Origin of the sequence: Enterococcus raffinosus (assembly GCF_001886185.1) — a bacterium.
Classification (GTDB): Bacteria; Bacillota; Bacilli; order Lactobacillales; family Enterococcaceae; genus Enterococcus_A; species Enterococcus_A raffinosus.
The window spans coordinates 1-57,671 of the sequence record NZ_JXLA01000023.1 but is presented as its reverse complement, the minus strand read 5'-3'; the positions used below and the strand labels follow the sequence as shown (position 1 = coordinate 57,671).

The 57,671-nt window shown below is 40.3% G+C and carries 60 protein-coding genes (1 of these 60 running past the window's edge); 8 read left to right on the top strand and 52 right to left on the bottom strand.

All coding sequences use genetic code 11. The features are described 5' to 3' along the window. Positions 1-643 carry the 5' portion of a quaternary amine ABC transporter ATP-binding protein gene (locus RV13_RS13095; RefSeq protein ID WP_010747347.1) on the bottom strand. The gene continues 557 nt to the left of window position 1, outside the view, so only the first 643 of its 1,200 coding nucleotides appear in the window; it begins with the start codon at positions 641-643; its stop codon lies beyond the left edge, outside the window. A 221-nt stretch (positions 644-864) separates the two neighbouring features. After that, positions 865-1,503: a GntR family transcriptional regulator gene (locus RV13_RS13090; RefSeq protein WP_010747348.1), complete on the bottom strand. Its 639-nt coding sequence runs from the start codon at positions 1,501-1,503 to the stop codon at positions 865-867. A gap of 463 nt (positions 1,504-1,966) precedes the next feature. Here RV13_RS13090 and RV13_RS13085 point away from each other — a divergent pair, with 463 nt between their 5' ends. After that, positions 1,967-3,142 (top strand): NupC/NupG family nucleoside CNT transporter, encoded by a 1,176-nt coding sequence (locus RV13_RS13085; RefSeq protein WP_010747349.1) that lies wholly within the window; start codon positions 1,967-1,969, stop codon positions 3,140-3,142. A 57-nt stretch (positions 3,143-3,199) separates the two neighbouring features. Here RV13_RS13085 and RV13_RS13080 read toward each other — a convergent pair whose 3' ends face one another. The 13 genes from RV13_RS13080 to rbsR form a co-directional block, all read right to left on the bottom strand. Beyond that, entirely contained in the window at positions 3,200-5,056 is a 1,857-nt protein-coding gene (locus tag RV13_RS13080) for a BglG family transcription antiterminator (protein WP_010747350.1), read from the bottom strand. An 83-nt stretch (positions 5,057-5,139) separates the two neighbouring features. Further along, positions 5,140-6,444: a PTS sugar transporter subunit IIC gene (locus RV13_RS13075; protein WP_010747351.1), complete on the bottom strand. Its 1,305-nt coding sequence runs from the start codon at positions 6,442-6,444 to the stop codon at positions 5,140-5,142. Between the two features lie 6 nt (positions 6,445-6,450). Beyond that, positions 6,451-6,741, bottom strand: a complete 291-nt coding sequence (locus RV13_RS13070; RefSeq protein WP_028020403.1) for a PTS sugar transporter subunit IIB — start codon at positions 6,739-6,741, stop codon at positions 6,451-6,453. Positions 6,742-6,784: 43 nt separating this feature from the next. Beyond that, positions 6,785-8,179, bottom strand: coding sequence for a glycoside hydrolase family 1 protein (locus RV13_RS13065; RefSeq protein WP_010747353.1), 1,395 nt, complete (start codon positions 8,177-8,179; stop codon positions 6,785-6,787). After that, a complete protein-coding gene (locus RV13_RS13060) occupies positions 8,179-8,508 on the bottom strand; it encodes a PTS lactose/cellobiose transporter subunit IIA (RefSeq protein WP_010747354.1) in 330 nt (109 codons plus the stop codon). The genes RV13_RS13065 and RV13_RS13060 overlap by 1 nt, the downstream gene beginning before the upstream one ends. Before the next feature lie 157 nt (positions 8,509-8,665). Continuing rightward, on the bottom strand, positions 8,666-8,980 hold the full coding sequence (locus RV13_RS13055; RefSeq protein ID WP_010747355.1) for a hypothetical protein: 315 nt from the start codon (positions 8,978-8,980) through the stop codon (positions 8,666-8,668). A 9-nt stretch (positions 8,981-8,989) separates the two neighbouring features. Beyond that, a complete protein-coding gene (locus RV13_RS13050) occupies positions 8,990-9,319 on the bottom strand; it encodes a hypothetical protein (protein WP_010747356.1) in 330 nt (109 codons plus the stop codon). A gap of 192 nt (positions 9,320-9,511) precedes the next feature. Beyond that, positions 9,512-9,814 (bottom strand): DUF5960 family protein, encoded by a 303-nt coding sequence (locus RV13_RS13045; RefSeq protein WP_010747357.1) that lies wholly within the window; start codon positions 9,812-9,814, stop codon positions 9,512-9,514. A 59-nt stretch (positions 9,815-9,873) separates the two neighbouring features. Continuing rightward, positions 9,874-10,275: a hypothetical protein gene (locus RV13_RS13040; protein WP_010747358.1), complete on the bottom strand. Its 402-nt coding sequence runs from the start codon at positions 10,273-10,275 to the stop codon at positions 9,874-9,876. Between the two features lie 159 nt (positions 10,276-10,434). Continuing rightward, positions 10,435-11,322, bottom strand: a complete 888-nt coding sequence (gene rbsU / locus RV13_RS13035; protein ID WP_010747359.1) for a ribose/proton symporter RbsU — start codon at positions 11,320-11,322, stop codon at positions 10,435-10,437. A 24-nt stretch (positions 11,323-11,346) separates the two neighbouring features. Then, complete coding sequence (rbsD, locus tag RV13_RS13030) at positions 11,347-11,742, bottom strand: D-ribose pyranase (RefSeq protein ID WP_010747360.1); 396 nt, start codon at positions 11,740-11,742, stop codon at positions 11,347-11,349. Between the two features lie 16 nt (positions 11,743-11,758). Continuing rightward, entirely contained in the window at positions 11,759-12,664 is a 906-nt protein-coding gene (gene rbsK / locus RV13_RS13025) for a ribokinase (RefSeq protein WP_010747361.1), read from the bottom strand. A 109-nt stretch (positions 12,665-12,773) separates the two neighbouring features. Beyond that, positions 12,774-13,766, bottom strand: coding sequence for a ribose utilization transcriptional repressor RbsR (rbsR, locus tag RV13_RS13020; RefSeq protein ID WP_010747362.1), 993 nt, complete (start codon positions 13,764-13,766; stop codon positions 12,774-12,776). 227 nt (positions 13,767-13,993) lie between these two features. On the opposite strand from rbsR, the gene RV13_RS13015 reads away from it, so the two are divergent. Then, positions 13,994-14,920: an alpha/beta hydrolase gene (locus tag RV13_RS13015; protein WP_060789496.1), complete on the top strand. Its 927-nt coding sequence runs from the start codon at positions 13,994-13,996 to the stop codon at positions 14,918-14,920. Positions 14,921-14,953: 33 nt separating this feature from the next. On the opposite strand, the gene RV13_RS13010 is transcribed toward RV13_RS13015, so the two are convergent. The 32 genes from RV13_RS13010 to RV13_RS12855 form a co-directional block, all read right to left on the bottom strand. Continuing rightward, positions 14,954-15,916: a sugar-binding transcriptional regulator gene (locus RV13_RS13010; protein ID WP_010747364.1), complete on the bottom strand. Its 963-nt coding sequence runs from the start codon at positions 15,914-15,916 to the stop codon at positions 14,954-14,956. A gap of 242 nt (positions 15,917-16,158) precedes the next feature. After that, positions 16,159-16,512 carry a PTS glucitol/sorbitol transporter subunit IIA gene (locus tag RV13_RS13005; RefSeq protein ID WP_010747365.1) on the bottom strand — a complete coding sequence of 118 codons (354 nt, stop codon included), beginning with the start codon at positions 16,510-16,512 and terminating at the stop codon, positions 16,159-16,161. Positions 16,513-16,540: 28 nt separating this feature from the next. After that, the gene (srlE, locus tag RV13_RS13000; protein WP_060789497.1) at positions 16,541-17,605 is read right to left on the bottom strand and encodes a PTS glucitol/sorbitol transporter subunit IIB; all 1,065 of its coding nucleotides are present in this window, start codon (positions 17,603-17,605) and stop codon (positions 16,541-16,543) included. Between the two features lie 13 nt (positions 17,606-17,618). Next, a complete protein-coding gene (srlA, locus tag RV13_RS12995; protein ID WP_010747367.1) occupies positions 17,619-18,152 on the bottom strand; it encodes a PTS glucitol/sorbitol transporter subunit IIC in 534 nt (177 codons plus the stop codon). Between the two features lie 70 nt (positions 18,153-18,222). Then, positions 18,223-18,603 carry a transcriptional regulator GutM gene (locus tag RV13_RS12990; RefSeq protein ID WP_010747368.1) on the bottom strand — a complete coding sequence of 127 codons (381 nt, stop codon included), beginning with the start codon at positions 18,601-18,603 and terminating at the stop codon, positions 18,223-18,225. A 55-nt stretch (positions 18,604-18,658) separates the two neighbouring features. Beyond that, positions 18,659-19,909 carry an NAD(P)H-dependent oxidoreductase gene (locus RV13_RS12985; protein ID WP_010747369.1) on the bottom strand — a complete coding sequence of 417 codons (1,251 nt, stop codon included), beginning with the start codon at positions 19,907-19,909 and terminating at the stop codon, positions 18,659-18,661. 524 nt (positions 19,910-20,433) lie between these two features. Next, on the bottom strand, positions 20,434-21,075 hold the full coding sequence (locus RV13_RS12980) for an L-fuculose-phosphate aldolase (protein WP_010747370.1): 642 nt from the start codon (positions 21,073-21,075) through the stop codon (positions 20,434-20,436). A gap of 12 nt (positions 21,076-21,087) precedes the next feature. Then, on the bottom strand, positions 21,088-22,143 hold the full coding sequence (locus tag RV13_RS12975; protein ID WP_010747371.1) for a s-methyl-5-thioribose-1-phosphate isomerase: 1,056 nt from the start codon (positions 22,141-22,143) through the stop codon (positions 21,088-21,090). Between the two features lie 12 nt (positions 22,144-22,155). Beyond that, on the bottom strand, positions 22,156-23,391 hold the full coding sequence (mtnK, locus tag RV13_RS12970) for an S-methyl-5-thioribose kinase (protein ID WP_010747372.1): 1,236 nt from the start codon (positions 23,389-23,391) through the stop codon (positions 22,156-22,158). A gap of 293 nt (positions 23,392-23,684) precedes the next feature. Then, entirely contained in the window at positions 23,685-24,038 is a 354-nt protein-coding gene (locus RV13_RS12965) for a PTS glucitol/sorbitol transporter subunit IIA (RefSeq protein ID WP_010747373.1), read from the bottom strand. Positions 24,039-24,059: 21 nt separating this feature from the next. Beyond that, positions 24,060-25,064 carry a PTS glucitol/sorbitol transporter subunit IIB gene (gene srlE / locus RV13_RS12960; RefSeq protein ID WP_010747374.1) on the bottom strand — a complete coding sequence of 335 codons (1,005 nt, stop codon included), beginning with the start codon at positions 25,062-25,064 and terminating at the stop codon, positions 24,060-24,062. Between the two features lie 92 nt (positions 25,065-25,156). After that, positions 25,157-25,717, bottom strand: coding sequence for a PTS glucitol/sorbitol transporter subunit IIC (srlA, locus tag RV13_RS12955; RefSeq protein WP_010747375.1), 561 nt, complete (start codon positions 25,715-25,717; stop codon positions 25,157-25,159). Between the two features lie 15 nt (positions 25,718-25,732). After that, on the bottom strand, positions 25,733-26,218 hold the full coding sequence (locus RV13_RS12950; protein ID WP_010747376.1) for a transcriptional regulator GutM: 486 nt from the start codon (positions 26,216-26,218) through the stop codon (positions 25,733-25,735). Positions 26,219-26,250: 32 nt separating this feature from the next. Continuing rightward, positions 26,251-28,092: a BglG family transcription antiterminator gene (locus RV13_RS12945; protein WP_010747377.1), complete on the bottom strand. Its 1,842-nt coding sequence runs from the start codon at positions 28,090-28,092 to the stop codon at positions 26,251-26,253. Positions 28,093-28,111: 19 nt separating this feature from the next. Next, positions 28,112-28,912, bottom strand: coding sequence for an SDR family oxidoreductase (locus tag RV13_RS12940; RefSeq protein WP_010747378.1), 801 nt, complete (start codon positions 28,910-28,912; stop codon positions 28,112-28,114). Positions 28,913-29,052: 140 nt separating this feature from the next. Continuing rightward, positions 29,053-30,078, bottom strand: coding sequence for an NAD(P)-dependent oxidoreductase (locus RV13_RS12935; RefSeq protein ID WP_010747379.1), 1,026 nt, complete (start codon positions 30,076-30,078; stop codon positions 29,053-29,055). After that, a complete protein-coding gene (gene rhaD, locus RV13_RS12930) occupies positions 30,071-30,916 on the bottom strand; it encodes a rhamnulose-1-phosphate aldolase (protein ID WP_010747380.1) in 846 nt (281 codons plus the stop codon). Before rhaD ends, RV13_RS12935 begins: the two co-directional genes overlap by 8 nt. A gap of 25 nt (positions 30,917-30,941) precedes the next feature. Then, positions 30,942-31,124 carry a hypothetical protein gene (locus RV13_RS12925; protein WP_010747381.1) on the bottom strand — a complete coding sequence of 61 codons (183 nt, stop codon included), beginning with the start codon at positions 31,122-31,124 and terminating at the stop codon, positions 30,942-30,944. Positions 31,125-31,149: 25 nt separating this feature from the next. Beyond that, entirely contained in the window at positions 31,150-31,845 is a 696-nt protein-coding gene (locus tag RV13_RS12920) for an L-ribulose-5-phosphate 4-epimerase (protein WP_010747382.1), read from the bottom strand. Positions 31,846-31,860: 15 nt separating this feature from the next. Continuing rightward, positions 31,861-32,922: a galactitol-1-phosphate 5-dehydrogenase gene (locus RV13_RS12915; RefSeq protein WP_010747383.1), complete on the bottom strand. Its 1,062-nt coding sequence runs from the start codon at positions 32,920-32,922 to the stop codon at positions 31,861-31,863. Positions 32,923-32,943: 21 nt separating this feature from the next. Beyond that, positions 32,944-34,365 (bottom strand): PTS galactitol transporter subunit IIC, encoded by a 1,422-nt coding sequence (locus tag RV13_RS12910; RefSeq protein WP_010747384.1) that lies wholly within the window; start codon positions 34,363-34,365, stop codon positions 32,944-32,946. A gap of 117 nt (positions 34,366-34,482) precedes the next feature. Beyond that, positions 34,483-34,785: a PTS sugar transporter subunit IIB gene (locus RV13_RS12905; RefSeq protein WP_010747385.1), complete on the bottom strand. Its 303-nt coding sequence runs from the start codon at positions 34,783-34,785 to the stop codon at positions 34,483-34,485. 25 nt (positions 34,786-34,810) lie between these two features. Continuing rightward, positions 34,811-35,269: a PTS sugar transporter subunit IIA gene (locus RV13_RS12900; protein WP_010747386.1), complete on the bottom strand. Its 459-nt coding sequence runs from the start codon at positions 35,267-35,269 to the stop codon at positions 34,811-34,813. 230 nt (positions 35,270-35,499) lie between these two features. Then, a complete protein-coding gene (locus RV13_RS12895; RefSeq protein ID WP_010747387.1) occupies positions 35,500-37,590 on the bottom strand; it encodes a BglG family transcription antiterminator in 2,091 nt (696 codons plus the stop codon). A gap of 135 nt (positions 37,591-37,725) precedes the next feature. After that, positions 37,726-38,784 (bottom strand): zinc-binding dehydrogenase, encoded by a 1,059-nt coding sequence (locus RV13_RS12890; RefSeq protein WP_010747388.1) that lies wholly within the window; start codon positions 38,782-38,784, stop codon positions 37,726-37,728. 13 nt (positions 38,785-38,797) lie between these two features. Further along, positions 38,798-40,066 (bottom strand): PTS galactitol transporter subunit IIC, encoded by a 1,269-nt coding sequence (locus RV13_RS12885; RefSeq protein WP_010747389.1) that lies wholly within the window; start codon positions 40,064-40,066, stop codon positions 38,798-38,800. Between the two features lie 143 nt (positions 40,067-40,209). Then, positions 40,210-40,500 carry a PTS sugar transporter subunit IIB gene (locus tag RV13_RS12880; RefSeq protein WP_010747390.1) on the bottom strand — a complete coding sequence of 97 codons (291 nt, stop codon included), beginning with the start codon at positions 40,498-40,500 and terminating at the stop codon, positions 40,210-40,212. Positions 40,501-40,519: 19 nt separating this feature from the next. Beyond that, on the bottom strand, positions 40,520-40,993 hold the full coding sequence (locus tag RV13_RS12875) for a PTS sugar transporter subunit IIA (RefSeq protein WP_010747391.1): 474 nt from the start codon (positions 40,991-40,993) through the stop codon (positions 40,520-40,522). Next, positions 40,993-43,068, bottom strand: a complete 2,076-nt coding sequence (locus RV13_RS12870; RefSeq protein WP_028020743.1) for a BglG family transcription antiterminator — start codon at positions 43,066-43,068, stop codon at positions 40,993-40,995. The genes RV13_RS12875 and RV13_RS12870 overlap by 1 nt, the downstream gene beginning before the upstream one ends. Positions 43,069-43,483: 415 nt before the next feature. Then, a complete protein-coding gene (locus RV13_RS12865; protein ID WP_010747393.1) occupies positions 43,484-44,944 on the bottom strand; it encodes an aldehyde dehydrogenase family protein in 1,461 nt (486 codons plus the stop codon). A gap of 223 nt (positions 44,945-45,167) precedes the next feature. Then, positions 45,168-45,575 (bottom strand): DUF4809 family protein, encoded by a 408-nt coding sequence (locus tag RV13_RS12860; protein WP_010747394.1) that lies wholly within the window; start codon positions 45,573-45,575, stop codon positions 45,168-45,170. After that, positions 45,568-46,245 (bottom strand): HAD family hydrolase, encoded by a 678-nt coding sequence (locus tag RV13_RS12855; protein WP_010747395.1) that lies wholly within the window; start codon positions 46,243-46,245, stop codon positions 45,568-45,570. Before RV13_RS12855 ends, RV13_RS12860 begins: the two co-directional genes overlap by 8 nt. 441 nt (positions 46,246-46,686) lie before the next feature. Here RV13_RS12855 and RV13_RS12850 point away from each other — a divergent pair, with 441 nt between their 5' ends. Further along, positions 46,687-47,070 (top strand): hypothetical protein, encoded by a 384-nt coding sequence (locus RV13_RS12850; RefSeq protein ID WP_010747396.1) that lies wholly within the window; start codon positions 46,687-46,689, stop codon positions 47,068-47,070. Positions 47,071-47,115: 45 nt separating this feature from the next. Further along, positions 47,116-47,736: a DUF2922 family protein gene (locus RV13_RS12845; RefSeq protein WP_010747397.1), complete on the top strand. Its 621-nt coding sequence runs from the start codon at positions 47,116-47,118 to the stop codon at positions 47,734-47,736. 167 nt (positions 47,737-47,903) lie between these two features. On the opposite strand, the gene RV13_RS12840 is transcribed toward RV13_RS12845, so the two are convergent. Beyond that, a complete protein-coding gene (locus RV13_RS12840; RefSeq protein ID WP_010747398.1) occupies positions 47,904-48,476 on the bottom strand; it encodes a TMEM175 family protein in 573 nt (190 codons plus the stop codon). A 167-nt stretch (positions 48,477-48,643) separates the two neighbouring features. Between RV13_RS12840 and RV13_RS12835 the strand changes: the two genes are divergently transcribed. Continuing rightward, complete coding sequence (locus tag RV13_RS12835) at positions 48,644-48,838, top strand: hypothetical protein (protein ID WP_010747399.1); 195 nt, start codon at positions 48,644-48,646, stop codon at positions 48,836-48,838. 48 nt (positions 48,839-48,886) lie between these two features. Here RV13_RS12835 and RV13_RS12830 read toward each other — a convergent pair whose 3' ends face one another. Then, the gene (locus tag RV13_RS12830; protein ID WP_010747400.1) at positions 48,887-49,705 is read right to left on the bottom strand and encodes a ZIP family metal transporter; all 819 of its coding nucleotides are present in this window, start codon (positions 49,703-49,705) and stop codon (positions 48,887-48,889) included. A gap of 252 nt (positions 49,706-49,957) precedes the next feature. Between RV13_RS12830 and spxB the strand changes: the two genes are divergently transcribed. Next, positions 49,958-51,679, top strand: a complete 1,722-nt coding sequence (gene spxB / locus RV13_RS12825; protein WP_028020746.1) for a pyruvate oxidase — start codon at positions 49,958-49,960, stop codon at positions 51,677-51,679. A gap of 92 nt (positions 51,680-51,771) precedes the next feature. Here spxB and RV13_RS12820 read toward each other — a convergent pair whose 3' ends face one another. Next, positions 51,772-52,149: a PTS sugar transporter subunit IIA gene (locus RV13_RS12820; protein WP_231371734.1), complete on the bottom strand. Its 378-nt coding sequence runs from the start codon at positions 52,147-52,149 to the stop codon at positions 51,772-51,774. Between the two features lie 139 nt (positions 52,150-52,288). On the opposite strand from RV13_RS12820, the gene RV13_RS12815 reads away from it, so the two are divergent. Continuing rightward, a complete protein-coding gene (locus RV13_RS12815) occupies positions 52,289-53,899 on the top strand; it encodes an ABC-F family ATP-binding cassette domain-containing protein (RefSeq protein ID WP_010747403.1) in 1,611 nt (536 codons plus the stop codon). 50 nt (positions 53,900-53,949) lie between these two features. Here RV13_RS12815 and RV13_RS12810 read toward each other — a convergent pair whose 3' ends face one another. Continuing rightward, complete coding sequence (locus RV13_RS12810) at positions 53,950-54,915, bottom strand: AEC family transporter (RefSeq protein ID WP_010747404.1); 966 nt, start codon at positions 54,913-54,915, stop codon at positions 53,950-53,952. Positions 54,916-54,970: 55 nt separating this feature from the next. After that, positions 54,971-56,611: a malolactic enzyme gene (locus tag RV13_RS12805; protein WP_010747405.1), complete on the bottom strand. Its 1,641-nt coding sequence runs from the start codon at positions 56,609-56,611 to the stop codon at positions 54,971-54,973. A gap of 122 nt (positions 56,612-56,733) precedes the next feature. Between RV13_RS12805 and RV13_RS12800 the strand changes: the two genes are divergently transcribed. After that, positions 56,734-57,627 carry a LysR family transcriptional regulator gene (locus RV13_RS12800; RefSeq protein ID WP_010747406.1) on the top strand — a complete coding sequence of 298 codons (894 nt, stop codon included), beginning with the start codon at positions 56,734-56,736 and terminating at the stop codon, positions 57,625-57,627. Positions 57,628-57,671: the final 44 nt, after the last annotated feature.

The window sequence follows — 57,671 nt, the reverse complement described above, 5'->3', positions numbered from 1 at the left end:
TTTGTACATTCGATTGCAGATCCAATAATTCATCTTGCATCTCTCGACGGATCAATGGGTCTAAAGCGGAAAAAGCTTCATCCATCAATAGAATTTCTGGATCATTGGCTAAAGCCCGCGCCAAGCCAACCCGCTGCTGCATCCCACCGGATAGTTGATCTGGATATTGATCCTTAAAGGTCAATAGTCCTGAGTTTTCTAATGCTTGTTCAGCCTTTGCCTGACGTTCCGCTTTTGGTACGCCTCGGACTTCAAGACCGTATTCTGTATTTTCCAAAATCGTACGATGAGGAAACAGCCCAAAATTTTGAAAGACCATATTGATTTTATGGCGACGCACTTCCCGCAGTGCTTCTTTGTCCATTTGAGCGATATTTTCTCCATCGATATAGATCTCACCAGAGGTCGGATCAATCAAGCGATTTAATAAACGAATCATTGTGGATTTTCCGCTGCCGGAAAGTCCCATAATAACAAAAATTTCTCCTTCATTGACTTCAAAACTTGCATCATATACACCAACAGTTGCACCTGTTTTCTCTACAATTTCGTTCTTGTCGCGATTCTCCTGAATCATCGCAAGGGCTTGCTGCTGTTTCTTACCAAAAATTTTAGTCAGATGTTCTACCTTAACTTTACTCAAAAAATATCCTCCTCTTAAAAAAGTGACCATACAACCTTAACACCATGTGGTCACTTTGTCAAAAAAGATGCTGAAAATTTTCAGTAAATCAGCAAGTGCGCTTTAGAAAACTCCCTCCGCTTCTTAGTAACATCAGATATCGAAATTGCCCTTAAAATGAGATCGTTCCAGTGGTTAAAGGTTTAAAAAAAAGAAAGCCGCAGCTTTCTTTTTTGATGGAATTATTTATCTGGATAAAACAGATGCTGCATTCGTTGAATAACGAATTCGTTGCCAACAAAGAATAAGGTATCGCCTTCGCAAATTTTGGCGTAAGGTCCCGGCGACAGCAAAAGCTCGTTCTTTTGCTGAATGGCAATAATCGTCGCTCCCGTCTCGTGCCAAATATTTAAGTCATTAACCGTACTCTCCAAGTGTTCTGCCTCTCCCGTCAAAGTTAACTCGTACGGAACAAAAGGCGCGACATTATGAACGCGCTTCGTTTGGGCTAATAACTGATTCAAAAGCTCACTCACATTGTCCAGTTCTTGTTTTTGTTTCTCAACGCTCGCCTGAAGCTCATTCTTTATTTCTTGAACAGATTGCACATCCTGATATTTCTCAAAGTAGACCTTCGCTTTTTCTCGCGAAAGCACATAGGCCCCACTGCCATGGCGAACCTCCATGATTCCGAGATCCACTAGCACATTGATCGCTTTCCGTGCAGTTTCAGGAGAAACATTAAAATTACTGGCTAGCGTGGAACGTGCATGAATTTTTTCTCCCACTTGATACCGATTGTCAGCAATCCGTTCAGCAATCTCTACCGCTACTTGCTGATAGCGAGGCAGCAAGATCCGCTTCTTGTTTTCCCCTTCCATTCCGATCCCTCCAAGTTCATCTAACTGTGCTTCAATCTTCAAAAATCGAAGCTCATTTTCCCCGTATATATCATTCCGTTAAAGTGGCTCATGAATAGTGAAAGTATAGGGCTTACTATATCTTCTATCCACTGAGAATAATGGAACTGATATCTTTTTTGCAGAATTCTTTTTAAGCATAGCATATTTTTTTTAGAAAAGCTTTACTCATTGCAAGACAGATAAAAATGAAGTTGTTAGTGCTTTCGTCTTTAAAATTTATTCATAGAAGAACATTTTGCGTAGTTTTCCTTCGCAAATTCTTTTAAAAAAAGCTACGATGTTTCAGATTATTTTTACCGACTGACGCTTCTTTTGCACTGCTTTTTATACATATACGATTCATTTTATTCTGAAAATTGTCTCAAGGAGTATCCGTTTTGGTAAAAGTCAAAAATCAAAAAGACGACTTAGGAGTGATTATTTGCATTTTGTGACAGGTATTATTGGGTTGATCATTGTTTTAGCTTTAGGTGTGTTAATCAGCAGTGATCGTCAAAAGATTCAGTACACACCCATTTTAGTTATGCTGGTACTGCAATTTTTATTAGGCTTCATTCTCTTACGAACAACAGTGGGAACCACGATTGTCGGCGGCTTGGCCGGTGTTTTTGATGCCCTGTTGAGCTTCGCTGGTTCAGGCGTGGACTTCGTTTTTGGCGGGATCGCTAATAAAGGCAGCTTTCCCTTCTTCTTAAATGTGCTTATGCCGATCGTCTTTATTTCTGCGATCATCGGAATTTTACGATACGTGAAGATCCTGCCGCTCTTCATGAAAGGCGTTGGACTTGCCCTTAGTAAAATCAATGGCATGGGCAAATTAGAATCCTACAATGGAGTTGCATCTGCGATCCTAGGGCAATCAGAGGTATTCATCTCTATCAAAAAAGAGTTGCCTACCTTATCTGAACAACGGTTAACTTCCATGAGCATCTCTGCCATGTCTACCGTTTCTATGTCCATCGTCGGCTCTTACATGGCTTTGATCCAGCCGCGATACGTAATCACGGCGCTTGTATTAAATTTATTTGGCGGTTTTATCATCGCCTCAATCATCAATCCATATCAACTGGAAAATGATGAGCTAGTCATCGAAGAGGATAAAGAGCAGACATTCTTTCAAATGTTAGGGGAATATATCCTAGACGGTTTTCATGTAGCGGTCACTGTTGCTGCGATGCTGATCGGCTTTGTGGCCTTGATTGCAATGATTAATTTCATTTTCGCTAAGATTACCGGTCTAACCTTCCAAGAAATTCTAGGCTATGTGTTTGCGCCTTTAGCGTTTATTACTGGGATTCCTTGGAAAGAAGCCGTCGATGCCGGCAGCCTCATGGCAACTAAACTCGTTACGAATGAGTTTGTCGCGATGACAGAATTAGCGAAGGGCGACTGGACGTTCTCTGCGCGTACTACAGCCATCCTTTCCGTTTTCTTAGTATCTTTCGCCAACTTCTCTTCCATCGGAATTATTTCTGGTGCGATGAAGGGACTCAACGAAGAAAAAGGTAATCTAGTTGCCAAACATGGGTTAAAAATCTTATTGAGTGCCAGCCTAGTCAGCTTCTTAAGCGCCATTATTACAGGGCTAATTTTTTAAGCATTCAAAACAACCGCCAAGATCTCTCACAGGATTTTGACGGTTGTTTTATTTTCCTTAATTCTGACAGATCGCCATAAATTCTTGAAAACTTGTTTGCCTTGAAAGCTTCTTTACTCGCGCTGCATCATTTAGCATCTTTACAAGTTCTTCAAATAGCTGTTCAAAGGAGTTATCTCGTTCTTCCTTCAAGGCCAGCAGGAGAACCAATCTAACCTTTTTTTCTTTCCATTGCAGCGGTTTTTCTAGTGAACAAATGGCTACCGCATTTTGTTTTGCCTCACGTTTGATGGCATGAGGCAACGCGTAAAAATCACCAAAGGCGGTACTGGACAATGCTTCTCGTTGCAGCACCTTCTCCACATAGTTCTTTTCACAATAACCTTTTTTATACAGTTCCTGACAAAGAAATCGGATCACTTCATCTCTGTCTGTGAACGTTTCTTGGGGAAAGAACAGCTCTTCCTTCAAAAAGGTCGTCAAAACGGAAGGTGATTGATTTTCTTCGATCAATAGGTTCTGAATCTTCTTTAAATCAGCATCTGTCAAAAATGAATCATACTGATAAACCGGAACGGTTGTCGGTAGATTCAACTTCTCTGTCGTTAAAATCAATGATTTTTCTTCTGTCGTCTCGTTGGTCACTGCGAATATAGATTCCGCAACGAATAGTTCGATCTCGAACTCCTGGATCTTATTCAATTGGTTTCTGACAATTCGCTGATTTCCCACACCATAAGGAGAGACGAGCAACACACGTTTCTTTTTATGGGCGCGAATATTTTCTAGTGCTGAAAGAAAATGCAAGGATAGGTACGCCACTTCATCTTCTGGAAATTGAATGCTCAGCTTCTCTTGAAGATAACCAGAGGCATAGACACTGACATTATAAACAAAAGGAAACTTGCTTTTGATTTCTTCAAGTAAGGGATTCACCAAATATTGTTTATGAGTAGCGCGCTTATACAATGCCGACACATGGGTCAGTAAATAATCCGTGATTTTCTTGTCCTGCGTAAAATCAATAAAAAAAATCGAGTCGATATTTGTTAAGACGCCTTCAATCGCCTGCTTTAGTTTTTTATCGGCTAGGTCCTCATCAGAAACCAGCGAACCAGAATACAAGCGATAGATATACGCGTATTCTTCCTCTGGAATCTTAACCTCAAAGTTCGTTTCTAATTCCTTAACCATCGCCAGAGTCATTTGACGACTCTTAGTCTCTTTTAAAGATGCCTGAGAAGGATTCAAGTAGCTCTTTTTGCTGACTCTTTCCAATAGTACTGCGAGATGCAAAATAAATGAAATCGTTGAGAAATCATTGACGAAAAAGCCTTCCTTTTGATGAACATTTATGACCACCTTAGTTAATTTCGCTAAATCAATCTGTTCAAAATAATCTGAATAGTTGTCTAAGCTTAATTTATTGGTCTCAATCTCCTGATTTAAAAACAACGTAAACACACGTCTTTTAGCCGCCTCATCCCCTTCAATCAAAAGTCGATTTTGTTTTCGTTTAATTATCAAGCGCTGATCCCTTTTCGCAATCAATCTATTAAGCTCTTTGACCATTCGATCAAGGGTGGATTCACTAATGAAGAATTCATCCGCAAGTTCGTAAAAGTCACAAGCTTTTTGGTCTAATAACCGCATGAGTAAATCAAAGGTCAAATTCGTCGACTGCTTATCAGACGCCAGCTGCTGAAGGTGGTTATTTTCAGGATTTATATAGAACCCTGTTCCCGCCTTCGATAGGATCATGGGTTGTTCAGAAAGCTGGTTTAACTGCTGAATGTCATTTCGAATCGTTTTCGACGAAACCCCCAGCTCTTTTGACAGTTGACCAGCGGTAGAAGGCTGCTGGTTTAGGGATAATTTCTCTAGAATTTTTTCTTGTCTTTGAGAAATATTCACAATGATCCCTCCTATAATAAATAACTGATTTGTATCCCAACAAAAGCATAGAAGTTATTAAACTTCTACGCTTTATTATAACATTATGCCGATTCTGTATCGCTCTCTTTTTCTAGCTGAACAAGGTTTTTCTCATAAACTTTCAAGAATGGATAATACATCACACCATCAAGAATGATCAAAATTAAGACTAAGACAACAGCCCGCCAATCCATTGTGGATAGAAATGCGCCGATTGGTGACGGCATCTGCCAAGAAAAGACAGCGAAGGTTTTTCCGACAATTCCCCATGACATACACAGATACGTAACAATCGCGTTAAAGACGGAAGTAAAGATGAAAGGAAAGAAAAAAATCGGATTTAGCATTAAGGGTGTTCCAAAAATCATTGGTTCAGAGATACCGAAGAAAGATGGAATCAAACCGATTTTCCCAACAGTGCTCAACTGCTTCGATTTCGAGCGCATCATTAAGAAAGCTAAAGCCAACACGGAACCAGATCCCCCGATAATAACGAAATAGGTCCAGAATGGTGTCGTGAAAATATTGCTCAAATCACTGCCTGCCATTTTTTCCGCAGCATTGATCGATAGATTCCCATCACGAATCGGTCCAAGAATCCCTGCCAAGGCAGCATCATGAATCCCAAAGAACCAGAACAAATGGATCAAGAAGACACTGATAATCGTAAATGGTAAGCTGTCAGCTGCCTTGAAGCTTGGCGCCATAATATTGTAAAGGAACTGAACGGCTGTTGTATCAAACGCATGGAAAATGATAAATATCACTGAAAAGAACGTCATCAAAATCAAGCCCGGCACTAAAGCAGCAAAGGTCTCTGAAAGAGAAGCCGGTACGCTATCGGGCATCTTGATCCGACCAATATTTCTTTTACGCATCCAATGGTACCCTTCCACCGTAACGATTGCGACAAAAAGTGACAATAGGATTCCCCGTCCATCTAAAAAGCTGATCTCGACTTCCTTCCCGTCCCAACCCATTTTTAGCGGTGTTAAGACAAGCATTAGAAAACCAACAAGTGAAAACATCATTGGACGTAAGACATCTTCTTTATAATGACGACACAAGAAGTAAGTTACCCCTACACAGATGAATAAGGCCATAGCACTCAGGGTTACCCCGCTGATCCAATTTAAAACCAGACTGTTCTTTTCTGCGAAGCTTGCCCAAGCTAACAAAAAACCATTTTTCGTATCTTCTGTCACAGGCGGTGCATTCAAAATAATTGGAATCGAACCAAACAATGTTATTGGCAGCATAGACATAAAGGCATCACGCGTCGCTTTTAAATGACGCTGCTGACTCAGTTTATTTGCCAAAGGTGAGATGTATTTATCCATCGTATCGCTAAATGTACTAAATCCCATGACTTCTTATCCTCCAATCAGTTTTTTGATATCCTCATAAACACCCTTGCCATCCATGATGCCATATTTCATTGGTGAAATAGCTTCTACCGGCACATCTACGGCAGCTTCGATCTGAGGTTTTAAGAAACGAATTTGTGGACCAATTAAGACTAGATCCACTCCTTGCAGATAATCTTGATATTCTGATTCACTATAGGCGCTGACTTCTAGTGTGTGGTCAGAAGCGGCTTCGATTTTCTTCGCTAACATCCCTGTTGACATTCCAGCATTGCATACCAGCATAATTTTTTTCATTTTATTTCTCTCCTCTTCTTATTAGAAAAGCGATCGTTCCTTTTTAGTCGAAGGCTCTTCTTTGAATTTTTTGTCCTTGGCTTTCAATGATTTCTTTGAACCAATAGTAAGACGCTTTTGGTTTTCTGATCTGATCCTTTTCAAAATCAACCGCTACTAATCCATAACGTTTCTCCACGCCATTTTTCCATGAATATAAGTCAAATGAAGCCCAAGCATAGTAGCCGCGAATATCTACGCCGCGATCCATCGCGTTCATAATCGCATTGATGTGATCATTCATAAAGGAAATGCGATAGTCATCATTCACCTGCTCTACCGTCACATCTTCTCGGACACCCACACCATTTTCTGTTACATAGATCGGCAGGTGATAGCGATCCCAAGCTTCAATCAAGCCATCCTGCAGACCTTTTGGATAGATTTCCGTGTCCCAAGCAGTAAACTCACTATTTGGATCTTTGACTTGTTCGAACCAGCCTTTGATCACTACTTTGCTTTCACCTTTTTTTCCTGAGTGATTAAATACTAGCTGTGTTTCGCCTCCGGTATAAGGTTTCACCAAGGTCCGGGCATAATAATTTAGTCCAATAAAATCAACGGTATTTTCTTTCATGATTTTCAACTCTTCTGTTTTCATAAAGCTGATATCATAATCTTGAGCTAATTTCGCTACTAGATCAATTGGAAATTCCCCTAAAGCTGCGGTATCTAAAATCCAATTATTACAATAATTATCGGCATAGCGCATAGCGATCCGAGTTTCGATCGTATCATCTACACCATTAACTGGGGTGTAGCTGTGAACAATTCCTATCTGTCCTTGATAATTTCCTGCTCTAAACGCTCGTACACCTAAAGCACTCGCTAACATTACATTATAAGCACCAATCATCGTCTTCTGAACATCCTGCAGGCCTGGCGGATAATTCCCGATGAAGTAGCCGTTGGCAATAAACCATTTAGGTTCGTTAAAGGTCGTCCAATTCCGAACCTTCTCACCAAAATGCTCGAAGCAGACCTTTGCTAAATGTTCAAAAGCATAAGCGACTTGGGCATTCAGCCAGCCACCTTCTTCTTCCCAATATTGCGGCAAGTCCCAATGATAAATCGTTACGAAAGGCTCAATATCATACTTATGACAAGCATCTAGCAGGCGTTGATAAAAGGCGATTCCTTTTTCATTGATGTCCCCTTCTTTGTTTTTGATGATTCGCGGCCAAGAAAGAGAAAAACGATAAGAATTCTGTCCGCCTTCCTTCATCATCCGAATATCTTCTTCAAAATGATGGTAATGATCACTAGCGACATCGCCGTTCTCCAAATCGTTCTCATGTAAATAGCGATCCCACATTGATTCTGCTTTATCGTCTACATTCCAAGCACCTTCACACTGATAAGAAGCTGTTGCGCCACCCCATAAAAAATTTTTATCCATTACATCGTCTCCTTCCATTTATATAGCTCACCAAACTCACCGATCATATCGACTGCGATCGCTGTCGATGTTAAATGCCCTTCGGCGTGAACAAGCAGCAAATCAATTTCATCCATACGCTCTTCCGCAGAAAGCTTGCGTAGCATCTCTGCATGGGCTTTATGTGCCAGCTTGATTTCGCTCTTTGCCGATTGATATTTTTCTTCGAATGTCTGAAAGTCGCCTTGTTTTACTGCTTGCAATGCTTCATATGAATCACTTTTCGCATTTCCGGCATGCAAAATAATCGCCATCGATTCCATTTCCGTTCCAATTTTTGCTTCTCCCAAGAAACTCCCTCCTCTTCTTTCTATAGTCCAACTATAAAGCGTTTTCTTAATTGGTTAAAATTTTTATTTTCCACATTAAAGTGGAAATTCCCTTTCCGCAATCTCACTATTCGAACAATTTTGGTAAAAAAAGAGCCGCACATTTGTGCGACTGCTTTTAAATGGTTTTGATTAATTTTAGCTTGATAAAATGTCCTTCGGTAGATTCCAAAATCTGTTCTATCTTATAATGAGGTACAAAATTCGGTTCATCTAGTTCCAAAAGAGTGACTTCTTTTCCAAACCCAGGAACCCCTACGACTAAATTCTGAGTTTCTAAATGTAATTGCATCACGTTCTGCAGTTGTTCTGAAAATTCTAATAAAGCTTTTTTATCCTTGCTTTGGCGCCAAGAGTATTGATGCAGCAAACGCAAGCCATTCCGTAAAATCCTATTATGGACCGTCTTTTGTTGAATTACTTCTTTCCACATGTCTAATTACTAAGCTGCCTTTTCTTCTACTGTCACCGTTACTCGAACACCTAGGTTCCGACCCGCTTCAATCAGCTGCTCCGCTATTTCTGAAGAACAAGCCAAATAGAAAACAAAAGCTGTATAGTCTTTCGAGAACTTCTCTAAAAATTTTTTCCCTTCATCTAGTAAAGCTTTTCCAGTTAAGCTCTCATAAAAAATAACTTGTTTATTACGTAAAAAAGTTTGCGGCAATTGTTTCTCTACCCCTACAACCGCTACTTTTTCGCCTTGGTATTGGCGTTTGATGTGATTCCATATTTGCTGTGTTGGTTCCGCTTTCTTTTCAAGAATGAACAATGTATTAACTCCCTTTCAGTTTAAAATCATTGCTTGCAGGAAATAGTCCTGCGGCTTGTAAATCATGCAAGACCATCACCTCCCATTCTTGCTAAAAAATAACAAACCATATTATATCCATCATACCAGCTTCTTTTTTTAAAGCAAGTAAAAAAAGACCTTCAAGCTTTTTACACTTGAAAGTCTCAACGATTACAATTGTTCCTCTTCAACCACTTCATATTCATATGGTGATCCTTCATAGAAGAATTGAGTAGAGACGGTCGCTTCATTATCCATCGCGATCAGCTCTTTACGGAAAGGAAATCTAACCGCCAGACCGTTGGCTGTCTCTTCGCCAGGTAGAATGTAAAACAATTTGTCATCTGGTGTCGGTTTGTTCAATTGCTCCATGACTTGATCGATCACTTGCTGCTGATTGATCGTCGCTGCCTTTGCGACCTTTTTATAATCCTCTAAAAATACTGCTTGTCCTTCAAAATACGTCATATCCATTTTATTCACCCTTTCAGCTTAACTGTACCATCTGTCATCAAAATCCTAAACTATCACGCTTATTCCGTTAAATCCAGACGCCCAGCTTCCGTTTGGAAAACCGGCCAGCTGCCTGTAAGCTCCAGACGAATCAGCGTCAATTCAGGATACTTCTGAATGGCTTCTTTTATTGATTCAATTAATTGCCTTTGCTTTTTTAAGTGCTCATCAAAGGACAAAAGCTTGTCTTGATCAAGAATCTCACGATACGCTTGATTTGCTTGAACAATCTCGTGAAAAGCGGCTTTGAAGACGCGCTCGATTTTTCGCGCGAACTTCGCTTCATTGTCAGTGGTATAAGCCACTTCTGTCTTTTCCGCTAAAAATGTTGCGTAGACCAGCGGAACTGTGGAGACTGGTTTAACCGGTGACACGTAATAAAAGGCCTCCTCCAAAATATCTAATGAAACGGTCAGCTTCATGCTTCTTCCTTCTTTCTATTTTAAAAAATCGATAGTCTCTTTTCTCGTTTCGATTATAGCATTGCCGCGCGAATTTTTACTTTGATTTACCTCCAATAAGAAAGGCGAAGCCCACTCATGGATACGAAGCTCAAAAAAAGCTGTCGAAAATCGACAGCTTTAGATCATTACGGTCATCGCAGCGGCAGCTAGAATCAATACCAAGCCGATGATTGTAATCGTCATTTCCTTTTTGGTTTTCTTCTGTCCCAAGAACCAGATACCGGTTAAGGTTGCTAAGACAACTGAAGTTTGAGACAAGATGAATCCTGTTGCTAACCCGTTCATATCAGGTTGAGCAGAAATCAAGTAAGTCAGTGCGGCAAAAGCGAAGAAAAAGCCAGAAAAAATATGCTTGTAGGATACGGCTTCTGCCAAGGCAGATTTTTCTTTGTCCTTCACGCTTAAAATCACGGAGTAAACAAGCGCCACTAAAAGCATACCAATCGCCTGCGGCAAGAATGCGTGCATACCATCAATACTCGTCGCCTGCGGTGCAGCTGAATAAGCCCAATAGCCGATTTCACCGACCGCTAATAATAGCACTGCTTTTTTCAAAATGCTGGCTTTTTCCTGTGTTTTTTCTTCTGTCCACACGGTCATCCAAGCGCCCAAGATAATCAGTACCAAAGCCAACCCGCCTAATAGTTTCGCACCGACTCCTGGCCAATCACCTAAGGCAAAGACACCCCACAAGGAAGCACCTAATAACTGAAAAGCTGTTGTGATCGGCATCGCCCGCGAAGAGCCGACTAAAGTAAACGATTGAAAGGTAATGATCTGAGCGATAGCCCAGCCTACACCCGAAAGAATGGAGAAAACCAGATCCATTCCTGTTGGAAGCCCCATTCCATTAACTACTGCAAAAATTAACGCAAAGATCAAAGTCCCTAAAGTTGATCCAAGTATTTGATTTACTGGACGCCCGCCAATTTTTGACGCGATGGTTGGGTATAGCCCCCAACCAAGTAACGGTCCTAGTCCAATCAAGATCGCTGTTGTATTCATCGTATTTCCTCCTTGTAGCGCAGCTTAAAAGACAACGCCGCTTTCCAATAAAATGTTGGCGTATGGCGTCATTTCCCCTGTCCGAATAAATGCCCGACTGTCATGCAGTGCTGCTTTCATTTCCGTATGAGGAATAAACGTTACAGGCGTTTCAGGTAAACGTTCTTGAATTTTTTTCAGCATTTCAGGATTTTCTGTTTTGATTTCTTCCGCCAAATAAATTCGCTGAACCGCTAATTCTTCTAATACATTGTTCAACACATCCATAAAGCTGGGGATTCCGTTATCGACAGCCAAATCAATTTTTTCAGTGGTCATTGGAACCGGCATTCCAGCATCCCCGATGCTTAGTTGGTCAAAATGCCCCATTTGAGCAATAACGCGTGAAATATCTGAGTTGATGACTTTACTTTTTTTCATGATAAAGATCCTTTCTTTACTTCAATTCATTTTTGTAGGGAATAGATGGTTGTGCCCCAAAACGTTGGACAGTCACGGAAGAGGCTTTGTTTCCATATTTGATCGCTTCTTCTAAATTGCTGAAATCTTTTTCTAATACACTGCTCATAGCACCAATGAAGGTATCTCCAGCCGCAGTAGTGTCGACTGCGTTTACCTTGAAGGCAGGTACAATGCCGCTGCGTCCTTGTACATCATAAAAAGCGCCTTTGCTTCCAATGGTGATAATCACTGCTTCGATGCCCAATTGATGCAAATGTTCCGCTGCCGCTTTCAAGCTGGATTCATCGGACACTTGGATACCTGTCAAAATTTCAGTTTCCGTTTCATTTGGAATGATCATATCAGTCACTCTTAATAGTTCTTCAGGCACATCTTCTAAAGCAGGAGCTGGATTCAGTATCGTTTTCACACCTGCTTCACGAGCGATGGAAAAAGCTTCGATCGTACTTTCTAAAGTGCTTTCAAATTGAGCAACAACAAAATCACTAGCTTTGATTACCTCTGCATGCTCTTTTACTTGCTGCGGGGTGAAGGCATTGTTGGCCCCAGAATGGATCATGATACTATTTTCTCCTTGGTCATCAACAATGATATAGGCTTGACCTGTCGCCTGTTTTTCTAAGGTTTGAACTCCAGAGAGATCAATTCCTTCTTCTGATAAAAGCTCCCGCATCATTTCGCCTGATTCATCATTGCCAATTGCACCAATGAAATTAGTCACTGCTTCAGAACGTTTTGCCGCAACGGCTTGATTGGCTCCTTTTCCTCCACCAGCAGAAAAGATTTCTTTCGTATGCATGGTTTCACCTGGTTTCGGCATTTGTTTCACCCGAATCGTACGATCAAGGTTGATACTTCCAATGACTGTAATCGTATTCATTTTATTCACTCCATTTCTTTTTCTTCTGAATCATTCCATTTGAGTTTGAATTAAAACGTTTTATTAAAACGTTTTAATTCGACACCAAAAATATAGCACAGCTTGAAAGCTATTTCAAGTGTGCAGTTGAAAAACGTTGAATTAATTGAACAGGTAATGTTTTTTCTTCCCAATCTTTCGACGGCTGCTCGATTCTTTCCAGCAATAATTCCGCTGTTGTTTGCCCCAACTCATAGATTGGTTGAGCAATTGTCGTTAGCTGCGGCGTCACATACTCGCTCATATCGATGTTGTCATAGCCGATCACACTGTAGTCTTGTGGAATTTTTTTCTTAAGCTCTGCCAGACCTAGATACAGGCCAAAGGCAATCTCATCATTAATCGCAAATATCCCAGTCACCTCTGTCTCAACAATTGCTTTGGCTGCTTGACGACCGCCGATTTTAGATAGCTCTCCATAGACTTGAACAGCATCAGGGTAAATTTCTTTAAAGCCCGTCAGCCGTGTTTTGATATTCTCCGTCGCATCTTCAGGTAAGACAACGGCCACCTTTTTGTGTCCTAATTGCTGCAAATGCTCGCCGGCAATTTTTCCACCTGAAAAATCATCCGTCAAGACCGCATCACTGAAGCCCTCTGCTTTCTTTTGGTCCAGCACGATATACGGCAGATTCTTTTTCCGTAAGGTTTCATTGATCGCTTGATTGGAGATCGCTGAACTAGCGATGATAAACCCATCAACGCCTCGACGACTCAGCTCCTCTAAATAATCGGTTTCTTTTTTTGTATCCAGATCAGCATTACAAAGCATCGTCACAAAATTTTCGCGATACAAAATACCTTCGATTCCGCGAACCAGCGTTCCAAAAAAGGGATTCGTGATATCTGGAATTAACACACCGATCGTTTTGCTTTTTTTCATGATCATGCGGCGTGCGAAATAGTCTGGTTCATAATTCAGCTCCGCTTTTGCTGCCAGCACTTTTTCGACAGTTTTGGGGCTGAATTTTTGTTCGTTGCCGTTTAGGATCTGAGAGACTGTTGCGATTGATACCCCAGACTGTTTAGCAACATCTTTAATCGTGATTTTTTTATTTTTCATCTGATTTCTCCTGTTTCAAACTCTGCTACATTTTCTCATGGATAGTTGCTTCTGTAAATACACCTCTCAGCAACTTGCTATGGACTTGAATTTTTCTTATACTGCTTATGGTATCTTCATCAGGTATCAGATCCATCATGTTCAATTTAACAAGTAGTCTACACAATAATATATTCTTGGTTCGCTAGACAATGTTTATCAGCTTACCACAAGAAGAGAGGAAACAAATGAATAAATCAACGAAAATCATTTTAGGGATCATCCTAATCCTAGTAATAGTGCTCATTGCAGCAGGGAATTATTTTTATTCTTATGCCGTTGTTCCAGCGAAAAAAGATTTTCTAGCCAGTGGGTCGGAGAAAAAATCAGCGGAACGGATTCGTGCGGAAGACTGGTTCAATGATAAAAACAATCGCAGCGATTGGCAGCTTACCTCAAACGATGGCTTGAAATTATCGGCTTACTATCTACCTGCGAAAAAAGAGCAACACAAAACAGCGATTATTGCCCACGGATATATGGGACAAGCTACAGATATGCCGCAATACACGAAAATCTATCATGACCTTGGTTATAATGTGTTAATGCCTGATGCTCGTGGACATGGCAAAAGCGAAGGGGATTACATTGGATTCGGCTGGGATGAACGAAAGGATTATCTCCAGTGGATCAATCGGATTATTAAAAAAGACCCTCAGTCAGAAATCGTTCTTCACGGAGTCAGCATGGGCGCTGCAACCGTCATGATGACCAGCGGAGAAAAATTACCGGATAACGTCAAAGCATTCGTTGAGGATTGTGGGTACAGCTCGGTGAAAGGTGAATTAGGCTATCAATTGAAGGAAATGTTCAACCTGCCGGCCTTTCCTTTAATTCCAGTGACTAGTTTGGTCACAAAAGTACGTGCCGGCTACTTTTTTGGTGAAGCAGATACAATTAAGCAATTGAAAAAGAATACTCGGCCAATGCTCTTTATTCATGGTGATAAGGACGATTTCGTTCCATATTTCATGCTGGATGAAGTCTACAAAGCGACGAAAGGACCAAAAGAACAGTATGTCGTTCACGGTGCCAAACATGCCGAAGCATTAAGCAGTAATCCCAGCATGTACCAGAAAAAAGTCACGGAGTTCATCCAAAAATATGTCCCTTAGAAAAATGGGCTTTTTACGAAAAAAAACGAGACCTCAATGTGTCTCGTTTTTTGCTTGTTCCAATAAGTATTCCGCAAGACTATCTGTTACGGTAATATGAGTAAAAATTTTGGTCTTTGTGCCTACATACAGTACATCTTTTTTACTATCCTCGTAGCAGGCAACCGCGACATTAGCAATTTTTCGTACGTCCTCAACACCTAATCCAATGACATTCTCGTTGATTTCACAAGCGACTTCCCGTCCCGCCTGATCAATAAACTTCGAATTAACGTCGCCAATCACATCTAGCTTCTCCAGCTCATCAATGTCCTGTTGGTCCACATAGCCAATCTCTGTCATTGTATTGTTTTTAGAAAAAGGACTCGCAATTCCAACTAAAGCGAAATCAACATTTTTCCCTGCCTCCAGCACATCATGGATACCATCATTTTCAATCAAACTTTTTTTGATAAAGGCATTGTCCACTAATGCCGGTGCATATAAATATTTACATTTAGCACGCAACTTTTTGGATAAATCGTAAGCCAATTGATTGGAGTGGACATCTACCATCTCAGAGCCTAAACCACCAATCAATGGAATGATGGTCGCATCCGCATGATTCTCATAAGGGTATTCATCAACAATGCCTCGCAGCATTTTTCCCCACGAGAGTCCGATTGTTTTGGCCTTTGCGATTTCTTTTTGAAAGGCGGTAATCGCTGTTTGAACGAGTAAGCGTTCAACTTCATCCTTTCGCAAGCTGCTGGTATCCAGCACTGCGGCTTTTTTCAACCCGAATGTTTCTTCAAGAGCCAATTCCAATTCAATCGAATAGGCACTCTCACTCTTAATAAAAATATCAACAATACCTTCATTTTTTGCGTCATTCAAATATTTTGAAACCAGTGAACGAGAGATTCCCAGACGTTTGGCGATCTCCGACTGTTTCAAACTCTTTTTGTAATACATCGTAGCTACTTTTACGATATCTCGATTATGTTTTATAGCCATTGTGATCCCATCCTCTGAACAACTTTTTATTTTCATTCACCATACGGTTTGATTCTACCAGAATATCCGTAGAACTAGTGGGGACAATTCTTTTTTTCGCAGCTAACATTGATAACAAAAGAATTTTCCTGTCGCAAAAAATTCATTTCTTTTCCCACACAATCCTCTGCTGACTAACACCTCTTAGCCGTAAAACCACAAATGAGGATGTGCTTTATTGTAAGCACATCCTCGACTTTTTTCTAAAGAATCTCGATCACGCCACCAATTTCAAAGTTAGGGAAAGTACCTGGACTAACAATAATTGCTCCTGGTAAGATTTCCCCGATCGCGTTCCGAAAATAAATCGAAATATGTCCTAATTCTTCAAAATTTGCATTTGCTTGCGAACCCACTTCTTCAATCGTAAACTCTTCGTCACCGAATTTGATTTTGCCGCCTACTTTTAACGCATCTTTAGGGCGATCTTCAAACTCATGAATCACACAAATATCTCTCAGCTCTGCGGTCGCAGAGGGGCCAAACAAAATAATCAATCGTTCTTCTTCAAATGCTGGCACCATACTGCCAATTTCAATAATTTTTGATTTTACCATCAATCCATACGCTCCATTCAAACAATTTTTAATACATTCCGAAACTAGCCAACCAAGCCAAAATTACCGCTGTAAAACCTGACAACATACGGCTATACAGAATCGCTGGTACCCCGACAGATACGGTTTCTGGTTTTGCTTCTCCTAAAGATAACCCTACTGGAATAAAGTCACAACCCGCATGTGCACTAATTGCAAACAATGCTGGCAAAGCATATTGTACAGGAATTGAGCCATTAGCGATCTGTGTTCCGATCAATACTCCAATAACCTGAGAAATTACTGCCCCTGGCCCTAAGATTGGAGATAGGATCGGGATACTACATACTAAAGCCAAGACGATCATACCTGGTAACGACCCCGCTAGAGGAGATAATACTTTTGCTAACCAGTCACCAATCCCAGTATAATTGATGATCCCAACGATCATACTAATGAACGCCATGAATGGAATAATATTTTTCAATAGCATATCCACTGCATCACGACCCGATTGATAGAAGGTACTCATCACTCCACCGATTCCCCGAGAGAAACGAACGAGGAAGCTGTCTTTCTTCGCTTGCTCTTCCTTGTGCTCTTCTTTGATTTTCGAGTATCTTTCTTTGAACTCTTCTTCAGATTCACGGCCTTCAGTGATTATTTTTTCAGTAGCCGCTGCTGATTTTGCATCTTCCGCGTGTCCATGATCGATTGCCGCCATTTGACGCTCTTCTAAATCCGCATCTTCTACTAGAGAAACATCTTCTGGTCGAACCCCTGAAACAAAAATATCCTCAGTAATGTGTTTTGATAACGGACCTGATGGAGAAGATGGCAATACATCCACTGTTGGGATGCGTTTCATCGGATAAACGCCGATTCGCGCGGTCCCGCCGCAGTCGATAACCGCACATAATGTTTCTTCTTCAGGAATTTGATTCTTAAATCCGTCACAAGCGATTCCTCCAGTTAAATCCGCAATTTGCTGCGCAACCGGATGAATCCCGCCGCCTGTTACAGAGACAATTTTATTTTTTTGATCTGTTGGAGTTAACGTCCAGCCTACTCCCCAGCCTTTATTTCCAGGTTTAACAAATACTGTTTTGTACATTACGATTCCTCCTTTATGCTGCAGCTTTCTTCGCTTCTCTAGCCATCATGAATTTTGTCAATCTTTCAGTAACGATTCCCCGCATCAAGATGACAACAACACCTACTAAGAAATAACGAACGGCCAAACTTGATTGACTGAACCCTGCCTCCGTAACACCGTTAGCGATCCCAAGATAAACAAATAATTCACCAGCATTTGCGTACGGGAATAATCCTGTTACCGGATGGACAAAAGATACTGCGGCATCATAAAATGCAGGTTTTTCTTCTTCACGAACAAACTTTCCAAACGTATAAGCCATCGGGTTTGTTAACATCAATACTGCTAGAATCGGCATCAAAGAGTACCGTAGAATCATATATTTTGAACAATAGCGAATGGCTCTGTCAACACGTTCTTCCCCGATAAATGAGATAACTGAATAAGTAAATGTTAAAAGTACAATTAATAGTGGAACGATCCCAGTCATATATCCCATAAACTGTTCACCGCCGGCTTCAAACATACCAATAAAGTTTTTTCCTGCCCACTCGATATATTTCATAAATAAAACCTCCTAATTCATTTTAATGTCTTCTTTTTCAATTTCCTTGGTTTTCATCACAAAAGAAAAACTAGGTAACCGCTTCCAATTTCCGTGAGTAAATTTTTGAGAGTGCTTTTTCGATCTGTGGTGCTCGCTTATTTTGCGCTGCTTGACTATAAACTGTAGCTAAATCAGTTCCACAATACGATTGTTCCTCTTTAAAACGAGCAAAAATCGTCAATCCTTTACAGATATAGCACTGAATAACTTTTCCATCAGGGTCAATTACAACTGCCACTATCATCCGCAACACTTTTCCCTTAACAACTTCGGTATAAAATTCATACTCAGTTCCTGCTTGTTCAGTAGTGATTTTTTTGATGAAGCTCTGATAGTATTTCACCTGAACAATACTTAGAAGACTTTGACTAAGCATCAAAACAATCAACACAATAACTAGTCCGCTCATAAGCTACATCCTCTCCAAAAGCAGATGAGGAAAACCCCATCTGCTTCAATTTGCCTTACTCACCAAACGTTGAATCTTGTAATTTACGTAAACGATAAACCGTTGTTGATTCATCAATTTCAATATCATCATAAGTTAAGAAAGTACCATCTTTAATGTCTCGTTTTGCTACAGATGATCCACCAACTAACCCTATTGGTACATTGTTGTTCTTCACTAGATCTGCATGTGTTTCTAACACACCGCGTACACAATAGCCGCCGATCCCATCGATTTTTTCGCCAGCTTTAATATCCTTCTTCGCTACTGCAACGGTTTCAGAAATAGGAGCGCCTAATGGAACGATCGCATGATCATGATTTAATACTGCTTTTGCAATCGTGATCGGTGTTTCTAGACTTGCTAAGTGATATGGACGATATAAAATGTGATGGTCGCGATCGCCCTTCTTCATCAGGTAGCTTAATTCATGACGAGCGCCATCATTCTGTCCTTTGACGATTACAAAGACACCTGGTGCTAAGCCATCCACGTATTCTACTACACCATACTTATCTAAAACCCCGCCGTTTTCTTTTAAGTCTAAATCTTTAACGACTGAATCAACGTCTCCGCTAATTCCATGCATTCCTACTTTATCAGGAATAAAGCCGATGGCATTTGATAATAAGTTCATTTCAGCCATGGTCTTTGTGCCATCTTGGAAAGCAGCCAGCATATGACTAGACATTTGTTTTGAATCTGCTTCTGCCTGAGCAGTATCTGGATTCGCACCGACCTTCAACTTGTTGTTCTTTCCTTTACCTGCGACTAACACTTCCATTCCCATACTTTTCGCGAATTCAAATAATTCTGTCGTCGCAGCTGGTTCGTCACCATCTGACCCTGTGTAAACCAGGTTCGCTGAATCGTACATTTTCTTCATCAATGGTCCGATTGTAATGTCAACTTCCACATTCAATAGAACAATGTGTTTTTTCGCTAACAATGTTTCTAACGAAATTTGTGCGCCTACTTCAGGTACTCCAGTCGCATCAACAATAACCTCTACCTTATCCGAATGAATGATTTCTTTAAAATCTGAGCTGACTAGAATATCTACCTTTTTCTCTGCGCTTGCATTGTACGCATCCGCTGCTCGCTGTGCAGCGTCTTTGTTGATATCACTGATGCCTGTTACTGCCATCCCTGGAATCGTCGAAATCTGAGCAATCATCCCAAAACCCATTTGACCTGCACCAATTACCCCAACCTTGATTGGCGCACCATTTTTTTCTCTTTCCAAAAGCTTCCCATAAAGTGTCATTATTACCCCTCCATACTTTTTTGACATATGACAAAGCCTTTGACATATGCCTTAAGACACCTTTAGTATAACACCACACAAACACATGTCAACGCTTTCTTTTCACAAACTATCATTTTTTATCATTTGGAACATATGTCACACCAGAATGATAAACCGTAAAAAACGTGATATATCAATAATTTAAGAAGAATGATTCTTATGTAAAAACAAGGAAATAATTTTCCTTATTAAAACTGCACATTCTTTAAATAACAACAAATAAGATTTCTCTTTTTTTGAATAATTCCATTTAATTGAGAGAACGAAATCTTATTGATTAGTATTTCACAATAAATAGCGCTTTATATTGTGTTTAAAATCTGTAATGCAATTAAAAATTAGATAATAGACCAATTAATAAAAAGAAATGTACTATCTGTTTGTGAATTCACGAGCTATTAAATCCCCCACCTTTTTCCTTTTTCTTCATTAAGAGAAAAAACAAAAACAGCAACTTTAGCTCTCACTAAAGTTGCTGTTTATTATTGCTGTCCATAAGTCTCAAATTTCTCTAAGACCTCTTTCATTTGTTCTTGATTCAATAGCTTTGGCGTACCAATACAGCGTGCTCGATAATCAAGCTTGGCTAGGAACTCAATATCCTTAGCAACGCCAAAGGCACTCGCTAGATCCGGCCCAATGGTTAGAACCCCGTGATTCCCTAGCAAAATACCATTATCTTCATGGATAAAATGAAACGCTTCTTCGGCTAATTCCCGTGTACCAAAGGTTTTGTATTCGCAACAGCGAACTTTTTCGCCGACTGAGCCAATGATATAGTGCAGCGGCTCAATTTCTTGCTGCAAACAGGCAAAGGTTGTTGCGTATTCTGAATGCGTATGGACAACCGATCGGACATCTGGACGATTCGCGTAAAAAATACTGTGAAGGTCATATTCACTTGATGGTTTTCGCGTGCCCTCTACTATATTGCCCTGCAAATCCATTAAAACAATATCCTCCGGCTTTGTTTCAAAATAAGGAATGCCGCTTGGACTAATCAGCATCACTTCCTCTTCAGGTAAATAAATGCTGATATTGCCGCCTGTTCCTGTGGTTAGCTTTTCGATAATAAGTTTTTTTCCGTATTCGACGATTAACGCACGTTCTTTTAGATGTCTCATTTTCTACTCCAATCAATAAAAATTATTTTCCGGCTGTTCAGTTAAATAGCGTTTCAAATCATAGGGAGAAAATATTCCACGATCCGTAACAATTGCTCCAATCAATTCTGGTGGTGTGATATCAAAGGATGGATAAATCGCTTTGACTCCAGTCAAGGTATGCTTGATTCCATTTAGTTCCATCACTTGTTCTGGATCGCGCATCTCAATCTTGATACTTTCGTGACTCTTCTTATCCGTATCTGGAATGCCCGTAACAAAATACGGAACGCCAAAACGTTGGGCTAAAATGGCGATTTGATAGGTTCCGACTTTATTGGCGATATAACCATCTCGCGCAATTGTATCTGCGGCTGAAGTGAATAAATCAATCGTCTCATGCTCCATTAAATAAGCAATCATGTTATCGGAAACAACCGTCGTATCAAACCCCATCTCTGCACAGCAGCTGGCGGTTAGACGTGCGCCTTGTAAGTAGGGCCGAGTTTCCGCACAGAAGAAGCGCAGCGTTTTTTTCTGCTCGAGCGCTTCTCGCAGAAGCATCCCAATAATTGTTTCACCAAAACATTGGGTCAAAACAGTTCCGTTGTCTGGAATTTTTTCAATCAGATATTTTGCTACTTGATCCATTGTATAGTAGCGACGATTTAACGAATCGATCGTATTTTGTTTAATCGCTTCTGTCGGATCCATCCCTTTTTCCAATGCGTCCTCTGCGACTTCCACACAATTTTCAGTGATCAATGTCATACGATTCGCAGTCGTGGGACGTGCATTGGCGATCGTATGGGAGGCTTTTTTTAGATAGGCGATCTGATCTTTTGGCTCTAAAGCCTTACTTTCCTCAGCGGCTAACGCCATTCCCATTCCTGCCGCAGTATAAGGTCCTGCGCTTTGTGTAACCATGTCTGTGATGGCTTGCGCCACTGCTTGATGAGTCTCACATTCAACGAACGCTATCCGAGTCGGATAAATCCGACGATCCAAAATGCGCACCTTTCCGTTTTCATACCACGCAACATTCTCATATTGTAATAGCGTTGGCATCGTGTAATCTTGTCTTTCCAACCTCTTCACCTTCTAATCTATAGTGCTGGCCGCTAATTCATCGATCCCATCTACTAGCTGTCTGCCGCTAGTGATGTGCTGACGATTAATGACCATTTGTATGCCTAATTTCAGCAGCATTTGCTCTGCGACAATTTTTTTCTCGAAATCAATCAGAGACAATTCCTTCACCTTAGAATCGCCTACCACTCTGCGAATAATCTCTGTACCGGCATACCCCACCGCGTCTGACATAATTTCTTGCAGCATCGTATCCTTAAAGGCATGATGACGATATAGAGAAAAAGATACCGCTTCATCGTAGGCAACGGATAATTTCGTAAAAACTTGATCATAAACGGCTTCAATAGTCGCCATACTCCATTGATGGAAATCTTGATCCACAGTTTCATCAAATAGATTTTTGACCATCGGAAAATAGAGATGCGCCAAGACATTTCCTATGTCATACCCCGATGGACCATAAAAGGCAAACTCAGGATCAATCACCTTCAATCCTCTTTGATTGATGAAAATTGAACCTGTATGAAGATCGCCATGCAGCAGTGATTGGGCGTTGTTCATAAAATTATTTCGCAGAATCGCGACTTCTACTTGAAGGGGCACATTCTCATAAAGATTTTCTCTCACAAACTGTTCATTTCCAGAAGTTACGATATTCCGTTGCTTGTAATCATCATAAGGTTCCGTGAATACCAAATCCTCGCTGATGTCACACATTTCTGGATTGATAAATGCTTTAACACGCTGCTTTTTCTCTCCCCGATCCAAAACAAGATCACTTGTTAAAAGCAAGGTTCGCGCAAGATACTCCGCAATCTCTTCACTAAACTTAGGAAAAGTTTTCTTAGCAATCAGTTCATAGCGCATGTTCTGATACTCTGAAACATCTTCCATCGTCAAAGCATACATCTTTTGATCATAATAATAAACCTCTGGTACAAACTGCGGCGCTAATTCATTTTGCAAACGTAAAATTTCTGCTTCGATGCGATTACGATCAATTGCCAAAGGTCGTCCAGAAGAGCGCAGCAATACGTCTGCTTGTTTAATAATCAAACTTTCCTGGGTTGCCTCATTCACGACTCGAAAAACATAATTGATGTTCCCATCCCCAATTTCAGTGACGGTTAATGGTGCTTCTGTTGGAAATGCCCCTAATTTTTCCACTACATATTGTTTGATCTTTTGCGTATCCATTAAAAAGTGCTCTTGATACGCCACCGTTTCCCTCGGTGTGACTTTCATATTATCGCCTCATTCATTAAAATTATCCATTCCTTCGTCTCCCTAGTTTACTGACAGCCTTCTCTTTATTAGAAATTCTCTTCACCACAAAAAAACGAGTTTGTTCCTCGTTTTAAGGGGCATTTTTTAAATGATTCAGCTTTTCACCACAGCATTATTCATTGCAGCAACACGGATGCGCCTTATGCTTTTATACTCCTGATCAATCTATAAAAGGCCTGTCTGACGAAAAAAAACACTCATCTAAAAGTGTACATTTAAACTGGGTAAATGCAACTCTTAGATGAATGTTCTTAACTAATCGCAATCTTTGTCCCAACAGAGATCGTTGGCATTTCTTTATCTTCCACATAAAGCGTGCCTGGGAGCTCCGCTGTTTCCGAACCATCGAAGCGCAAGGTAATATGCCCTAAATCATCGAGATTCTTTTTCACTACCTCTCCAACTGCCGTAATTCTATAGGATTGATTATCAAAGAAAAAATGCATTCCCGTTGTAATCTCATCCGTAGAGGGGGTCAATTGGATGTTGTAGCAATAATCCGCTAATGTCTCCGGCGCATCATTGCCGAAAAAAATCAGCATCTTTTCTTGTTGAAACATCTCTGCCTCAGGTCCAATATTCGTCACTTGCGTCTCAAAAATCATCTTTCATCTCTCCAAACATTTTTAACTGTATAAACCAAAGCTTGCCAACCAAGCAACAACCACTCGTGGGACACCATTTAGAAAACGTGAATACAAAACAGAAGGTACGCCAACTTCAACCGTTTCTGCTTCCGCCTCTTCCAAGCCCAAGCCCACCGGAATAAAATCACACGCATTTTGTGTATTGATAGCAAATAAAGCAGGTAAGGCTAATTGCGGTGGGATATTTCCCTTACCTATTTCTACCCCGATCAAGGTTCCCAAAATCTGACTGATCACCGCTCCAGGTCCTAATAATGGCGATAAAAACGGTAGTGAGCAGATAAAGCCAATAATGATCAGGCCAATGACATTTCCAGCTAAAGGTTTCATCAGGTTCGCAAATACTGTCCCTATTCCTGAACCTTGAATAATCCCAATCAATAAGGATACAAAAGCCATGAAAGGAATAACCGTATTGATCATCGTCTGTACACCTTCACGGGCCGATTGATTGAAGGTCGCTACCACTTTCCCGGCACCCATTCCGATTTTAGCGATAAAGCTTTTTTGTTCCGCCTTTTGTTCCGTAATTTTCTTATCCGTTGAATATTTAAATTCACGTTCTGGTTTTTCTTCCGTAACGAAGGCAGGCTTATCAACCGCTTCCGATTCGTCTGCTAACATGATCTGATTTTTCCCGACTGCGGATACATAAATATCCTCATGAATGTATTGTGCCAACGGACCGCTCTTTCCCGTTGGGACGATATTGACTGTTGGAATATTCTTTTTAGGATAAATTCCGCAACGTAAAGTGCCACCACAATCAATAATTGCTAAAGCGATCTCATTATCAGGAATAGATGTCTTAAACCCATTTACCGATTCCATTCCAGATAATTCTTCGATTTTATCAACAATATCCGGTTTATCTCCGCCACCAGTTACATAGACAAATTTATGTTTCTCATCCGTTGGTGTAATAACTAACGGGCCGCCATATCCCCCTGAACCTTTTACAATTTTAATACTATTATAAGCCATTTTCGCTCCTCCTAATTCGTTTCAAAGTACTTATTTTTCTTAACGAAAAATAAATCCGATGCTCATCACATATATCATTCCATTATGCTAGCCTATTCTGCTACTGCGACCTCATCGACTTCTTTGCTCAGGTTAATTCCTTGCTGTTTGCAGACAAAGGCGGTAGTGAAGTCTGTCGTCCAGCCGCCGATAAAGTTCATGACTAGACCAACAAACATATAACGAATCGCTAATTCCATTGAATTGAGACCTAATTGCGTGATTCCTTGGGCGATCCCCATCCATACGAACAATTCTCCTGGATTGATGTGAGGAAAAACACCATTACTGGTATGACAAAATTGTGCGTTTGATGCATAATAGCTTGGCTTATAGAACTCTGGCAAAAAGCGCGCCATTGTAAAGGACATTGGATTTCCTAACATAAATGCAGAAACGAAAGGCAATACAAGATACCGTGTAAATGGGTTTTTGGAAGATACTTTCGCAACTTTTGTTACGCGCTCTTCTCCTAAAAAAGCAATTAGTGTATTCATTGCTACCATCAACATCAAAACAACTGGAACGATGCCTGTCATCCAACTAATAAATGTTTCAGCACCTGTTTGGAAAAGACTCATAAAGCCTTCCGCAAATTTTGTAATATAATCCATCATTAACACTCCTTCTTATATTTGTGAGTTGGTTTTCGTGAATTTCTCTTGGATCGAAAGTTTCATTAAAGATAATTGGTTCCCTACATTGAAGATCGGCGATACGGGGGCTTTCTCTTGATGATTGCCTCTTTCCACTTCTAAATAAATTTTTTGCGCGTTAGCCGCCGCTTGACGGGTCAATTTATTCTCCTTGATCAGTACAGGAGAATCGGTCAATTGATGAATATTGATACCAACAAATTGTGGACGCGGCTTGAAGCGTGCTAGGATTGAAGTCCCTTGCATCATCTCAGCTTCTTGAATCGTTCCTCTTTGGTCAACGCCTAACAACAAGATCGTTCCCGAAGCGATTTTTCCGGGGCGCCGTCCAATCGCTACCTTCCCTTTTCGCTTCATTCGAATATAAACAGAATTAAAATTCTTGATTTGTTTCATCCCTAGAAAAATTTGCAGAATGTATGCAATAATTGCGATCGCTCCTAAAATAAAAATATTCATATACGACTCCTTCCTGATACATGAGATTCTTCTTATCCATTTACCAATAACTGACGATATTCCTCTTTAGTTTGAATCTGCTTCACCTGTTCTCTTAACGTTTCACTGGAGGAGATGACAAAAATCGTGTCATAAAAACTTAACAGCTCTTCCTCCACTGCTAAAGTCAGATTTTCTGGAATCGCTACCATAAAAATCAACTCAATATCTTCTGTAGAACGCCCATCTGGATAAATTCCAATCGTCACAAGAATTTCCTCACTCTGCCGATTAATTCCATGGGGAAAGGCAATGCCATTATCGATGATTGCCGACTCTTCTTGAGCCTTCGTCAAAATGTAGTCTCTAAAAGAATCATCGATTAATTGTTGGACTCGCAGCTTTTCCAATAAAAGGATCAAATTCTCTTCATAAGCCAACTGCTTATCCAATTGTTCAAAAGAAAACTGAATATGCTCAAAAGTTGCTGCCTTGGAAGCAACAATTCGTTTCCATTCACTCAATAACCAGTTCTCATTAAACAAATCAGTCAGTTTTATGATAGCTGTTGTTGTCTTCGTATGCTTCAAGGGCACTGTGGTAAATACTGCGAAATAGCGATCCAAGTCCTTTGTCTCATATTCTTCCTCTGAATAATGAGCGATTCGAATATTCGGTCCTAAAACGGTTGCCAGCTGACGCTTGATCATTAAAGCCGTTCCTTTGCCAGTGTTGCAGACTACGGCGATCTCTTTCATTTTAGGTTGAGTATCTAGTTTCAATGCCAATTCAAAATAGATCGCTAAGTATGAAAGTTCGGCTCTCTGGAAAGGCTTCTGTAGATAATTGGCTAATGCAGCAATTCCTATTTCTGCTAGCTCATGGGCAAAAGCATGTTTTTGTTTAAACTCTTCACGAAAGATATCATAGGTTTCAACTTGAAAAATAAGGCGATTAATCAAAAACATAAAATGAGCACGCATATTTCGAAACAACTCTTCTTGATCTAAATTGATGATCACGGCTTCATTGATTTGATTCATCATGTAGTCAAATAAGGTTTTTACTTCTGGTGTATCTGCTTGATCCTCTGGTACCAAATTATTGTTGAAAATATTTAAGGGGAAACAGAGAAAATCAAAATCAAATTTACTGATCGTCAAATGATAATCGGTTGCCAAATTAACAAATAATTCTTCCAATAAACTGTCGTCAGAAAAATAATTAACATAATAAGCAACTGCCTGTACCAATGGCTTCCCGGATCGAATCCGTTGAATTGTTAGATTGATCGTCTTTTGTAATAAGCCTAATGTCCGAAAATCCAATTTTTTACTTAGTGCGATTTCGTCAATGGACTGCAGCAAGTCCTCTGTTAACGGAGACTGTTCCAAATAATCATAGGCATGGTGCAGGTAGAGCAGCCGCAATTGGGATTCTGTACCTGCGATCTTCAAGCCTTTATTGGGTGTACCAATCAAAGAAATTTGATATCTGGTCATCAACTGTTTTAAGTTTCGTAAATCCTTATTAACCGTTGAACGACTGACTCCTAACACTTCTGATAAATCATCGATGACGATGTAGCCCTCTTGCTTCATGAAACAATCGATTAAGACGGCAATCCGCTTTGTGCTAGAATTGAAATCTGTTTGCTGCTTTAAGCTACCGTTCATGATTTCCGAAAACTGTTGCGAATCCATCACTTTTAACGAGTAGCTCGTGTCTTTTTCCTCAATCACCGCAATTTGTTCCATTTGATCATTCAATAATTGAATCGCTTTTTTGGTGGTTTGTGCACTTGTATCGGTTATTTTCTGCAATTCATTCAAACTCAGCCGATCATGAGTAATAAAATGCTGTAATAATTGATACCAGCGATTGATTAATGCCATCTTATTACCCCACCTTCTTTTAGCCTCGTGTTTTTCCTCCGGCAACGTTGGTCGTAACGCCTGTAATATAGCTAGACCGATCAGATAAATAATAGCATACTAGATCAGCGACTTCACTGAGCTTCCCGCTGCGCCCCAAGGGGATTGTCGTTGTTTTATCATAGTTTTTACGAAGCTCTTCAACCGTAATACCCCGTGTGTAAGCTAACGCAGTCTCATAAGCCTCCGTTCGTAAACCAGTTTCTTCCATAATTCCAGGGGCGATTCCTACTACACGAATGCCCTGCTTGCCTAACTCCTTAGACCAAGACCGTGTAAAGCTATTGACGGCTGCTTTCGTTGCTGCATAAGGACTTTGGCCTTCTGATCCCTCTAATCCACATTCGGAAGACATATTGATAATGACACCTTCATGCCTTGGCATCATCACTCTTGCCACTGCCTGCGTCATAAGGAATAATCCCTTTTGATTAATTGCCATCATCTTGTCAAATACCTCATCGGATAATTCAAATTGCCCGTGGGGATTCTCCTCATCCACTAATAGACGCGGAACATTGATACCCGCATTATTGACTAAGCCGTCAATCTGACCAAATTCTTCAATCACTTTCGTAACATTTTCCTCTACTTGCTGCCGCTCTGAGATATCAGTCTGAAAGTAGTAAAGATTTTCATGAACGACCTTTCCGGGCTGAAGATCAAAGTTTGCTACCACTACTCCTTGCTCTAATAATTCATCAATGATGCTTGCACCAATACCTGAAGACCCTCCTGTTACAATCACTTTTTTTCCTGCAACGTCTAACCAATCTGACATTTACGTCCCCTCCTCTTAATTACACGCCAAGTATAGAACGCTTATTGAAAATGATTAATACGCTCTTTTTTTTCCAGTCAGAAAAAAAAGTACACTAATTTGTGAAAAGTGAGCAAAAAAGCTTAAGTAGACGATTCTACTTAAGCTTTTTCTAGGATGCTATTCATTTCTTTTTGCAGCAATTGTGGAGAACGCTCAATCGCATCAATCGTATCCCCAGCAATATGTGAGGTAATCACCACATTGTCCAATTTCAGTAAAGGTTCATTAGGTGTAATTGGCTCCTCCCATAGAACATCTATTCCTGCACCGGCGATCGTTTTATTTGTTAAGCACTCGAGCAAATCTTTTCGATTAATGATATCTGGTCGCGCTGTATTGATCAAATAGGCATTCGGTTTCATCCGTTTTAATAACGTATGGTCAATGATATTTTTCGTCTCTGGAACAACTCTTAAATGCAGGGATACCACATCTGAATCACTAAAAATTTCCTCTAATCCCTTTAGCTTCACTTGATATCCTTCTTGATCCAATGTTTTCTGATCGGTAAAAGCATCGTAGGCGCTAACCTCTAGTCCGAGGGCAGTTAATCGTTTTGCCACAATTCTTCCAATATGTCCCAATCCAACCAGACCGACCTTTAGGTTCGAGAAAGAGGTTTTGTAGGCGTCGTTCGAAAAATTTTGCGGCCAATTGCCGTTCCTCACTTGGATCGCAGATGCAGCAATGTTGCGAACAGTAGCATACATTAAACCAATGGTAAAATCAGCGACAGGTTCTGCATTACGAATGACATTAATCACCGATAGACCATCCAGCTCTTTCATTGCCTCTAAATCAATATGCTCTAATCCGCCGCGACAGGTGCCGATAAGTTTAAGCTTATTTCCATGAGCTAATAAGTTTCTTGAAACAGGCGCTAGATGTACTAACAAATACTCGGCGTTGGATACTGCGGACAATAATTCCGATGACCACTCAAAATTGTTAGGTCCGTCTTGTTCTAAAACCTTAATTACCTCACGAAATTCCGATCGAGTTTTTTCTGCTTGCCATTCGAATTTTTGAATATTGATTGGTGGATCAAGCTTCAATCCCTCTGCTGCTTTAGCTAAGTTATCTGCCGAAACAAATGGATCACCAATCACCACTACATTAGTCATTTTGCTGACCTTCTTCCGACAATATCCCTGCTTTAGGTTTCACGTGAAACTTTGCTGCTAGGTCGATAAGCTGCTGATCAGTAATCTGTTGCTTAATATCCTGTCTGGTGGAGCAAATCTGTAAATAAATTTGAGCGGCCTTTTCTGCTGTTTCAACTAGGCCAAAGGCATCATCCATGGTTTGTCCTGCGCTCATAATTCCATGGTGGGGCCAAATAACGATTCGTGACTCTCGCATTTTTTCAGCAGAGGCTGTCCCTAATTGGTTTGTCCCTGCAACCATCCATGGAAGAACCGATACACCATCTGGAAAGACAACAATACATTCTGTAATCATCTGCCAGAGCGTTTTAGTAAATTTCTTTTCATCTAGCTCATGGATAAAGGTCATTGCCGATATCGCAGTTGCATGCGTGTGTAAGATTACCCGATGCTCTGGATCTTGCGCAAGACGTACAGCATGACATTGCAGGTGCGATGCTAACTCACTCGTAGGTAAATCGTCTCCTTCTAATCCCCACAGCAAATCATATTTGTCACCTTCGGCAGTAATTCGAATGATCGCTAAACTATCCGCCGGATTCTTTTGGACATTTTTGAAATACTTGCCTGAACCGGAAACTAGAAAAATCTCTCCTGCTAAACTCTTTACAGTGAAATCTAACGCAATGGTCTTTTTTACCTGATGGACATTGAGATAATACTGTACCTCCTCCAGTGGCAGACGGTAACTAATATTTCCGCCATTTCGTTCGGCCCATCCATATGCCCATAACTGATGAGTCGCTTCGCACATTTCTCGAATAAATGGTGCTTGACTGATTTCATGAATCTTCATTCCATCACCCTCCATTATTACAAGGTTAAAGGAGGAGCGTAATTAGTCGCGCAACGATCAGAAAAGCTATCCCCAAGCCGCCATGGATCCAGTACGTTTTACTTTTAACAATATCTCCATTGGCTCCAATAACCAGCCTTTTTGCGCCATCAAAAAAGATTTTGATAAAGAATGCCAATCCAATCAAAACAAATAAATCGCTAATCATCGTCATCCTCCTTTCTCGTTATTCGTTAGTTCTGTCCATAATAGGCATTCGCCCCATGCTTACGTAAATAGTGTTTATCCAATACACGTTGTGGCAGTTCTTCTGCAAAAGAATTTAATTGACGAGTCAATAAATTCATCTTGCATACCTCCTCCAAAACCACAGCATTCATAACTGCACTATGAGCATCTTTTCCCCAAGTAAATGGGCCGTGTCCATGGAGCAGTACTCCTGGAACTTCCAAAGGCTTGATTTCGCGCTGCTTAAAGGTCTCGACAATGACATTCCCCGTCTCATGCTCATAGCCTTCATCGATTTCATTTTTGGTCAAGAAGCGCGCACATGGAACAGAGCCATAAAAGGTATCCGCATGAGTCGTCCCCATTGCTGGAACATCCAAACCTGATTGTGCCCAAGCTGCTGCCCAAGTCGAATGCGTATGAACGATTCCGCCAATTTCTGGAAATGCCTTATACAATACTGCATGAGTTGGCGTATCTGATGATGGATTCAGTTCTCCCTCGATTACCCTATTTTCTAAATCAACGACTACCATATCAGACGCCTTCATTTCTTCATAACTGACACCGCTAGGCTTAATGACAAAATAGCTTGTTTCAGGATCATAGGCACTGACATTTCCCCAGGTATATTTAATTAACCCCTGTTTAGGTAAGGCTAGATTCGCTTGAAATACTTCTTCTTTTAATTGTTCTAACATTGATTCGGTCCCCTTTTACTCTGGATTGACTGCAACAACGATTTTGTTATAAGCAAGCTCACGCTTAAACATTTTAGGCAGCACATCTGGCAAATCCGTTAACGTGATCTCATCACTCACCATTTCTTTGAATTTGATTCTGCGTTTGGACATTTCTTCTAATGTCGCTTCCCATGCACGTCCCGGATAAGGTGCGGTATAGGAATTCCATGAGCCTGTAATTGTCAGCTCTGCACGCATAATGCGTTCTGCCTCATGTTCAGACAAGGGCAGATCCTGATGGGAAATGCCTACCAATACTACCGTCCCATGTTTACGAGTAATCAATAAGGCCTGTTTCTGAGTGAATTTACTCCCCGCCGTTTCGATCACAACATGGACGCCTAAGCCTGTTTCTGCCTTGATAGCTTCTTCCAGATCCTGCTCTTTGCTGTTGATTGTCACATCTGCTCCGAGTTGTTTTGCTAATGCCAATTTTTCATCAAAAATATCGACGGCAATGACTTTTTTTGCTCCGAATATTTTCGCGATTTGAATCGCAAATTGTCCGATCGGTCCACAGCCAAGAACTGCTACTGTATCACCAACCTTCATGTTCGCCCGCTGCATTGCATGCCAGCTAATTGTCGCCGGCTCTACCCCTGCCGCTGACAACAAATCCAAATCTTCCGGCATTACCACACAGTGTGCTTCAGGAACCTTCACGTATTCAGCAAAAGCTCCATTACTGCCTGTACCGATTATGTTATAATTATCACTGAGACCATAGGAGCCTTCTTTTGTATATTCAGAATTAGGGTCCGGGATCAATGGTGCAACAGCGATCTTGTCTCCGACTTGAACTTTAGTGACCTGTGATCCTACCCGATCAACTGTTCCACTGAATTCATGTCCTAAAATGAGCGGATACATTCTTGCACCATCTTCTAAGTTTGCGCGGGGCACATCTGAGCCGCAGATCCCCGCGTAAGCGACTTTTACTAATACTTCCTCTTCACCGATATCAGGAATCTCTACCTCTTGAACTTCCAAGACACCGGGTTTTATTAATACACTTGCTTTCATCTTTTCTGTCATCTTTTCTTTCATCCTTCTCTACTAAGCTACCTTTGTTTTGGCTTCTGGAATTTCACCGCTGTTTTTCGCTGCAGCTCGTTCAACATATCCATAAAAGGCTTCTCTATTTTTACGGAATAAGAAGTAAACAACAAAGTATGCGACGATCGTCAAGCCAATCCACAATGGATTCTGACTTAAAAAGGCTAAGAAAATTAGTCCAAAAATTGGTTTTCCTAAAATATTGAAACTGGTTACCATCAATGCGCCGGCTGGTAAAGTAACCCCTACCGTTTGTGCAATCTCAGTAAACATTGGCGCAGTGTAAGAGCACATGTACAATCCTAGGCTGAACCAAATCACTCCATTGATCAGTGTTTTGGCGATATTTCCGTTTGATAAACATACCAAAGCTTGTACCATATACGGAATAGCCAATAAATCAACTACTGGCAATGTTTGGTTACCTGGTAAAATCATTGCGATGAATACCATAATTGGGATCAAAAGAATTCCTGAGATCAACGTTGCTGGTTCACCATAGCCTGTCGCATCATTTACGCCAAGATACCATTCGCGTCCCTCGTTATTGCCGCGAACATTTTTACTCGCTGCTTGTGAGATCGGGTTGAAGGCTTGTGAGAAGATTCCCGCTACTTTCGGGAAGATCGCCATCACCGCACTTGTCGCGATCGCTACTTCTGTGATCTGTCCCCAAGCAGATAGCTCTGCCAAATTGCTGATATTTCCTAAAATCCCTAAAAATAGACCTAAGAACAATCCTAACGAGATTGGTTCGCCAAGAAACCCTAACTTCTTCTGCAAGCCTTGAGGATTCAAGCGTACTTTATGCAAGCCGATCATATTCCAAATCGGGTCCATCAAGAGAGCAAAGATTCCCGGCTCGATATTATGCATAGCAATGATCGTGCAATTTGGATAGTGATAATAGCTTGACCATCTTCTGGCTAACATTTCCGATAATAATAGGCTGTACATATTCAATAAACACATTAAGACAACTGCTAAGATCATATTTTTTGTAGCTAAATACACCATCGAGCCCCAAACCATATAAGAATAGTTATTCCATAAATCAGAAGGCTGGAATACGTTGGTCCACTTCACTAAAAAAAGTACCGTCTGTAAAACTAAGGCGATCACTAGATAAATCATCCCTGCCTCTGTTGAATAGGCCACCAATGCCGTTGCTTGCCACCCTACATCAAAGGCTGGAAGATTGATTCCTGTTTGATCGACCATTTGTTGAACGACTTTCGAAATAATTGGGGTGTATGAGTTCAAAATCAAAGTAAAGCCCATCAGCCCTACACCTGCATATAATCCAGATAAAAATGCCTTTTGCGTCTTCACTTTCAATACTTTAGCAACGACAAAAATCATCACTGGAACAAATACAGCCGATCCAAACGTATCAAAAACGCTTTTTAATGTTTCTAACATCTCATTACTCCTTTTTCAATTTAATGTATTTAATTTTCAACATGCCTAAAATCGAATAAAGCAATACCTGTTTATCACTTCTTCGCAAGAAACCAAAAACAACCTGTTCTTTAAATTTTAGTTCTCTAAGGCTAATAAAACGCCGTCTACTTCTTCTAAAAATTCTTCTTCCCCAAACCCGGTTAAGAAACCGATGGCATTTACTACTGGAATTCCGTAATCCCCATCTGGTAAAGGACTTGTATACGTAATAAAATCAAACTTCCCTGTCTTTGCTAGAGACAACGCTTCGTTCGGGTTTGCCTCTGTAGTATCAACAATATAGCCTTTTTCTTCCAACGTCTCTCTTAATTTTTCCGCCACCATTGATGATGTCACCGTTCCTGATCCACACACAGACAATACATTGTATCTTTTCATTGTTGCTCCTCCTTTTATTTTCGCTTTATGCGATTTCTAATTCCATTTTTGCCACGATGTTATACATCTCTTCCACAGACGATGCGTGCTCTAAACGCTTTAATGTTTCCACATCTTGAAAAAGTCCCATCAGCTTGCTAAGCATCTTGACTTGACCATCTGGGTCCTCCACCGCCATTAAAATGACCAATGATACACGAACTTTTTCTTCTGGATTGATCATTGAGCAAACCTCGATTGGTTCTGCTAAAGTCGCGATTGCTAAAGCGGATTGGTATACATGCTCACGATCCGTATGGGGAATCGCAATCCCATAATCGCCCATCTGCAATCCCGTAGGAAAGCCCTTCTCTCTTTCCAGTACCGCTGGAACATAAGTATTTTTTACATAACCCAGCTCTTCCATTTTCCCACCCAAGAATGAAATCATCTCTTCGTAATCCTGTGGCTTCATTTTGCTAAAAAGCAACTCTCGTTTGATCACTAGATCCCTCCTATTCTGTTTTTTTGCTTCTTGCTTAACCAAAAGATAGCACGGAAACGCTTTCTTTTGAATTTCTTTTGAACTCATTTTTTACTGAACCTATTCCGTAATATTTGTATGACTTGCTGAAAACGTTGATTTCACAAGCGTTTATCTTTGTTATCTATTGGTTAAATAGCTCAATAACACAAAAATCCCCGCTCTCCAGAAGAACGAGGATTTCATTTTTACTATTTTTTGAAATCTTGGATAACCGCTAAAAGCGCGTCTTTATCTTGCGCCTGATCCAATCGCTGAATCGTTTTTGGATCGCTTGCGATTTTCAATAGCTGCATCATTGGTTGGATATGCATTTTTTTGTCAATCGCTGAAATAACCACTACATATCGGTAGCACTGTCCTTGACTGGAGAAACCCTGTGGGATTTTGGCTAAACACATGCCCAGTTCACGAGCCCCATTTTCAGGAATGGTATGGGGAATCACGATCTGATTTCCCAATACGATACTGGGAGTGACCTCCGGAAACTGTTCCTCAAGATGGCTTAAGTAGCTCGGCTCAACGATTCCACGATCAATCAAATTTTGTGTTGCTGCTTGCAGTATTTCCAGCCAAGTTAGTTTATTCGGTAAGATGACAATACTTTCCTTCGTAATCAGGTCACTTAAATTCAACTTCGTTTCATTCGTCAAGATTTCTTGATCTTGAATTTGAAAAATCGAATTGTAGGAAATCATTAACTCTTTACGAATCTTCCCTTCTGTCTCATCATCCATAGGAAGGTGTTTTCTGACGATGGACAGGATGTGATCCGGCTGTAATTTATAACTATCAATTTTATAAATCAGCTGGATGACTTCATTGACGATTAACGTTTTGTTCATCGCTGAAAGATCATTGCCTACAACGATCACCGGGAACTCTGTCGTTAAAGGCGTAGTTGAGAAGATCAATTGAACCTCTAGGCACTCCTCTTTTTCGTAAAATTCACGAATCGAAAAAGAGCTGACAAAATGAATCATCGGAAACCAGTTATCTAACGTTTTTTCCAGCAGTTTTGAACTAATGATACCGTTCGGGCAAACTACCGCAGCTTTGACAATCGTATTATCAAGATTGATTGGTTTTTCCTTTTGCATATACGCGCCAATGAACATAGTGATCAGATATATTTCATCGTTGGGAATTCGTTCTTCAAAAAATTCCTCTAAGGGCGCAATCGATGATTTCACAATAAAGAACAGCGGATCCAATTGGTTCTTAACGATATCCGTAAGCATATAATCGGAAGTCAAACCATAGCGAATGCGATAATAGGCGGGGGTTAAATGCAACGCTAAATTCTCAATTAATTGGGCTTTGTCATTCAGTTGAATGATTGTATTTTTTTCTAGCTGAGCAATAAACAATTCGATGTGTTTTCGCAGCTCCACTTTATTAAGTGAAAAGATATTGCTTAAATCAGTAATTTTTAAGGACAGGATATAAAGACACAGATAAAGATGTTCCGTATAGGATTTCGGGAGCATGCTTTGTCCAGCCAATACTTTTACGATTGCCGCATATTCGTTGGTATCCATAATTTCTTTTGCCAGCAAGCCAAAACGCTGCTCAATAAGATGCTCGTTCTTTACTCGACGATCCAGCAAGACTAAGAAATAAGGAGCTGTCTGAATTCTATTATCGGTATACTGAACTTGCAGTTCTTCTTCCACCAAGCGCAACATTCTTCTCTGGGCCTCAATTTCCGTTACCTGAATGTCCAAATATTTTTCAAAAATAAGGCGATTGTAAATCGATTCCATCACTTGATCCGTTACAACAAGAATCAATCCACGAATCGCTTCCTCATCTCCTCGAAAATAGTATCCACCCTTTCTAGAATAATCGATGGTCAGCTTATGTCTGCTCAGTTGTTTCTTGAGTTTCTTGATGTCCGAGACAATCGTATTTTTACTCACCTCTAAACTTTCCGAAAAGTGATAAAGCGAGAGATAGTCTGCGGAAAAAATCAATAATAAAATAACTAGCAATCGATGATCCTCATCTAGAAAACTATTTTCATCTGCCTGTAATTGACTTTCACTATTCATGATTCCCGAAAAGTCATCCACCACCTTTGTATCAACGACAAAACCCCCATTGCGTGATCGAATAATCTTTCGGTAGCTATTCTCTTCCAGATAGTCATTTATTTTTTTCAGTGCGTAATCTAATTGATTGCGAGTGAGTCGGTATTTTTCCATGATTTCTTTGGAAGAAATTTTTACTGTAGAAGCGACGGTTTGTAAAACCTGAACACTCCGATTATCAAGGTCCATCTGTTTCCCTCCTGTCTGCCATTTTTTCCTTTAGTCTAGCCTGAACAAGAAAAATAGTAAACGGTTTCTTTTTGAAAGAATTTTAAAATAACAAAAAAGTTGCACTGAAATAACAGTGCAACTTCCTTCGTTTTATTAAAATTCTCCTGGATTTGATTCGATCATTACTTTGATCTCGTTGCCCTCCATCACTTTATCAAAGGCTTCACGCCAATCTGTCAACGGATATTTTTTCGTGATCATTTCTTCGATATTAATCGCACCCTTCGCCAATAGATGAATCGCGATTGGCCAATCATATGGGTTTTGCGAACGACTGCCAATGTATTCGATCTCTCGTTGGATAATGGATTCCGTATCCAAATCCACCATTTTGTTCGCGAATAGACCAACTTGAATGAATTGCCCTTGTTTGCGGATCAATGGTAGACTGGCATTCACCGCAGGCACTGCGCCAGAGGCGTCATAAACCTTATCCACTCCGTAGCCATCCGTCACTTCATTAACGATCTTAGCCAGATCTTCCTTCATCGTATCCACGATGACATCCGCCCCAAGTTTTTTCGCTAATTCTAAACGGTGCGCGTCTTTCGTGATACCCGTCATAATAACGAATGCCCCAATTTCTTTGGCAATCTGTAACAAGAACAAGCCAATAGGACCAGGTCCCATAATAATGATCGTCTCTTTCAGTTCTAAATGACTCTTTTGATACATTGCATGTACACAGCAGGCCAGTGGTTCACTCATCGCCGCGCCTTCATAACTCAAATGATCCGGCAATAAATGAATACTTTCCTCACGTGCCAATACATAATTGGCCATTGATCCATTTTGCTGCGTACCGATTCCCTTGCGATGCGGACATAAGTTGTATTGCTTTTCCTTACAGTAGTCGCATTCACCGCAGACATAAAAGGTCGTCTCACTAGTCACGCGATCGCCTACTTTGATCTTAGTTACCTTTTCTCCTACTTCAACCACTTGACCAGAAAATTCGTGTCCTAGTACGACAGGCGTGGTAGGATTTTTATATTCGCCTTTAAAGGTATGAATATCTGACCCACAGATACCCGTGTAGGCTACTTTAATCAATACCTTATCCTCTGTTGCTTCAGGTACTGCTAAGTCAATAAACTCCATTTGGTCATAGCCAGGTGCCTGTTTGGAAACACCCTTCATTGTTTTACTCATTGATATAAGCCTCCTACATTACTTGTGCAACTAATTCTGAGAGTTTCAAGAAGATCCATTTTAAGAAGTTCCCACCTGTGTCCAAGTTCGTGATTTCTGCTGCCCCGTCTGGGAACTTCACGATACCTTGTGCCATTTCGGTAATAACTGGTGCAAAGTTTGTTGCCATCAGCAGTGCTACTGCCATTACGACCGTTAACGAAATAACTGAGTGTAAAATATTTCCCTTACGACTAGGTACAACTAACGCTGCGAAGAAGGGAATTGTCGCTAAGTCTCCAAAAGGCAAGACACGGTTTCCTGGTAAAATAACTGCTAAAAACAAAGTGATCGGCACCATCAAAAGACCGGTGGACAATGCCGCTGGTGAACCTGTTGCTAATGCAGCATCCATTCCTAAATAAATTTCGCGATCTCCATAACGGCTTTGCAGTAATTTTTGCGCACCTTCTTGAATCGGGATCAATCCCTCCATCAAGATTTTTACCATTCGCGGCATTAAGAACATGACACCGCCCATGTTCATTCCGATTTGCAGGATGCCAATAAAGTCATAGCCTCCCAGCAAGCCTAGGAACATCCCGATAATGATCCCCATGATCATTGGTTCACCGAAAATCCCAAAACGTTTTTGAATTGTTTCAGGTTTTACATCTAATTTATTGATACCAGGAATCTTATCCACCAGCCAGCCGACCGGTAAAGCTAAAACTGCATAACCTTGCGCCGAACCTGTGGTGATGCTGATTCCTTCTAAACCATAATATTCTTGAACTTTAGGTGCTGTCTTATCTGCAATGATTTGAATAATGATTGTAAACAAAATCCCGCACAGGATGCCAAAGAAAAAACTTTTTGTTACAATATAACCAGTTGCTGCCACAGAACTAACATGCCAGTAGTTCCAGATGTCAATATTCAGTGTTTTCGTTCGATTTAATGCCAACATAATTAAATTTACGATCAAGATCACTGGAATCATCACAGCCGCGATTGGTTGCGCCCATGTCCCGGCTGAGACTGCTGGCCAGCCAGCATCAATGATCGTCAAGTTCAGACCGAACCGCTCGACCATCGCTTGTGCTGCTGGGCCTACATTTGTGGTCAATACCGTGATAACCAAGTTGATCCCGATCATTCCGATACCAACTGTAATTCCGGAAATAATTGCTTTTTTCAATGGAACCCTAAAAATAATTCCGACAATGAAAATGATAATAGGGAGCATGACACTCGGGCCAGCACCTAAAATACTCTGCACCACATCCATTAAGCTATCCATTTCATTCATTCCTCCTAATTTGTTTAAATATATTTATTTTTAAACTAAAAATAAATCAGCGTCTTACCACATACGTCCTTTCCGCAAATTGCAAAATCCTATTGATCCGTAAAACGCGGAAAGAACATACATGTAGTTAAAAATTATTGAATGCCCTTTGCTGCTTCGATGATTTGATTCTCAACTTTTTCGGTTCCGATCCCCGTCAAAAAGGCCATTGCTGAGATCGCAGGAATTTTGTATTGAGTCGGCAACATGGTCGTTGAAATCAACATGTCTGCTTCATCTTGTTTTCCAGCTGCTTCTGCGATCTTGATCTGTGTGATTTCCACCGGCATATCATTTCTGGCAAATAAATCCTCTACCTTTTTCATAACGACTGTTGATGTTGCGATCCCTGCTCCACAAGCTACTAATACTCGAATTGTTTTCATAATGTTTCTCTCCTTTTTTCTACAATTGATTTTTCTTAATCGTGCTGATTAACTCATTTTCTGTGGTGGCTAATAAAAGTTCTGATAAAACCGTTTCATTTTGCAATAATCCCATCAACGATTGCAGCATTTCCAGCTGGGCATGAGGTTGATTCAATCCTAGAACAAAGACAATTTGAGCCTTTACTTGGGTACTGTTGTCTTCCATACTGTAAAAAACAACCGGCTCTTGAAGCGTAATCACCGCTACGAATTCTTCCAATACACACTCAGCGTCTGTATGGGGAATCGCTGCCCCGAAGTTCATCAATTGAATACCTGTGGGAAATGTCTCTTCTCGTTTTCTGATCCGTTCTAGGAAATCATCCCTTACCCAGCTTAGATCCAAAGCCTTCTGAGCTACCTGCTCAAATAATTCTGCCTGGTTAGAAAAATTTTCTTGCGCAAAAACTAGTGGTTCCTTTACGTAAGAACTTAGTGTCGTTTCTGTCATTATTTTGCCCTCCAATACTCATCGTTGAAACGAATCAACGCCTCCCGAATCTCTTCCTTCGTAGTTGCTTTTTCTAATTGTGTTAACTCGTTCGCTCCAGCTAAACTCATCATTTCAAAAATCAAATCTAAATGTTCTTCTTTATCATTAGATCCCAATAAGATGACCGTATGGATTTTTCTGCCATCCTCTGTCAGAATTCCTTTTCTCACGAGTCCTAGACTAATTCCTACGCCGATTGCTCCAGCCTCACTCACAGTATGGGGCAACGCAATTTTATGGCGTAAGACAGTGTATGCTGGCAATGTCGGCATTTCTTTTTTCAATGCGTTGATGTACTCTGTCGTGATCACCTGCTGCCGTTCTAAAGGACGAGCTAATGCTTCTAAAACCTCCGACCAGCTGATCTCTTCTTCAAAGATCTGGATCGTTTCCCCTTTTAAAAGATCAATCAAATGCGGCCGTTTCTTTGCTAAAATTTTCGATTCCTTAGGAGCAAACAAACTGAGTAATTCTTCATAAAGGCTTGTTTCATCTATGATTTCCGCATGTTTTTGTACCACTGCTAAAATTTTCTCTGGCGTAACAATTTCTGTCTGGATGATTGCTGTAGATCGCAGAACTCGTTCCCTTAGTTGGCGTTTTTCCTGCTCTGAGAGAAAGTTATTGACTACAAATACCTTCTTCTCCGTTTTTAACGGTACCGCCGAGAAAATAAAATCGACATCGTAGTCCTTTCGATAGAATTCCCGCGCAGACATTGACATAATAAAGTCAATTTCAGGCAACAGGTTCTTCAATGTGTTCTCCAATAAAACAGCGATTGAGATACCATTGGGACAGACAATGATTGCCCGTTTACGATTTTCTGGATGGACAATTTCTGTACTTTCAACAATATGACTTCCGATAAACAGTGAAATAAAAAACAATTCCGCATCCGGTACTGATTGTCCAAAATAGGTTTCCAACGGACCACTCGCTTCTTTGACCAAATAAAAGAGTGAAAATAAATTGGCATCTTTGTTTTCCTGATAAAAACGAGTCTGCAGATTCAAGTGATATTTGATTCGATAATAGGCTGGCCTCATATGGACTAGCAAACGTTCTAAAAGTTTTTCCTTCTCTTCTAAATTGACACTGGCAATTCGTTCAAAATTAGCAATCACTTTTTCCAGAGCTTCCTTCATCTTGTTGATCTCTTTTACTGATAAAATGTCGCCCCGAGAAAGATTAGTAGTCAACAGCAGCATCGTTACATAAACTCGTTCATTCTCACTTAAACCATCAACATCCCAAATGACCCGATCCGCCGCTAAATATTCCTTTGTATCTGCCAGTTCTCGATAATTCACTTTAAAGCTATAGGAGATCAGTTTCCCTTTTTGCGCCCGTCGTATCATTAGAATAATCAATAGCGGCAAGGTTTTTAGTCGTTCATCCGTGAATTGTACCTCTAGCTCTTCCTCCACCAGCTCCACTCGTTTGCGGAAAATGTCGATCTGTTGCGGATCGATATTAGCAAATTGGATGATGAAGTTGATTCCGTTGTACATCACTGCTAAATTATTCAACAAATCGGATAAAACATTCCGCTTGTTCCATTCATCTCCTTGAATGAAGTAACCTTTTTGCCTGGTATACTTCAACGTTAATTGATGTTGCTGCAATTCTTGGTCGACCGCCTTCAAATCTCGCAACACAGTATTACGACTGACCTTCAATTCATCAATAAAATGATTTAGTGATAAATAATCCTCTTTACTCAATAGCATCAATTCAATTATGGCTGCTCGCTCTTTGCCGGAGAATACATAACTTTCCACTGTTTCCCCGAGCTGCTCATCACCTCCCTTATAATTTGAAAGAATCTCATTTGCAATCAGAAAGTGACCATTTTTGGTTCGTTTGATCTCACTCAGCTTTTCTTCTAACAAAGAATCATTGATTTTTTTCAACGCGTAGTTCAATTGCCCTCGCGTCAAATCAAACTTCTCACATAATGCCTTACTAGTAATTTGTGGGTTGTTAACTAATTCAACAAAAATCTGATTTGTCCGTTCTTCTAAATTCATTGTCATCCCTCTTTACCTCTTCAATTTATATGAAAAACGCTTACATTTCTACCTTCTTTGTTCCCAATTAATTCGGTGTTCTTTATGCAACTTGGTGCTTACAAATACTTTCTTTCACAAAAAAAATTGACCAAAAACTAAAAACCCTTAAATAACGGTGAAAAATCACGTTAACGTTTCTGTTTTTGATCACATATTATGCAACTTGGTACTCTCGTTCTCTACTCATTTTAGCAAGAGTCTCATTATTTGTCTGTTTTTTATGTAAGCTAGACTTTACTATTTTTTCGTCAAAAAATTAGGTTGCTTGCTAAAATAAACGTTCTGAGTGAATTTGTACTTTATTTACCTTCAAAAAAACTGAAGTAACTCTTTTAAGTCACTTCAGTATTTTTTATAAAGATTGGTATAAATTTTAAAATGGATATCGTCCTTTTCCTGATTTGGTGGTTACCCATTGAACTCTAGTAAACTCTTCTAATACCCATTCGCCATTAAAACGGCCGATACCAGAATTTTTTTCTCCGCCAAAGGGGGCGTTTGGCTGGTCATCGACAGTCAATCCATTAATATGGCACATCCCAGATTCGATTTTATTGGCTATGATTCTGCCCTGATTTAAGTCTTTGGTAAATAAAGCACTGGACAACCCGTATTCCGTATCATTTGCTGCTTCTATGGCTGCTTGTGTATCCTTTACTTTCAGAATTGGAAGTACTGGACCAAAAATTTCTTCATGGAAAATCTCTAAGGTCGGATCTTCGGAAACGAGCACAAATGGTTCAATGACCTGCCCTTCAATCGTCCCTTCTACCAAAAATTCGGCTCCAGATTCTTGCGCCTGCTGAATCATTTTTTCGATTTGATCTGTTTGTTTTTGGTTGATGATCGGACCAATAACTGTCTGTTCATCGGCAGGATCTCCAGAAACTAATTTTTTCACTCGTTCAACCACTTTATCAACAAATTCATCAAACACGGATTCAACAACGATCGCACGATTTGCAGCCATACAGATTTGACCAGAATGCATGAACTTGCTGACAATCAACGCATGAGCCGCTTCTTCAATATCCGCATCAGCCAATACGATAAAAGGAGAGTTCCCTCCCAATTCCAAAGCTACCTGCTTAATCTTTTCCCCACTCATTGCTTGGCTAGCGATATTCTTGCCAACAGGCGTTGACCCGGTAAAGGAAATGAAACTTGGGATCGCATGCCCAACAAAATAGTCCCCAATCTCACTACCACTGCCAACCGTGACATTGACTAAGCCTTTAGGAACACCAGCCTCTTCGAAAATTTTTGCTGGCAAAAGACCGCCAGTTACTGGACTATCGCTGGCTGGTTTAATCACAACCCCATTCCCAGCAGCAAGTGCTGGCGCCAACGACCGCATCGTCAAATGAAATGGAAAATTCCAAGGACTAATGATTCCAATTACTCCTAAAGGTCGATGCATCACAAAACTTTCTTCTCCAGCGGTATTCGTAGGTAAGATTTTTCCTTCTACTCTCATTGGGAAACTAGCTGCCTCTTCCGTAATCCCTTTTGCCAAATTAACTTCGAGCCCTGCTTTAATTTTTGTTGCGCCGCCTTCTTTAATTAGCCAGTCGATAATCTCCTCTTGCTTTTCTGCCATCAGCTCAGCTGCCTTTTTTATAACGGTACTACGCTCTTGAGGCGATTGCTGCATCCATTCTTTCTGTGCTTTTTGAGCGGCTCGATAGGCTTCATCTACATCCTCTGTATTCGCACCTTGTATGCTCAGGATCGTCTCTTGCGTGTAGGGATTTTTGTCCTCATTTACGTGTTCTAAGTCATTACCCACCTTCCATTCTCCGCCAATAAATTGATTTTCGAACTGTTTTTCCATTCTCATCCACCTCTCTTGTATCTTCCCATCATAGAATACGCTTTCAATAAAATGCAAAATTACGGCTCAGAGAAAAATGGAAAATGCATTAGAAAAGCCCTATTCAGGTACAAGAAACAACACAGAAAGTAGCATAATCACTAATTTTAACAAACAAAAACGGAGTAGATTTCTCTACTCCGAAAAAAGTCCGACTATTGGGGGCACTTCATTTCTCTAGGATTTACTCAACAGCTATTCTTATGTCATACGGGTCAATTTTGAACAGCTGAACCAAAATATTGTTTACCTGTTCAAATAATTCCTGATTGTCATCATACTGTTGCTTTGCTTGAATTCGCTGATTGCCTGCTTGATAAATTATTTGGTCCCCAAGATATTTCGGTTGGATCACATCATTATCCTTTTTCAAAACAATCTCTTCTTCTCCGATCCCTACTGGAATGGCAGTCTCCCGCCAACCATTTTTTTGTGCGATCGTCTGGACAAGTGATGGAACATCAAACTGATCCAGCACAGAGGATCGTTGATCTTCAAAATGAATAGTGAAGGTCTCCGTATTTTGCAGGCCGCAGGCATTACACCCACCCTCAATCAAAAAAGCTTTACTGGTAATCGCTGCTTTAGGCACGCTGATCCCTCACTTCTTGATAAATTTGAGTCAGTGCATTCGGGTCCAAATCAGCAAATGTCGAAACCACGACATCCGCAAAGGCCAAGTCTTGCTTAGGAAAAGCTGGATTAGCAAAACCCACACAAACCATTCCCGCATTATGAACCGCTCCGGCACCATTTTTCGTGTCTTCAATGCCTAAACAATTTTCAGGCTTTATACCTATTCGCTCTGCCGCGGCTAGATAAACATCTGGGGCTGGTTTTGAATGGGTTACCTCTTCTGTACTGACGACTTCTGAAAAATACTCAGACAAGCCTATTTCCGTCAAATTTGCCTTGATCTCTACTAACGATGAGGATGACGCTACGGCTAATGTTAAGCCACCATCATACAATCGCTTCACGAACTCCTGTACGTGAGGTATTACCTTGATTCCATCGCGTTTAATCATTGCTTGGCGCAAATCAGTCATACGCTGAACATATGCTGCTACAGATAAAGGCAGTGAAAATTCTTGCTTCATTTGTTCCCACATATACTCACTAGTCGTTCCCATGAACTGAAAATGATAGCTTTCTTCTACTTCATGCCCGGCCTCTTTTAAGATCTGTGATTTACTTTGGAAATACGTATATTCTGAATCTACTAATACACCATCCATATCGAAAATAATCGCTTCTAGCATAGATACCCTCCTTGACCTTTACTTCATTCATTGAAAAATAAGAGGCACCGCACCTCAAATTGACAATAGACATTCTCAAAATAGTTTACCATAGGATTTTCGATAAATGGAACTGGATTCTTTTACTTAAAGAGACAAAAACAAGTTTATCCACCCTTAAAAATATATTTTCAATGAAACTTTTTATTATAATACAGTTCACCTTCTTTTTTCAAACCGCGAAATTTCCATTTGCCCCTCAACATAGCTTGTTTACATTCTACAAAGCCTAATTCTTCGTTTCAAACCTTCGAATTTGAGGGGTAAAGTGCGATTTTGCGGTTCGCTTTTATTTTTAAAATGCTTTATCTTATAGTCATCGGCCGAGTAATTTTTGAAGAAAACATATGAGAAAGGAAACTCACTTCTCTCTTTCTCAACTAAAAATAAGGAGGACATCCCATGAATGAACAAGTTCTTTCGTACCGCCAGTTGTTCAACCTAAAATCAACAACCTTAGAAAAACGCATCAAAGACTATTATTACAGTACACAAAACAGCAGCTTAACCATCAAATACATTCTCACTTTGAAAGTACGACACCAGCTAGGTGCGGAGGAGTTTGCCTTCATTCTGAAGGATCTCGTCCGTGAGATTTTTATGAACACCAAAGCCACTCGCACCATTAAACGTTTTTTCTATTATTTCCAAGATTACTTTATGGCGCCTGAATGGCAAGCATTAAAACTAAGAACCTTCCCTGTTCGTAACTTTGGTGAAAAAGCCGTGTCCCTTGTCCGTTCCCTGATTGCAAAAGTCCGTCCTGATGAAACAACCGAGCCTTGATGAAAAAGAAGCTGCACAAAATATTTAAGAAAGGAAAAGAAGGATATGCAACAAGATTTAGTCGCGACCTTTACTAACGGTCTAGGGAAAACACATGACTGGAAATATAGCAATCTAAAGAATGATCTGCCAATACCCGTCATCAAAGAAGCTTGTGAACTCTTAACGACATTGGATATTTTTGAAGAAAATGGCGTAAAACTATTTGATTCTGTCGTTACAGCCAAGATCGTAACCACCTATGAGACAGAGATTTTTGATAAAGAAAAGGAACTACAAGAAGAGCTCCCTTGCGAAAAAGAAAAAAAGGTTCCTTCTCCAAAAATAGAGAAAAAACCTGAAATGCCAGCTGTTAAAACAGGCAGCAGCTATGACTATTTGTTCAATTCATCTAGAATGGCCATCGAAAAAAGTCTTACAGAACCAGCAGAAACAAAAAACGACTCACCTTCATTAATCATAACTGCACCACAAATCGGAGAAAAGACGATTCCATCAATAGAAACGAACTCTGTTAGTGAAACTTCACCCACTTTAGCTACGCCTGCGGAAGTTCCAAAAAAACAATCTACGCAAAAAGGCTTCTTCGCTTGGCTTCTTCGCAGGAAGAATCGGAACAAGGACGATCCAGACATCCGTTCTCGAGACGGTGATTCCCATACTTAAATTCTGCCCTTCTCAAAATAAGCTACACGTAGGTCTGTTGCTTTCGTCTCCCCTTACTTATACGAAGTAACCTGGAATAACAAAAAACACCTGCAACTTTTCATACATAGTCACAGGTGTTGAGAAGCATCTCTTTCAAAGTAGACCTTTTTTGAGGAATACGCTTTTTACAATGTCTTTTCGATCGATTTTTCCGGAATGAACCACATTAATAAAATCAGGACATTGACAATCAATACTGCAATTGGAGCAATCAATTTCCCTAGAATCAATGCCACAATTGCTAAACCAATAGATAAATACAACTTCGGATAATGTCTAAATAATTGACCAATCTTAGAATCTTTCCCATTTGCTCGCACTAGTGCTCGTACTAGTAAGTAGTAGGCAAAATCGGTTCCTAGCGTGACAAGTCCATACAATGCCTGTGGTGCCCATGAAAAAGGATAATCCCCGACCCAAGCAGTCACATAGGGAAATAAGGTCATCATTAAAATCAAAAAGTTATTTGCCCAAAGAACCCAACCATCTACTTTATGCACTAATTGAAAAAGGTGATGATGGTTGTTCCAATAAATCGCTAAGCTAACAAAACTGATCAGATAAACAATAAATTTATGCTCCATATGTAGAAAGGCAGACCAAGTCGGTCCATTTGGTTCATGTAATTCTAAAACCAGCAAAGTCATAATAATAGCAATGACCGCATCTGTAAAAGCTTCAATTCGAGATTTTGGCATTTTTCCTTAACTCCATTCAATACTTACTAAAAATTAGTTTCTTCGACTCTTATTTAACCAAAAAAGAGCCTCGTTTGCCAATAAATACGTCTTAAGTTGGACGTAAGTGAGAAAATAGTTTGCTAAACTGTATTTAAGTTAAAACAAATGGAAAGAAGGAATGTAAAATGATGAAAGAATACCCTATGGTTGTACGAATTTTAGCTGTTGTCGGCTTTTTCTTAGTTGCTAGTTTGATTTTAAGTATCGTTGGTCCGATCCTTTCTGGATTAATTGGTCTGTTCTTTAGAATCGCTATTCCTTTAGCGATCGCCTACTTCTTAGTCAACTGGTTGACGAAACGTCGTGGACGTACCTATTAAAAAAAACAGAAATCGTCGAAAGCTAAGCTTTCGACGATTTTTTTAGTCTTACCCTAACGCTACATCTAAAATCATCATAATAATAAATCCAGACATCGCACCAAACACACCATAATGATGTTTACTATCCGTTGTTGCTTGTGCTTCTGGGATCAACTCTTCTACTACGACATAGATCATGGCTCCAGCAGCGAAAGATAGTGCATAGGGCAATAGTGGCTCAACACTTGTCACTAGTAATGCACCAATTACAGCAGCGATCGGTTCGACTAACCCTGAAGCTTGGCCGTAAAGAAATGATTTGGTTCGACTTAACCCTTCCTGACGTAAAGGAATCGAAACCGCCGCTCCTTCTGGAAAGTTTTGTATCCCAATACCTAATGATACTGATATTGCTGCCAAGACTGCCGCAGTTGGATTGGCGGCTTCATTAGCAGCACCAAATGCAACCCCAACAGCTAATCCTTCTGGGATATTGTGCAAAGTAATCGAAAATACTAATAAAATTGTTCGTTTTAAATGACTAGGAAAGCCCTCTTTTTCTTTGTTTGGTCCAAAATGCATATGCGGGATTGTTTTGTCCGCAAGATAGAGAAACAATCCGCCCAAACCAAAACCAAGACTAACCACTAGCCAGGGAATCGAGCCATTTTCCTCGGCAGCTTCTATGGCCGGATCTAATAAAGACCAAAAACTCGCTGCAATCATCACACCTGAGGCAAAGCCCAGCATCAGATTCAATACATTTCGATTGATATTTTTAAAGAAAAAAACCAATGCGGCACCTAGAGCAGTCATTCCCCAAGTAAATAACGTCCCAACCAACGCTTGCTGCCATACTGCTAAGCTTAATATCCACTCAACCATGTGAACCTCCTACTTTCAACAATTATTCTTTCTTCTTTTAGTAGCACCCACTTCAAGAATCTGTACTTGGGAGATGAAAAATATTTATCTGCCCAAAATGAATGGGTATCCTGAAAACGTTTGTTCAAATTTACTTTATCATGTTTTAGGCGAGCCTGTAAACTTCTTTTGAGACTCTTTCTTTGCTGGTTTTTTTAAGACGCGTTATACTTTTTAGGTAGGAAACTTACAAAAAGAAAGCGAGTGAAAAAAATGTCAAAAATTAATGCAGGAGTTGCCATGGTCAATGTTTTAGAAGCTTGGGATATTGATCATATCTATGGTATTCCCGGTGGATCATTCAACTCAACGATGGATGCCTTATATCACGAACGCGAATCCGTTAAATATATCCAAGTGCGCCACGAAGAAGCGGGTGCTCTCGCTGCTGCTGCGGATGCAAAACTAACTGGTAAAGTCGGTGCTGTCTTTGGTTCTGCTGGTCCTGGTGCCAGTCATTTGATCAACGGTCTTTATGACGCGCAAATGGATCATGTTCCTGTTTTAGCTTTATTGGGACAAGTCGCCTCTACTGCTATGAACTATAATGCTTTCCAAGAATTAAATGAAAATCCGATGTTTGCAGATGTTAGTGTCTACAATCGGACGGTGATGACAGCGGAAAGTTTGCCTCATGTGATTGATGAAGCGATTAAAGCGGCTTACCAACAAAAAGGCGTAGCAGTTGTTACTATCCCTGTTGACCTTGGTTTTGCAGAAATTGAAGAAACAGAAATCGCAACAGCCAAAAATCATAAAACAGGTGTGCTACTTCCCGATGAAGCAGATCTCAAAGCAGCCTTACCATTGATTGAAGCAGCGAAACAACCTGTTCTTTATATTGGACAAGGTGTACGCGGTGGCTTTGATGCAATCAAAGCATTTGCTGAACATTTTTCAATGCCTGTTGCAGCAGCTGTTTTAGCAAAAGGAATTGTCCCTGATCTTTATGAAAACTTCTTAGGCTTTGCGGCGCGTGTTGCGACCAAACCTGCCAATGAAGCTTTAGCTGATGCCGATTTAATCGTATTTGTCGGCAGCGATTTTCCATTTGGCCGTTACTTCTTTAACCCAGATGCAAAATTCATTCAAGTTGATATTGATGCGGCGAAATTTGGTCGTCGTCACCAAGTCGATCAATCGGTTTTAGGTGATGGCGCTACTGCTTTACGTCGTTGGGTCGAACTAGGAAACGCACGTCCAGCGGATGCATGGCTTAAAGCCAATCAAGAAAACATTCGTAATTGGCACGCTTGGCGTAAAAGCTTCTATAATGATGATTCAACACCATTACGTGCAGAACCTGTCTTTAAGGAAGTAAATCGAATTGCCGAACAAGATGCTGTCTATGTTGCCGATGTGGGAAATGTTACGTTAAATGCTATCCGCCACTTAGAAATGAATGGCGAACAGCAATTTACAACTTCTGGTTGGTTCGCAACAATGGGGAATGGTGTTCCAGGCGGAATTGCTGCACAATTAACTTATCCAGAGAAGCAAGTCTTTACCTTCAGTGGTGATGGCGGCTTTGCAATGCAGATGCAGGACATCATTACTCAGGTAAAATACAACTTACCAATTATCAACGTCGTCTTCTCAAATAATGCTTTTGGTTTTATTGAAGCTGAACAAGAAGATACTGAACAACAAAAATTTGGTGTTTTCTTAGAAGGAGCTGACTTTGGTAAAGTTGGGGAAGCACTTGGCGCTGATGGGTTTACCATCACTGAATATAGCCAATTAGAACCCGCCTTCACCGCAGCCAAAGCAAGCAAGCGTCCCGTTGTTATTGATGTTAAAATCAAGGATGAACGTCCTTTACCAGTGGAAGCATTAGAGCTTGAACCAGATAAATTCTCTGAAGAACAAATCAAGGCCTTCAAAGAAAAATATCAAGTTCACGATATGCCAACATTGCGTGAACTCCTAAAATAGAGCAAATGAATATTGTCCGTGTGATCCTTTTGGGAAAAGCAGACTAGCAATAGACAAAAAAGGTTGTGCCCAAATTTTTGGCACAACCTTTTTTACATTCTGCGAATCGTTTGTTTTGCTTCTTTTTCTAATTGCTTGGTCAGTTCATCTGCTGGCAATTCTCGATTGACCAACGCCTGCAAGACCATTGGTAAGTTGACCCCTGTCACTAAAGACTGACGTGAATCATTCATCACACAGAAGCTGGCATAGCGAAAGGGTGTACCGCCAAACATATCCACCAGCCAAACAAGTTCATCCACTTTCGTTAATAACTCTTTGGCATAGTCCTCAATATTTTCTTGCAGCCCTGTAGCCCCTGGTTCGATATTTAAAGTCTCCACACAGCTTTGATCACCTAGAATGGACTCCGCTGTCTTTAACAGACTGTCCGCTAAATGGTCGTGGGTCGCGATAATGATCCCGATCATACTGACACATCCCTTCATTGCCAAGTCTATCCTATTTTAATTCCCAAGTAAATTCTTAACGGTTGACTTGAAACTTCAGATGTTCCCCGATATAATGCAAAGAGGCCTTGCGCCAATACTGATAAAGCGAGGAAAATCATTGATTACAGTAAGTGACGTTAGTTTACAGTTTCCTGATCGTAAACTATTTGATGACGTAAATATTAAATTCACTCCCGGCAATTGTTACGGGTTGATTGGTGCCAATGGTGCCGGAAAATCAACCTTTCTTAAGATTTTAGCAGGCGATATTCAGCCTTCTACTGGCTCTGTTACCCTAGGACCAAATGAACGGATGGCTGTTTTAAAACAGAACCATTTTGATTTCGAAGAATATACTGTTCTAGAAACAGTCATTATGGGACACGAACGCCTATACCAAGTCATGCAAGAAAAAGACGCCATTTATATGAAGGAAGATTTTTCTGACGAAGATGGTATTCGCGCAGCAGAACTAGAAGGTGAATTTGCAGAACTTGATGGTTGGGAAGCTGAACCAGAAGCCGCTGTTTTATTACAGGGATTAAACATTCCTGAAGAATTGCATCAGCAAAAAATGAGTGAATTAACTGCTGGGCAAAAGATCAAAGTCCTTTTGGCACAATCCCTTTTTGGAAAGCCTGACGTTCTATTGCTAGATGAACCAACGAACGGACTAGATATCCAATCCATCAACTGGTTAGAAGAATTCTTGATTAACTTTGAAAATACCGTAATCGTCGTCTCCCATGACCGCCACTTCTTAAACAAAGTGTGTACTCACATGGCCGATTTAGACTTCGGGAAAATCAAATTATATGTCGGAAACTACGATTTCTGGTTAGAATCAAGTCAGTTAGCAGCAAAATTACAATCTCAACAAAATGCGAAAAAAGAAGAACAAATCAAAGAATTACAAGAATTTATCGCTCGCTTCAGCGCTAACGCGTCAAAATCTAAGCAAGCAACTTCTCGTAAAAAGATGTTGGATAAAATCACATTAGACGATATCCAGCCTTCTTCACGCCGGTATCCTTTCGTACAATTCAAACCTGAACGAGAAATAGGGAATGATTTACTACAGGTAGACAATGTCAGTGTGACGATTGATGGCAAGAAAATTTTAGACAATATCTCCTTTACCTTGAATCGTGATGATAAGGTTGCTTTCATCGCTGAAAATGACTTAATCACAACGACCCTGTTCAAAGTCATCATGGGAGATCTTAAACCTGACACAGGCACGATTCGCTGGGGTGTAACAACTAGCCAGGCTTACTTGCCAAAAGACACGACCAAAGAGTTCGACAGTGAAATGCCGATCCTTGATTGGTTACGTCAATACGCCAGCAAAGAAGAGGACGATAATACCTTCTTACGCAGTTTCTTAGGGCGCATGCTTTTCTCAGGTGACGAAGTAATGAAGCCTGTCAATGTCTTGTCCGGTGGTGAAAAAGTTCGCTGCATGTTATCGAAGCTAATGCTGTCAAAATCAAACGTCTTAGTCATGGATGATCCAACCAATCACCTAGACTTAGAATCGATTTCAGCATTGAACGATGGTCTGATCGCTTACAAAGGATCGCTACTATTTGCTTCTCACGACCATCAGTTTATCCAAACGATTGCCAATCGTATCATCGCTATCTCTGAAAATGGCGTTGTGGATCGTGCGGAAACAACCTATGATGAATTCCTGGAAAACCCAGAAGTTCAAAAGCAATTAAGTTAATTGTATTAAAAAAAAGCCTTCGCGATTTTTTCTCGCGAAGGTTTTTTCTATTAAATAAATTGTACAAGTTCCATCAAGATCGGAACGACAATCACAAATAATACGGTACTTGTTGTAACCAAGTTGGTGGCGTATTTGACATCCCCATGAGCTTCATTTGCTAAGATTGGCAAAACAGCTAACATTGGTGTCGCAGATTGTACAATCAATGTTTGTTTCAATAAAGGTGCTAAGCTTGCGCCAAAAGCATTTGATCCCAGAGCAATCAAAGCAACTAAAACTGCTGGTGCCAAGACGAAACGTCCTAATAACGCTACGATCGTATCGCGATCAAAACGAATACTCTTCAAGCCAGCGTCATACAAAACAATCCCAATATAAAGCAAGGACAATGGCGTTACAATACTACCTACATAGCCAAGTGTCGCATTGATAAAGCTTGGTACTGGAATGCCTACCAACAAGAAGATGATGGCGACAATAAATCCAAGTAACGGTGGTGGCAACAATTTCTTCCAGTTTAATTTCGCTTTATTTTCGCCTTTTACTTTCGTTGGGTCATCATTAGAGATTAAGAATACCCCAAACGCCCAAGTAGAAACGGTGTTTGTCACATAATAAACCAAGAAGTAAGGCAATGATTTTTCACCGAACAAAGCAATATTTAAAGGTAACCCAATGAAGATCGTATTCGCATTGACGACCGCATTCATGAATATCCCACGACGTCCCGGACGAATCTTTAAAATTTTCACTAACGCATAAGCTAAGATATAAGAGATAATGACTGCCCCAACTGGGTAGATTAAACTACCCGATAGTTGGAACAGGCTCTCTTTTGTTAAATTTTTTAATACGGATACAAAGATGGAGGCTGGTAAAGCCACACGTGTGATTAATGATGAAATACTTTTTCCAAAGCTATCATCAAACCAACCCTGACCTTTCAAGATATATCCTAAAGCAATCATAATAATGATGCTTAAAACACTTTGGATTGATTGAAAGAAAATCATCTTTTCTTCCCCCTTTTTCATAAGTAAAAACTATTTTTTTAACTGTATAAATACTTTAATCAACATCAAGCGGTTGGTATTCTGGATACCATTTCATCTCTTCAACAGCCTGTTTGATGTCTTTGATTTCTTCTTTGTTTAATTTTTGATCAACTACGCTTTTCACAACTACTTCAGCGATTGTTTGAGAGAATTCAGTTAATTTTGATACAGGTGGTAACACAGCAGCTCCTGGTTTGCTTGTATCAACGATTCCTCCTAGTGCATGACTCGCTTGGGAGAGCATTTCACCATTCACACGTTTCGCAGTTGAAGCAATAATTCCAAGTCCTAAACCAGGGTACATCAGTGCATTGTTGGCTTGACCGATTTGATAAGTAACACCATTATATTTGACGTCATCTGCTGGAATCCCTGTTCCGATCAGAGCTTTACCGTCTGTCCATTTGATTAGGTCTTCCGCCGTTGCTTCGGCTAATTTCGTTGGATTAGATAATGGGAAAATAATCGGACGCTCTGTATGAGCAGCTAATTCTCGGACAATTTCTTCGGTAAAGGCACCTGGTTGAGTGGAAGTACCGATGATAATTGTTGGATGGATCGCTTTTACAGCCGCCGTTAAGTTCGTCAATTCATCCGCATTTGAAAATTCACTGCGTTGACGAACAAAGTCTTTTTGACCTGGAGTTAAATCTTCCGTATCTTCAAATAAAACACCTTGTTTATCAACCATATAGAAGTGTTTCCGAGCTTCTTCTTCAGATAATCCTTGACGTTTCATTTCATCTAGCAATTGGTTCGCAATTCCGACCCCTGCAGTTCCTGCACCAAATGTCATTACGGTTTGTTTGGTTAAATCTTCTTGGGAGATGTTCAACGCACCTAGAACACCTGCTAACACAACAATCCCAGTTCCTTGGATGTCATCATTGAAGGTCGTGATTTTGTCTTGGTATTTTTCCAAGATGTTCGCTGCATTTGAACGACCGAAGTCTTCCCAGTGAAGTAATACCTCAGGGAATAGTTCTTCTACAGCTTCGACAAATTGATCGATTACTTCGTAATATTTATCCCCATAAACACGTTCATGTTTGTTCCCTAAGTACAATGGATCATTTAGTAATTCTTGGTTATTCGTTCCAGCATCAATGGATACAGGCAAGACTTGTGCTGGATTGATTCCTGCGGCTGCAGTGTAAACCATCAATTTACCAATCGCGATGTCTACTCCGTTAACACCCCAGTCACCGATACCTAAGATTCCTTCAGCATCTGTAACAACGATTAAGCGAATATCACGGCCAGCAGCTGCATTCTTCAAGCTTTCTTTGATGCTTTCTGGATCATCAATTGAGATGAATGCGGCATTTTGTGGTTCAACAAAGAGTTCATTGTATTGTTCAATTGAATCCGCCACAGTTGGATCATAAACAATTGGCATAAATTCAACGACGTGTTGTCCCATTAACTTATAAAATAGTGTACGGTTCGTATTAAAAATTTCCATCAAAAAGAGACGTTTTTCTAAGTTCGTTGTTTTGCTCTGGTATTGACCGTAAGCTTGATCCGCTTGTTCTTCCAAGGTTTGCACTTTGGATGGCAACATGCCTGTTAAACCATATTGTTTTCTTTCTTCTTTTGTAAATGCGGTTCCTTTATTTAAAAATGGGTTATTTAAAATTTCGATTCCTTTCATACTTTTCTCCTCCTTATTGATTACAGTTAGCACATTACACGCAATCGCCAACTATAGTCAAAACAAAAGCTTAGGATAAATTTTATTTATATGATAATCTAATTTCACAAGAGGAGATTATTATGAACTTTAAAGACTTAGAATACTTCCAACGTTTAGTACGAGAAAAGAGCTTTACAAAGGTCGCCAACGCCTTCCATGTGAGCCAACCAACCATTACCTATGCAGTAAAAAGGTTAGAGGATGAACTAGGAACAGAACTGGTTTATCGAGATCAATCTCACAAACAATTAATCATCACTCAAGCCGGGATCGTCCTTTCTCGTCATATTTCAAACATTTTAAAAGAGGTTACTATCGCAGTAACTGAAATTGACCGCTTAAAAGAGGAGACGCTAGACTTCGGGCTGCCGCCTATCATCGGAAATTTTTACTTTCCTAAGCTTTCTTCTTATCTTTTTAAGAATAATTTGATGCGTCATATTCACTTAGTGGATGGCGGTTCAAGAGACCTTTACAGCCTTTTACGCCGTGGCAAAATCGATCTTGCCCTGCTGGGGTCAACGCAACCTATTCGAGATGATGAGTTAACTAGTGAAATATTGATCGAAAAAAAATTCATGATTGTCGTTAGTCCCAATCATCCATTAGCCAAACGCAAAGAGATCGCTTTTTCTGAATTAAAAGATGAACCCTTTGTATTATTAAATGAACACTATGTTCATCCAACCGCCTTTAAAAAAATGGCGCAGCAGGCTCATTTTGACCCACAAATTATTTATCAAAATAGTAATTTGAATATTTTAAAAGGGATGATTCGTGAACAAATCGGCATCGGATTTTTAGCTGAACTGGCCATCTTGCCTGAAGATAATTTAGTCATGATTCCAATCACTGATCAGCCTCAGCCTATGTTTATAATCTCACTTGTCCAACGGGATCAAGTGTTGGATTCAACCATTCGTGGGCAATTGATTGAATTGATTCGCGGGTTTAGTCAACAAAATGAACAATAAAAAAGTGAGGAAATCTGGCTCTATAATATCTAGTGTTGGTGACA

Coding starts and splice junctions, on each gene's coding strand:
- RV13_RS12855 (WP_010747395.1), bottom strand. CDS start 46,245: ATGCTAGAAGCGATTATTTTCGATATGGATGGTGTATTAGTAGATTCA.
- RV13_RS12935 (WP_010747379.1), bottom strand. CDS start 30,078: ATGACTAATGTAGTGGTGATTGGTGATCCATTTGTTTCGGCAGATAAC.
- RV13_RS13055 (WP_010747355.1), bottom strand. CDS start 8,980: ATGTGGAAAGAAGTAATTCAACAAAAGACGGTCCATAATAGGATTTTA.
- spxB (WP_028020746.1), top strand. CDS start 49,958: ATGTCAAAAATTAATGCAGGAGTTGCCATGGTCAATGTTTTAGAAGCT.
- RV13_RS13075 (WP_010747351.1), bottom strand. CDS start 6,444: ATGGGATTTAGTACATTTAGCGATACGATGGATAAATACATCTCACCT.
- RV13_RS12800 (WP_010747406.1), top strand. CDS start 56,734: ATGAACTTTAAAGACTTAGAATACTTCCAACGTTTAGTACGAGAAAAG.
- RV13_RS12830 (WP_010747400.1), bottom strand. CDS start 49,705: ATGGTTGAGTGGATATTAAGCTTAGCAGTATGGCAGCAAGCGTTGGTT.
- RV13_RS12810 (WP_010747404.1), bottom strand. CDS start 54,915: ATGATTTTCTTTCAATCAATCCAAAGTGTTTTAAGCATCATTATTATG.
- RV13_RS12940 (WP_010747378.1), bottom strand. CDS start 28,912: ATGTCAGATTGGTTAGACGTTGCAGGAAAAAAAGTGATTGTAACAGGA.
- RV13_RS12845 (WP_010747397.1), top strand. CDS start 47,116: ATGCAACAAGATTTAGTCGCGACCTTTACTAACGGTCTAGGGAAAACA.
- RV13_RS12990 (WP_010747368.1), bottom strand. CDS start 18,603: ATGAGCGGACTAGTTATTGTGTTGATTGTTTTGATGCTTAGTCAAAGT.
- RV13_RS12985 (WP_010747369.1), bottom strand. CDS start 19,909: ATGACACTTTATGGGAAGCTTTTGGAAAGAGAAAAAAATGGTGCGCCA.
- RV13_RS12905 (WP_010747385.1), bottom strand. CDS start 34,785: ATGAAAAGATACAATGTATTGTCTGTGTGTGGATCAGGAACGGTGACA.
- RV13_RS13070 (WP_028020403.1), bottom strand. CDS start 6,741: ATGAAAAAAATTATGCTGGTATGCAATGCTGGAATGTCAACAGGGATG.
- RV13_RS12945 (WP_010747377.1), bottom strand. CDS start 28,092: ATGGCATTAATCAATCGCTGGTATCAATTATTACAGCATTTTATTACT.
- srlE (WP_010747374.1), bottom strand. CDS start 25,064: ATGGCTTATAATAGTATTAAAATTGTAAAAGGTTCAGGGGGATATGGC.
- srlA (WP_010747375.1), bottom strand. CDS start 25,717: ATGGATTATATTACAAAATTTGCGGAAGGCTTTATGAGTCTTTTCCAA.
- RV13_RS12840 (WP_010747398.1), bottom strand. CDS start 48,476: ATGCCAAAATCTCGAATTGAAGCTTTTACAGATGCGGTCATTGCTATT.
- RV13_RS12965 (WP_010747373.1), bottom strand. CDS start 24,038: ATGATTTTTGAGACGCAAGTGACGAATATTGGACCTGAGGCAGAGATG.
- RV13_RS12875 (WP_010747391.1), bottom strand. CDS start 40,993: ATGACAGAAACGACACTAAGTTCTTACGTAAAGGAACCACTAGTTTTT.
- rbsK (WP_010747361.1), bottom strand. CDS start 12,664: ATGAATACGATTACAGTCATTGGAAGTATCAACCTTGATCGTACGATT.
- RV13_RS12850 (WP_010747396.1), top strand. CDS start 46,687: ATGAATGAACAAGTTCTTTCGTACCGCCAGTTGTTCAACCTAAAATCA.
- RV13_RS12820 (WP_231371734.1), bottom strand. CDS start 52,149: ATGATCGGGATCATTATCGCGACCCACGACCATTTAGCGGACAGTCTG.
- RV13_RS12895 (WP_010747387.1), bottom strand. CDS start 37,590: ATGGACCTTGATAATCGGAGTGTTCAGGTTTTACAAACCGTCGCTTCT.
- RV13_RS12910 (WP_010747384.1), bottom strand. CDS start 34,365: ATGTTAGAAACATTAAAAAGCGTTTTTGATACGTTTGGATCGGCTGTA.
- RV13_RS12980 (WP_010747370.1), bottom strand. CDS start 21,075: ATGAGACATCTAAAAGAACGTGCGTTAATCGTCGAATACGGAAAAAAA.
- RV13_RS12925 (WP_010747381.1), bottom strand. CDS start 31,124: ATGATTAGCGATTTATTTGTTTTGATTGGATTGGCATTCTTTATCAAA.
- RV13_RS12805 (WP_010747405.1), bottom strand. CDS start 56,611: ATGAAAGGAATCGAAATTTTAAATAACCCATTTTTAAATAAAGGAACC.
- RV13_RS12920 (WP_010747382.1), bottom strand. CDS start 31,845: ATGTTAGAACAATTAAAAGAAGAAGTATTTCAAGCGAATCTAGCCTTA.
- RV13_RS12880 (WP_010747390.1), bottom strand. CDS start 40,500: ATGAAAACAATTCGAGTATTAGTAGCTTGTGGAGCAGGGATCGCAACA.
- RV13_RS12870 (WP_028020743.1), bottom strand. CDS start 43,068: ATGAATTTAGAAGAACGGACAAATCAGATTTTTGTTGAATTAGTTAAC.
- srlE (WP_060789497.1), bottom strand. CDS start 17,605: ATGTACAAAACAGTATTTGTTAAACCTGGAAATAAAGGCTGGGGAGTA.
- mtnK (WP_010747372.1), bottom strand. CDS start 23,391: ATGAAAGTCACACCGAGGGAAACGGTGGCGTATCAAGAGCACTTTTTA.
- RV13_RS13040 (WP_010747358.1), bottom strand. CDS start 10,275: ATGAAGCTGACCGTTTCATTAGATATTTTGGAGGAGGCCTTTTATTAC.
- RV13_RS13015 (WP_060789496.1), top strand. CDS start 13,994: ATGAATAAATCAACGAAAATCATTTTAGGGATCATCCTAATCCTAGTA.
- rbsU (WP_010747359.1), bottom strand. CDS start 11,322: ATGAATACAACAGCGATCTTGATTGGACTAGGACCGTTACTTGGTTGG.
- RV13_RS12835 (WP_010747399.1), top strand. CDS start 48,644: ATGATGAAAGAATACCCTATGGTTGTACGAATTTTAGCTGTTGTCGGC.
- RV13_RS13010 (WP_010747364.1), bottom strand. CDS start 15,916: ATGGCTATAAAACATAATCGAGATATCGTAAAAGTAGCTACGATGTAT.
- RV13_RS13090 (WP_010747348.1), bottom strand. CDS start 1,503: ATGGAAGGGGAAAACAAGAAGCGGATCTTGCTGCCTCGCTATCAGCAA.
- RV13_RS13005 (WP_010747365.1), bottom strand. CDS start 16,512: ATGGTAAAATCAAAAATTATTGAAATTGGCAGTATGGTGCCAGCATTT.
- srlA (WP_010747367.1), bottom strand. CDS start 18,152: ATGAAATATATCGAGTGGGCAGGAAAAAACTTTATTGGTATGTTTGAA.
- RV13_RS13045 (WP_010747357.1), bottom strand. CDS start 9,814: ATGGATATGACGTATTTTGAAGGACAAGCAGTATTTTTAGAGGATTAT.
- RV13_RS12865 (WP_010747393.1), bottom strand. CDS start 44,944: ATGGAAAAACAGTTCGAAAATCAATTTATTGGCGGAGAATGGAAGGTG.
- RV13_RS12885 (WP_010747389.1), bottom strand. CDS start 40,066: ATGGATAGCTTAATGGATGTGGTGCAGAGTATTTTAGGTGCTGGCCCG.
- rbsR (WP_010747362.1), bottom strand. CDS start 13,766: ATGAAAAATAAAAAAATCACGATTAAAGATGTTGCTAAACAGTCTGGG.
- RV13_RS12950 (WP_010747376.1), bottom strand. CDS start 26,218: ATGAATATTTTTATTTTAGGAGCGATCGCAATTATTGCATACATTCTG.
- rbsD (WP_010747360.1), bottom strand. CDS start 11,742: ATGAAAAAAAGTAAAGTCATCAACTCAGATATTTCACGCGTTATTGCT.
- RV13_RS12890 (WP_010747388.1), bottom strand. CDS start 38,784: ATGAGTAAAACAATGAAGGGTGTTTCCAAACAGGCACCTGGCTATGAC.
- rhaD (WP_010747380.1), bottom strand. CDS start 30,916: ATGAAGATTCATGAAATCAGTCAAGCACCATTTATTCGAGAAATGTGC.
- RV13_RS13065 (WP_010747353.1), bottom strand. CDS start 8,179: ATGGATAAAAATTTTTTATGGGGTGGCGCAACAGCTTCTTATCAGTGT.
- RV13_RS12915 (WP_010747383.1), bottom strand. CDS start 32,922: ATGACAGAAAAGATGAAAGCAAGTGTATTAATAAAACCCGGTGTCTTG.